At 69.6% G+C, this 57,671-nt stretch carries 51 protein-coding genes and 1 riboswitch; of the genes, 37 read left to right on the top strand and 14 right to left on the bottom strand.

Annotated elements, in window-relative coordinates; genetic code table 11:
• Positions 1 to 280: 280 nt before the first annotated feature.
• The 4 genes from ACWCO2_RS10640 to ACWCO2_RS10625 form a co-directional block, all read right to left on the bottom strand.
• On the bottom strand, positions 281 to 1,495 hold the full coding sequence (locus ACWCO2_RS10640; RefSeq protein ID WP_450127477.1) for an alpha-hydroxy acid oxidase: 1,215 nt from the start codon (positions 1,493 to 1,495) through the stop codon (positions 281 to 283).
• A 174-nt stretch (positions 1,496 to 1,669) separates the two neighbouring features.
• The gene (locus ACWCO2_RS10635; protein WP_450127476.1) at positions 1,670 to 2,239 is read right to left on the bottom strand and encodes a phospholipase; all 570 of its coding nucleotides are present in this window, start codon (positions 2,237 to 2,239) and stop codon (positions 1,670 to 1,672) included.
• A 156-nt stretch (positions 2,240 to 2,395) separates the two neighbouring features.
• The gene (locus ACWCO2_RS10630; protein ID WP_450127475.1) at positions 2,396 to 2,926 is read right to left on the bottom strand and encodes an amino-acid N-acetyltransferase; all 531 of its coding nucleotides are present in this window, start codon (positions 2,924 to 2,926) and stop codon (positions 2,396 to 2,398) included.
• Between the two features lie 37 nt (positions 2,927 to 2,963).
• On the bottom strand, positions 2,964 to 3,359 hold the full coding sequence (locus ACWCO2_RS10625; protein ID WP_450127474.1) for an amino-acid N-acetyltransferase: 396 nt from the start codon (positions 3,357 to 3,359) through the stop codon (positions 2,964 to 2,966).
• 169 nt (positions 3,360 to 3,528) lie between these two features.
• Here ACWCO2_RS10625 and rimO point away from each other — a divergent pair, with 169 nt between their 5' ends.
• The 7 genes from rimO to ACWCO2_RS10590 all read left to right on the top strand — a co-directional run bounded on the left by rimO (position 3,529) and on the right by ACWCO2_RS10590 (position 10,290).
• Entirely contained in the window at positions 3,529 to 4,968 is a 1,440-nt protein-coding gene (rimO, locus tag ACWCO2_RS10620; RefSeq protein WP_450127473.1) for a 30S ribosomal protein S12 methylthiotransferase RimO, read from the top strand.
• Positions 4,965 to 5,579: a CDP-diacylglycerol--glycerol-3-phosphate 3-phosphatidyltransferase gene (gene pgsA / locus ACWCO2_RS10615; RefSeq protein WP_450127472.1), complete on the top strand. Its 615-nt coding sequence runs from the start codon at positions 4,965 to 4,967 to the stop codon at positions 5,577 to 5,579. Before rimO ends, pgsA begins: the two co-directional genes overlap by 4 nt.
• Entirely contained in the window at positions 5,576 to 6,073 is a 498-nt protein-coding gene (locus ACWCO2_RS10610; protein WP_450127471.1) for a CinA family protein, read from the top strand. Before pgsA ends, ACWCO2_RS10610 begins: the two co-directional genes overlap by 4 nt.
• 177 nt (positions 6,074 to 6,250) lie before the next feature.
• Positions 6,251 to 6,712, top strand: a complete 462-nt coding sequence (locus ACWCO2_RS10605; protein ID WP_450127470.1) for a helix-turn-helix domain-containing protein — start codon at positions 6,251 to 6,253, stop codon at positions 6,710 to 6,712.
• Positions 6,713 to 7,225: 513 nt separating this feature from the next.
• On the top strand, positions 7,226 to 8,038 hold the full coding sequence (locus tag ACWCO2_RS10600; RefSeq protein ID WP_450127469.1) for a PspA/IM30 family protein: 813 nt from the start codon (positions 7,226 to 7,228) through the stop codon (positions 8,036 to 8,038).
• 11 nt (positions 8,039 to 8,049) lie between these two features.
• Complete coding sequence (gene pspM / locus ACWCO2_RS10595) at positions 8,050 to 8,868, top strand: phage shock envelope stress response protein PspM (RefSeq protein WP_450127468.1); 819 nt, start codon at positions 8,050 to 8,052, stop codon at positions 8,866 to 8,868.
• A gap of 144 nt (positions 8,869 to 9,012) precedes the next feature.
• Entirely contained in the window at positions 9,013 to 10,290 is a 1,278-nt protein-coding gene (locus ACWCO2_RS10590; RefSeq protein WP_450127467.1) for a uracil-xanthine permease family protein, read from the top strand.
• Positions 10,291 to 10,293: 3 nt separating this feature from the next.
• Here the strand turns inward: ACWCO2_RS10590 and ACWCO2_RS10585 are convergent, their stop codons facing one another.
• A complete protein-coding gene (locus tag ACWCO2_RS10585; protein ID WP_450127466.1) occupies positions 10,294 to 11,142 on the bottom strand; it encodes a ParA family protein in 849 nt (282 codons plus the stop codon).
• A gap of 446 nt (positions 11,143 to 11,588) precedes the next feature.
• On the opposite strand from ACWCO2_RS10585, the gene ACWCO2_RS10580 reads away from it, so the two are divergent.
• Together ACWCO2_RS10580 and ACWCO2_RS10575 are read left to right on the top strand one after the other, a co-directional pair.
• Entirely contained in the window at positions 11,589 to 12,314 is a 726-nt protein-coding gene (locus ACWCO2_RS10580; protein ID WP_450127465.1) for a class I SAM-dependent methyltransferase, read from the top strand.
• A 282-nt stretch (positions 12,315 to 12,596) separates the two neighbouring features.
• Complete coding sequence (locus ACWCO2_RS10575; protein ID WP_450127464.1) at positions 12,597 to 13,013, top strand: DUF3040 domain-containing protein; 417 nt, start codon at positions 12,597 to 12,599, stop codon at positions 13,011 to 13,013.
• A gap of 258 nt (positions 13,014 to 13,271) precedes the next feature.
• Here ACWCO2_RS10575 and ACWCO2_RS10570 read toward each other — a convergent pair whose 3' ends face one another.
• From ACWCO2_RS10570 to ACWCO2_RS10560, 3 genes are read right to left on the bottom strand one after another with little or no spacing between them, the layout of a single operon-like run.
• Positions 13,272 to 15,545, bottom strand: a complete 2,274-nt coding sequence (locus ACWCO2_RS10570; RefSeq protein WP_450127463.1) for a transglutaminaseTgpA domain-containing protein — start codon at positions 15,543 to 15,545, stop codon at positions 13,272 to 13,274.
• Positions 15,542 to 16,786 carry a DUF58 domain-containing protein gene (locus ACWCO2_RS10565; protein WP_450127462.1) on the bottom strand — a complete coding sequence of 415 codons (1,245 nt, stop codon included), beginning with the start codon at positions 16,784 to 16,786 and terminating at the stop codon, positions 15,542 to 15,544. The genes ACWCO2_RS10570 and ACWCO2_RS10565 overlap by 4 nt, the downstream gene beginning before the upstream one ends.
• Before the next feature lie 2 nt (positions 16,787 to 16,788).
• Positions 16,789 to 17,799, bottom strand: a complete 1,011-nt coding sequence (locus ACWCO2_RS10560; RefSeq protein WP_450127540.1) for an AAA family ATPase — start codon at positions 17,797 to 17,799, stop codon at positions 16,789 to 16,791.
• Between the two features lie 623 nt (positions 17,800 to 18,422).
• Here ACWCO2_RS10560 and mraZ point away from each other — a divergent pair.
• The 4 genes from mraZ to ACWCO2_RS10540 all read left to right on the top strand — a co-directional run bounded on the left by mraZ (position 18,423) and on the right by ACWCO2_RS10540 (position 22,815).
• Positions 18,423 to 18,854, top strand: a complete 432-nt coding sequence (gene mraZ, locus ACWCO2_RS10555; RefSeq protein WP_450127461.1) for a division/cell wall cluster transcriptional repressor MraZ — start codon at positions 18,423 to 18,425, stop codon at positions 18,852 to 18,854.
• Positions 18,855 to 19,149: 295 nt separating this feature from the next.
• Positions 19,150 to 20,136 carry a 16S rRNA (cytosine(1402)-N(4))-methyltransferase RsmH gene (rsmH, locus tag ACWCO2_RS10550; RefSeq protein WP_450127460.1) on the top strand — a complete coding sequence of 329 codons (987 nt, stop codon included), beginning with the start codon at positions 19,150 to 19,152 and terminating at the stop codon, positions 20,134 to 20,136.
• 106 nt (positions 20,137 to 20,242) lie between these two features.
• The gene (locus tag ACWCO2_RS10545) at positions 20,243 to 20,959 is read left to right on the top strand and encodes an FtsB family cell division protein (RefSeq protein ID WP_450127459.1); all 717 of its coding nucleotides are present in this window, start codon (positions 20,243 to 20,245) and stop codon (positions 20,957 to 20,959) included.
• A complete protein-coding gene (locus ACWCO2_RS10540; protein ID WP_450127458.1) occupies positions 20,959 to 22,815 on the top strand; it encodes a peptidoglycan D,D-transpeptidase FtsI family protein in 1,857 nt (618 codons plus the stop codon). The genes ACWCO2_RS10545 and ACWCO2_RS10540 overlap by 1 nt, the downstream gene beginning before the upstream one ends.
• Positions 22,816 to 23,067: 252 nt before the next feature.
• Here ACWCO2_RS10540 and ACWCO2_RS10535 read toward each other — a convergent pair whose 3' ends face one another.
• The gene (locus ACWCO2_RS10535) at positions 23,068 to 24,393 is read right to left on the bottom strand and encodes an MFS transporter (RefSeq protein WP_450127457.1); all 1,326 of its coding nucleotides are present in this window, start codon (positions 24,391 to 24,393) and stop codon (positions 23,068 to 23,070) included.
• Between the two features lie 203 nt (positions 24,394 to 24,596).
• Between ACWCO2_RS10535 and ACWCO2_RS10530 the strand changes: the two genes are divergently transcribed.
• Positions 24,597 to 26,309, top strand: a complete 1,713-nt coding sequence (locus ACWCO2_RS10530; RefSeq protein WP_450127456.1) for an IlvD/Edd family dehydratase — start codon at positions 24,597 to 24,599, stop codon at positions 26,307 to 26,309.
• 341 nt (positions 26,310 to 26,650) lie between these two features.
• Here ACWCO2_RS10530 and ACWCO2_RS10525 read toward each other — a convergent pair whose 3' ends face one another.
• Positions 26,651 to 27,142 (bottom strand): CHAP domain-containing protein, encoded by a 492-nt coding sequence (locus ACWCO2_RS10525; protein ID WP_450127455.1) that lies wholly within the window; start codon positions 27,140 to 27,142, stop codon positions 26,651 to 26,653.
• 316 nt (positions 27,143 to 27,458) lie between these two features.
• Between ACWCO2_RS10525 and ACWCO2_RS10520 the strand changes: the two genes are divergently transcribed.
• The 10 genes from ACWCO2_RS10520 (at position 27,459) to ACWCO2_RS10475 (ending at position 39,804) form a co-directional block, all read left to right on the top strand.
• On the top strand, positions 27,459 to 27,788 hold the full coding sequence (locus ACWCO2_RS10520; protein WP_450127454.1) for a hypothetical protein: 330 nt from the start codon (positions 27,459 to 27,461) through the stop codon (positions 27,786 to 27,788).
• Positions 27,789 to 27,983: 195 nt separating this feature from the next.
• A complete protein-coding gene (locus ACWCO2_RS10515) occupies positions 27,984 to 29,537 on the top strand; it encodes a UDP-N-acetylmuramoyl-L-alanyl-D-glutamate--2,6-diaminopimelate ligase (protein ID WP_450127453.1) in 1,554 nt (517 codons plus the stop codon).
• A 69-nt stretch (positions 29,538 to 29,606) separates the two neighbouring features.
• Complete coding sequence (locus ACWCO2_RS10510; protein WP_450127452.1) at positions 29,607 to 31,079, top strand: UDP-N-acetylmuramoyl-tripeptide--D-alanyl-D-alanine ligase; 1,473 nt, start codon at positions 29,607 to 29,609, stop codon at positions 31,077 to 31,079.
• Positions 31,076 to 32,152: a phospho-N-acetylmuramoyl-pentapeptide-transferase gene (mraY, locus tag ACWCO2_RS10505; protein WP_450127539.1), complete on the top strand. Its 1,077-nt coding sequence runs from the start codon at positions 31,076 to 31,078 to the stop codon at positions 32,150 to 32,152. Before ACWCO2_RS10510 ends, mraY begins: the two co-directional genes overlap by 4 nt.
• Positions 32,153 to 32,330: 178 nt before the next feature.
• Positions 32,331 to 33,728 carry a UDP-N-acetylmuramoyl-L-alanine--D-glutamate ligase gene (murD, locus tag ACWCO2_RS10500; RefSeq protein WP_450127451.1) on the top strand — a complete coding sequence of 466 codons (1,398 nt, stop codon included), beginning with the start codon at positions 32,331 to 32,333 and terminating at the stop codon, positions 33,726 to 33,728.
• A 6-nt stretch (positions 33,729 to 33,734) separates the two neighbouring features.
• Positions 33,735 to 35,144, top strand: a complete 1,410-nt coding sequence (ftsW, locus tag ACWCO2_RS10495) for a putative lipid II flippase FtsW (protein ID WP_450127450.1) — start codon at positions 33,735 to 33,737, stop codon at positions 35,142 to 35,144.
• A 20-nt stretch (positions 35,145 to 35,164) separates the two neighbouring features.
• Positions 35,165 to 36,295: an undecaprenyldiphospho-muramoylpentapeptide beta-N-acetylglucosaminyltransferase gene (murG, locus tag ACWCO2_RS10490; protein WP_450127538.1), complete on the top strand. Its 1,131-nt coding sequence runs from the start codon at positions 35,165 to 35,167 to the stop codon at positions 36,293 to 36,295.
• Between the two features lie 65 nt (positions 36,296 to 36,360).
• Entirely contained in the window at positions 36,361 to 37,722 is a 1,362-nt protein-coding gene (murC, locus tag ACWCO2_RS10485) for a UDP-N-acetylmuramate--L-alanine ligase (RefSeq protein WP_450127537.1), read from the top strand.
• 2 nt (positions 37,723 to 37,724) lie between these two features.
• Positions 37,725 to 38,471, top strand: coding sequence for a cell division protein FtsQ/DivIB (locus ACWCO2_RS10480; RefSeq protein WP_450127449.1), 747 nt, complete (start codon positions 37,725 to 37,727; stop codon positions 38,469 to 38,471).
• 148 nt (positions 38,472 to 38,619) lie between these two features.
• Complete coding sequence (locus ACWCO2_RS10475; RefSeq protein ID WP_450127536.1) at positions 38,620 to 39,804, top strand: nitric oxide synthase oxygenase; 1,185 nt, start codon at positions 38,620 to 38,622, stop codon at positions 39,802 to 39,804.
• On the opposite strand, the gene ACWCO2_RS10470 is transcribed toward ACWCO2_RS10475, so the two are convergent.
• Complete coding sequence (locus tag ACWCO2_RS10470) at positions 39,708 to 40,067, bottom strand: hypothetical protein (RefSeq protein WP_450127448.1); 360 nt, start codon at positions 40,065 to 40,067, stop codon at positions 39,708 to 39,710. The two genes, ACWCO2_RS10475 and ACWCO2_RS10470, sit on opposite strands and share 97 nt — an antisense overlap.
• A 244-nt stretch (positions 40,068 to 40,311) precedes the next feature.
• Here ACWCO2_RS10470 and ACWCO2_RS10465 point away from each other — a divergent pair, with 244 nt between their 5' ends.
• From ACWCO2_RS10465 to ACWCO2_RS10455, 3 genes are read left to right on the top strand one after another with little or no spacing between them, the layout of a single operon-like run.
• Positions 40,312 to 41,649: an ABC transporter substrate-binding protein gene (locus ACWCO2_RS10465; protein WP_450127447.1), complete on the top strand. Its 1,338-nt coding sequence runs from the start codon at positions 40,312 to 40,314 to the stop codon at positions 41,647 to 41,649.
• Positions 41,646 to 42,524, top strand: coding sequence for a carbohydrate ABC transporter permease (locus tag ACWCO2_RS10460; protein WP_450127446.1), 879 nt, complete (start codon positions 41,646 to 41,648; stop codon positions 42,522 to 42,524). The genes ACWCO2_RS10465 and ACWCO2_RS10460 overlap by 4 nt, the downstream gene beginning before the upstream one ends.
• Complete coding sequence (locus ACWCO2_RS10455; protein WP_450127445.1) at positions 42,517 to 43,317, top strand: carbohydrate ABC transporter permease; 801 nt, start codon at positions 42,517 to 42,519, stop codon at positions 43,315 to 43,317. The genes ACWCO2_RS10460 and ACWCO2_RS10455 overlap by 8 nt, the downstream gene beginning before the upstream one ends.
• Positions 43,318 to 43,322: 5 nt before the next feature.
• Here the strand turns inward: ACWCO2_RS10455 and ACWCO2_RS10450 are convergent, their stop codons facing one another.
• Positions 43,323 to 43,550 (bottom strand): hypothetical protein, encoded by a 228-nt coding sequence (locus ACWCO2_RS10450; protein WP_450127444.1) that lies wholly within the window; start codon positions 43,548 to 43,550, stop codon positions 43,323 to 43,325.
• A gap of 87 nt (positions 43,551 to 43,637) precedes the next feature.
• Entirely contained in the window at positions 43,638 to 44,423 is a 786-nt protein-coding gene (locus ACWCO2_RS10445; RefSeq protein WP_450127443.1) for a hypothetical protein, read from the bottom strand.
• A 106-nt stretch (positions 44,424 to 44,529) separates the two neighbouring features.
• Here ACWCO2_RS10445 and ACWCO2_RS10440 point away from each other — a divergent pair, with 106 nt between their 5' ends.
• Positions 44,530 to 45,516 carry a helix-turn-helix transcriptional regulator gene (locus tag ACWCO2_RS10440; RefSeq protein WP_450127442.1) on the top strand — a complete coding sequence of 329 codons (987 nt, stop codon included), beginning with the start codon at positions 44,530 to 44,532 and terminating at the stop codon, positions 45,514 to 45,516.
• 92 nt (positions 45,517 to 45,608) lie between these two features.
• Here ACWCO2_RS10440 and ACWCO2_RS10435 read toward each other — a convergent pair whose 3' ends face one another.
• Entirely contained in the window at positions 45,609 to 46,526 is a 918-nt protein-coding gene (locus tag ACWCO2_RS10435) for an SDR family oxidoreductase (RefSeq protein WP_450127441.1), read from the bottom strand.
• Between the two features lie 534 nt (positions 46,527 to 47,060).
• Here ACWCO2_RS10435 and ftsZ point away from each other — a divergent pair.
• The 9 genes from ftsZ (at position 47,061) to ACWCO2_RS10390 (ending at position 57,565) form a co-directional block, all read left to right on the top strand.
• Entirely contained in the window at positions 47,061 to 48,503 is a 1,443-nt protein-coding gene (gene ftsZ / locus ACWCO2_RS10430; RefSeq protein WP_450127535.1) for a cell division protein FtsZ, read from the top strand.
• A 134-nt stretch (positions 48,504 to 48,637) separates the two neighbouring features.
• On the top strand, positions 48,638 to 49,357 hold the full coding sequence (pgeF, locus tag ACWCO2_RS10425) for a peptidoglycan editing factor PgeF (protein WP_450127440.1): 720 nt from the start codon (positions 48,638 to 48,640) through the stop codon (positions 49,355 to 49,357).
• Positions 49,354 to 50,088, top strand: a complete 735-nt coding sequence (locus ACWCO2_RS10420; protein ID WP_450127439.1) for a YggS family pyridoxal phosphate-dependent enzyme — start codon at positions 49,354 to 49,356, stop codon at positions 50,086 to 50,088. Before pgeF ends, ACWCO2_RS10420 begins: the two co-directional genes overlap by 4 nt.
• A gap of 70 nt (positions 50,089 to 50,158) precedes the next feature.
• Entirely contained in the window at positions 50,159 to 50,785 is a 627-nt protein-coding gene (locus ACWCO2_RS10415; protein WP_450127438.1) for a cell division protein SepF, read from the top strand.
• A 19-nt stretch (positions 50,786 to 50,804) separates the two neighbouring features.
• Positions 50,805 to 51,089, top strand: coding sequence for a YggT family protein (locus tag ACWCO2_RS10410; protein ID WP_093160639.1), 285 nt, complete (start codon positions 50,805 to 50,807; stop codon positions 51,087 to 51,089).
• A 47-nt stretch (positions 51,090 to 51,136) separates the two neighbouring features.
• A complete protein-coding gene (wag31, locus tag ACWCO2_RS10405; RefSeq protein WP_450127437.1) occupies positions 51,137 to 51,967 on the top strand; it encodes a DivIVA-like cell division protein Wag31 in 831 nt (276 codons plus the stop codon).
• Positions 51,968 to 52,055: 88 nt separating this feature from the next.
• Positions 52,056 to 52,475, top strand: a complete 420-nt coding sequence (locus tag ACWCO2_RS10400; RefSeq protein ID WP_450127436.1) for a hypothetical protein — start codon at positions 52,056 to 52,058, stop codon at positions 52,473 to 52,475.
• Positions 52,476 to 52,784: 309 nt separating this feature from the next.
• Complete coding sequence (gene ileS / locus ACWCO2_RS10395; protein ID WP_450127435.1) at positions 52,785 to 55,940, top strand: isoleucine--tRNA ligase; 3,156 nt, start codon at positions 52,785 to 52,787, stop codon at positions 55,938 to 55,940.
• Positions 55,941 to 56,073: 133 nt separating this feature from the next.
• A riboswitch (SAM riboswitch) is annotated at positions 56,074 to 56,189 on the top strand.
• A gap of 38 nt (positions 56,190 to 56,227) precedes the next feature.
• Positions 56,228 to 57,565 carry an aminotransferase class V-fold PLP-dependent enzyme gene (locus ACWCO2_RS10390; protein ID WP_450127434.1) on the top strand — a complete coding sequence of 446 codons (1,338 nt, stop codon included), beginning with the start codon at positions 56,228 to 56,230 and terminating at the stop codon, positions 57,563 to 57,565.
• Positions 57,566 to 57,671: the final 106 nt, after the last annotated feature.

Raw genomic sequence — 57,671 nt, 5'->3', positions numbered from 1 at the left:
GATTACAGCGTTACCACCAGGCAGAAATCGCTGTCCTCCAACTTGGCAACCGGCTCACCGCCAGGCCACACCAGGCCGTCCGAGGGGCGGAAACTCTCCAAGCACGTCGGTACTCCTCAGTACTGTTCGTGCTGGCCAGAGCGCATTTCCGAGCAGTCGCCCAAGTCCCGCCAAGCCCCCGATATAAAGCACCTTTGACCAGCCCGCCCGTCGCCCCCAAAAGGAGGCCCTGCGCGCCACGGTATTGGTTGGGTCAAAGGTGCCCTTCACTTTGCAGAAATCAGCGGCGCAGCGTCGCGTGGGTGTGGTTCAGCTCGGAGATCGAGTGGACTCCGAGTAGTTGGAGGGTGCGGACGATTTCGGTGCGGAGGATGTCCACTGCCTTCTCGACGCCGCGCTCGCCGCCTGCCATCAGGCCGTAGAGGTAGGCGCGGCCGATCAGGCAGGAGTCGGCGCCCAGGGCGATTGCGGCGACGATGTCAGCACCGCTGGTGATGCCGGTGTCCAGCATGATCTCCGCGCGGTCGCCGATCGCTTCGCGCACCGCTGGGAGCAGCTCCAGCATGGTCGGCGCCCGGTCGAGCTGGCGGCCGCCGTGGTTGGACAGGATCACGCTGTCCGCGCCCAGCTCGACCACTCGGCGGGCGTCGTCGGGGTTCTGGATGCCCTTGACGATCAGCGGTCCGTTCCAGAGCTCGCGCAGCCACTCCAGGTCCGCGTAGTTCAGCGACGGGTCGAACATCGCGTTGATCAGGTCGTGCGCGGTGCCCGACCAGTGCCGGAAGGAGGCGAACGACAGCGGCTCGGTGGTGAGCAGGTTGAACCACCAGGCCGGGTGCATCGCACCGTCCATGATGGTCTTGAGCGTCAGCTCGGGCGGGATGGTCAGGCCGTTGCGGGTGTCGCGCAGCCGCGCGCCGCCGACCGGGGTGTCCACCGTCAGCAGCAGCGCTTCGTAACCTGATTCCTGCGCGCGCTGGACCAGGTCCCGGCTGGCCTCGCGGTCCTTCCACAGGTAGAGCTGGAACCACTTGCGGGCGTCCGGGGCCGCCGCGGCCAGGTCCTCGACGGAGGTGGTGCCCATGGTGGACAGCGCGTAGGGGATCCCGGTGCGTTCGGCGACGCGGGCCACCGCCGGTTCGCCCTCGTGGTTCATCATCCGCGTGAAACCGGTTGGGGCGAAGGAGAACGGCAGCTTCGAAGGGGCGCCGAGGATGGTGGTCGAGGTGTCCACCGACGACACGTCGCGCAGCACCGAGGGGTGGAACTCGACGTTGCGGAAGGCGTGGCGGGCGCGGCGCAGGCTGATCTCGGCTTCGGCGGCGCCATCGGTGTAGTCGAACACCGCGCGGGGAGTGCGCAGGCGGGCGATGGTCCGCAGGTCGGCGATGGAGTGCGCGGCGGACAGCCGACGCTTGGTGGGGTTGAACTGCGGTGGTTTGACCTGCAGGAGAGGACGCAGTTCGGACCAGCGCGGGAGTTGCCGGTTGACCATTCGAGCTCCCTTCGTCAGGCAGCGACGTTACCCGCGCGAACGGGTGCGGTGCGTGTGGTTTTCACCGCAGGGAGCCCGGAAACTGTCTGACGCACTCGTTTTGCGTGGCGGCGTCGGGGCCGACGACAGGCCCGGCCCGACCGTCCGAATAGGACAGCGGGCCGGGCTCGACCGTCAGCTGTTCGGGCCGAGGTGCACGACCTGGCCGGCGGCGTTGACCGCCTGGAACTTCGGCAGCTCACCGGCGGCCGAGGGCAGCTGCTGGATCTGCGCGTGCTCGACGGCCTCGGCGGTGGACCCGCTCACGCCGCCGAACTCCCGCACCGCGAAGTAGTAGATGTTCGCGGTGCCCTTGCACGCCACGTTGTTCCCGCAGGCCGAGTACATGTCGGCGCGGAAGTTGTCGTCGACCTTGCGGCGGTTGGCCTCGGTGAACCGGTCCTGCTTCTTGTAGTTGCGGTAGCCGAAGTCGTGCCGGTTGCAGCTGGGGCCGAACTCGAAGCCCAGCGGCTTGTCCGGCGACATGGAGCAGCCGTCCGAGGACCAGTCGAGCTGGTCGTTGTGCGGCTGCTCGGCGCGGGTCGTGGTGAAGGCGTCCAGGGAGAGCTCGAACAGGTACTTGTCGGTGGTGGCCTGCAGTTCGCCGGGGCTGAGGTCGGCGTGCGCGGTACCGGCGGTGAGCAGCAGTGCGCCGGTGGCGACGGCGGTGGTGACAAAGCCACGACGAGCAGGGGATCGTTCCACGGCAGGGCTCCTCGGATCCGAAGTGATCGCTCCCCGTGTTATAGCCGGTACGCGTGGTGTCCGTGGTGCGCTTGAGGGTCAACCGCGAGATCGGCCCCGAAGAACTCCACCGTTCGGGTGGCGGTGGTGTCGGAGCGCGATCAGTGCGTCCCGGTGTCAGGTGAGGGTGAGGAGCATTCGGGTGTTGCCGAGGGTGTTGGGCTTGATGTTGGCCAGGTCGAGGAACTCCGCCACGCCCGCGTCGACCGAGCGCCGCATCTCCTCGAAGACCTCGGGGCTGACCGGGGCGCCGTCGACGGTCAGGAAGCCGTGGCGGCCGAAGAAGTCCGTTTCGAAGGTCAGCACGAACAGCCGGGGCAGACCCAGCTCGCGCGCCAGTTCCACCAGTCGGCGCACCAGCCGGTGTCCGATGCCGGAACCCTTGACTGAGGGGTCGACAGCGACGGTGCGGATCTCGGCGAGGTCCTCCCAGATCACGTGCAGCGCACCGCAGCCGACGATGCGGGCCGGCTGGTCGGGTTCGGTCAGCTCGGCGACCCAGAACTCCTGGATGTCCTCGTAGAGCGTGACGAGGTTCTTGGCCAGCAGGACCTCACCGGCGTAGGTGTCGACCAGGGCCTTGATCGCCTTGACGTCGGCAATCCGCGCCCGCCGAATTTCTATCGCCGATGACGCATAATCATTCATACGGGCATCGTAGCGCCGTCGGGCGACGGATCGTGCATCACGCGCCGAGGTGCAGCGGCATCCGCGTGTTGCCGAGGGTGTTCGGCTTGATGTGCGCCAGGTCGAGGAATTGGGTCACGTCCTCATCCGGCGAACGCTTGATCTCGTCGTAGACCTCGGGCGGAGCCGGGGTGTCGGCGATCGGCAGGAAGCCGTGGCGGCCGAAGAAGTCGGTCTCGAAGGTCAGCACGAAGATCCGGGCCAGGCCGAGATCGACGGCTTCTTCGGCGAGCAGGGCGACGATCGCGTGTCCGACACTGCGGCCCTTGGCCATCGGATCGACCGCGACGAGTTCCTTGCCCGGCAACACCTTTCCCGCGTAGTGGTCGATCAGCGCCTTGATGGCGCGGACGTCGCGCACTCGGGCCGGGCGGATCTCCACTGGAGCATTCACATTAGGTAGGCCTAACCAAAGATGATCATCCTGGGGTATCGTTGCAGTCGTAATCTCGACCACCGAGCGCCGCTGTCATTTAGGTCCGGGTGAACGTCTGCTGCGCGAGAAATCGGGGTGAACGCCGGGTTCGAGCAGGGCGTCCGCGCCCGGACGTTAGGCTCGAGGCATGTCAGCCGAGCAGAATCACCGCCGAGTCGCCATGGTCACGCTCGGTTGCGCGCGCAACGAAGTCGACTCCGAGGAACTCGCCGGCAACCTGCACAGCCGCGGGTGGGACCTGGTCGACACCGAAGACTCCGCCGACGTCGTGGTCGTGAACACCTGCGGCTTCGTCGAATCGGCCAAGAAGGATTCCGTCGACACGCTGCTCGCCGCCTCCGACACCGGCGCGAAGGTCGTCGCCGTCGGCTGCATGGCCGAGCGCTACGGGTCCGAGCTCGCCGAGCACCTGCCGGAAGCCGACGCGGTGCTGGGCTTCGACCACTACGGCCAGCTCGCTGAGCGCCTCGACGACGTCCTCGAGGGCAAAGCCATCCAAGCGCACCAGCCGCAGGACCGGCGCAAGATGCTGCCGATCAGCCCGGTATCCCGGCCCGCCGCGGCCGCCGACGTCGCGGTGCCCGGCCACGGCTGGGTGCCCGCCGCGCGCTCGGTGGCCCGCCGCCGCCTCGACGACTCGCCGGTCGCCGCGCTGAAGCTGGCCTCCGGCTGCGACCGGCGCTGCTCGTTCTGCGCCATCCCGTCCTTCCGCGGCTCCTTCCTGTCCCGGAAGCCGGAGGAGGTGCTGGGCGAGGCCATGTGGCTGGCCGAGCACGGCGCCAAGGAACTGTTCCTGGTCAGCGAGAACTCCACCTCCTATGGCAAGGACCTCGCCGACCCGCGCGCCCTGGAGCTGCTGCTGCCGCGGCTGGCCGAAGTCGAGGGCGTCGAGCGCGTCCGCGTCTCCTACCTGCAGCCCGCCGAGACCCGGCCCGGGCTGGTGCGCGCCATCGCCAGCACGCCGGGCGTCGCGCCCTACTTCGACCTGTCCTTCCAGCACTCCAGCGAGTCGGTGCTGCGGCGGATGCGCCGGTTCGGCTCCACCGAGTCGTTCCTGAAGCTGATCGCGCAGATCCGCGAGCTGGCGCCGGAGGCGGGCATCCGCAGCAACTTCATCGTCGGCTTCCCCGGTGAGACCGAGGAGGACTTCGCCGAGCTGCAGGACTTCCTCACCCGTGCCCGGCTGGACGCGGTCGGCGTGTTCGGCTACTCCGACGAGGACGGCACCGAGGCCTCCGAGTTCGCCGACAAGCTCGATTCCGACACCGTCGACGAACGCGTCGAGAAGCTGTCCGACCTGGTCGACGAGCTGATCGCGCAGCGCGCGGAGGACCGCATCGGCAGCGAGGTGCGGGTGATGATCGAGCGCATGGACGACGACGAGTGCATCGGACGTGCCGACCATCAGGGGCCGGAGGTGGACGGCGAGTGCATCGTCGCTGATGCTGGAGAGGTCAGCGTGGGCGATGTGCTGCGCTGCTGGGTCGTGGACAGCGAGGGCGTGGACCTCGTCGTCACCCCGGTGGAGGGCACGCCCGCGGAGGACCGGTCCGGGGAGCGACCATGACGGCCGATGGTGCGTCATCCAATCCGCAGGTGGTGCGGACGGAGCCGGTGCCCGTGGTCAACATCGCCAACGCGCTGACCGTGTCCCGGTTGGTGCTGGTGCCGGTGTTCCTGGTCGCCCTGTTCTGGGACGGCGGGCACGACGAGCTGTGGCGCTGGATCGCCACCGGCGTGTTCGCGCTGGCCTCGATCACCGACCGCATCGACGGTGACATCGCCCGTCGCCGCGGTCTGGTCACCGACTTCGGCAAGGTCGCCGACCCGATCGCGGACAAGGCGCTGACCGGCGCCGCGCTGATCGGGCTCAGCATCCTCGGCGATCTCGGCTGGTGGGTCACGCTGGTGATCATCGGCCGCGAGCTGGCCATCACGCTGCTGCGCTTCTGGGTCATCCGGCACGGCGTGATCGCGGCCAGCTACGGCGGGAAGGTCAAGACGCTGCTGCAGGCGCTCGCGATCGGCCTGTACCTGCTGCCGTTCGGCGACTGGGTCGAGCTGCCGCGCTGGATCCTGATGGGCGCGGCGCTGCTCGTCACCGTCGGCACCGGGCTTGACTACGTGGGCCGGGCCATCCGGCTGCGCGCGGCAGGGCGGGCGAAGGCCGCCGCATGATCCTGGAGCCGATCGGTCTGCCGTTCTCGCAGGTGGGCGAGCTGCTCGACACGCTGCGCACGCGCGGCGAGACGGTCGCCACCGCGGAATCGCTGACCGCTGGGCTGGTCGCCGCTGCGCTGACCGAAGTACCCGGCGCCAGCGACGTGGTCCGCGGTGGGCTGGTCGTCTACGCGACCGACCTGAAGGTGGAGCTGGCCGGCGTCGACCGTGAACTGCTCGCCGAGCACGGCGCGGTGCACCCGCGGGTCGCGGAGCTGCTCGCCGACGGTGCGCGCACCAGGTGCCGGGCCGACTGGGGCATCGGGTTGACCGGCGTCGCGGGGCCGGATCCGCAGGACGGCGTGGCACCTGGGACAGTGCACCTGGGATTCGCCGGTCCGGGCGGCGCCACCGTGCACTCGGTGCGCTTGGCGGGGGACCGGCACCGCGTGCGGGCTGCGGCCGTTCGGGTGGCGCTGGAACACTTCGCGGACCTGTTGCGTTCATCCTGAAGGGGTACCGTGCGCTGGCGGAACGCGGTGTCCTGCGGAACGGGGTCGGTCGATCACCGGACGTTCGCCCTCGGCGGACTTGTCCACGATCGTTCTCGTTAGGGCCGTCGGATGAGTAACGTAGGGAGCGTTCACGCGTGGTGCACGCGGTAGGCGACGAAGGAAGGGAGGCGCGCGATGACCGTATTGTTGCGGGAGGCGGTCGGTGACCGACTGCGCCGCGCCCGGACCGCACAGTCTCGGACCTTGCGGGACGTTTCGCGCGCTGCCCGGGTGAGCCTCGGATATCTCTCCGAGGTCGAACGGGGCCGCAAGGAGGCGTCCAGCGAACTGCTCGCCTCGATCTGCGGCGCCCTCGACCTGCCGTTGCCGGAGCTGTTGGTGACCGTGGCCGGTGACCTGGACGAGACGATGATCGTTCCGTCGGGTGTTGACCGCGCGACGGACGGGGACCGCCTGGTGCCCAGCCTGATCGGCACCGAGCTCACCGAGACCGAGCTGGCCCAGCAGCAGCTGGCCGGTGCCGAGGCCGGCCAGGACGCCGAGCCGCGCGCTTGCGCGGACCGTTTGCAGCCGGTGCTCAGCCAGCGCATCAGCGCCCCGGTGCGCAAGCCGGGCGGTGTCGTGGTGGCGGCGTAAGATCCTGTTTTCGAACTCGTTTTGCGTGGCGGTGCGGGTAGCGGAACCTCAGCGCCCGCCAGGACTGCGGGTGCCCACCCTTATGTATGGCCAATACACGGCGGCTGGGCCGTCCTCGCCAGGCGAACGCTGAGAACCCGCGGCGGTGCGAGTTGCGAGGGTAGGCTATGCGCCTGGCGGTGCATCACAACAAAAGATGAAAAACCAGGATCGAAGACAGGTTCTAAAGCCTCGTCAGGCGGGGTCAAAACCCGAAAATCAGACGTCTGGTCGTGGGTGCCGGGACGGATCATGTCCGCTTTGGTGCTCACGGCCCTTTTTGGTACCCGGTGCGCGCCGCCCGGGGGTGGGCTGGTTCGATCTTAGGCGTGACTCCGGGGCAAGCCCGGAGATCTACCGTGTTTGGTGGAAGCGGGCACGACTACCTGACACGATGGAACCAGCCGACACGCCCGGTGCGTTGTGTCGGCAGTGGGGCAGCCGAGCAGCAGCAGAAGAAGGCAGGCGGAGGAGATGGCCAATCCGTTCGTGAAGGCGTGGAAGTACCTCATGGCGGCGTTCTCGTCGAAGGTGGACGAGCACGCCGACCCAAAGGTGCAGATCCAGCAGGCCATCGAGGAAGCCCAGCGGCAGCATCAGGCGCTTTCCCAGCAGGCCGCCTCGGTGATCGGCAACCAGCGGCAGCTGGAGATGAAGCTCAACCGCCAGCTCGGCGAGGTCGAGAAGCTGCAGGCGTCGGCCAAGCAGGCGCTGGTGATGGCGGACCAGGCGCGGGCCAACGGTGACGAGGCCAGCGCGCAGAAGTACGAGGAGACCGCGACTCAGCTGGCCAGCCAGCTGGTCACCGCGGAGCAGGGCGTCGAGGACCTCAAGACGCTGCACGACCAGTCGCTGGGTGCTGCTGAGCAGGCCAAGCAGGCCGTCGAGCGCAACGCCCAGGTCCTGCAGCAGAAGATCGCCGAGCGCACCAAGCTGCTCAGCCAGCTGGAGCAGGCGAAGATGCAGGAGCAGGTCTCGGCGTCCATGCGCCAGATGACCGAGGTCGCCGCGCCGGGCAACACGCCGTCCCTGGACGAGGTGCGCGACAAGATCGAGCAGCGCTACACCACCGCGCTGGGCCAGGCCGAGCTGGCGCAGAACAGCGTGCAGGGTCGGATGATGGAGGTCGAGCAGGCGTCCGTCGACGCCGCCGGTGCCAGCCGACTCGCGCAGCTGCGCGCTTCGATGGCCCCGGGTCAGCAGCAGATCTCCGGTGGTGCGCAGGCTCCGGCCGAGCCGGCGACCAACCCCCAGCAGCAGCAGAACCCGCAGGCCGGCCAGGCCTGAGCGAGCGCAGGGTGGGGCCGTCGCGCAAGAACGAGCTGGCGCAGCTGGGCGAGGCAGCGCTCGAGCAGCTGCGCGGTCCTGTTCTGTCCGAAGTTCGCCGGAAGATCGCCAGGTGGCGTGATCCGCGGGCGCGGGCGTTGCGGCAGCGCAAGCGGGTCAAGCGGACCGCCACGGCTGGCGCTGCGAGCGCTGGCGTGTTCGGTGCCGGGGCGGTGACCTCGGCGTCCGTCCCGGTGTTGTGGGAGTGGGGCGGATCTGTTGGTTTCTTCCTGCAGGATGTGACGACGTTCGGACTCGGTGGCCTCGCTGTGATCGGCGGGGCCACCGCTGTTGGTGCCGGGATGAAGTACCGGCGGCTCAAGAAGACACCGCTGCCCGAGGCGCCGCCGGAGCCGGTCGCGCTGCCGGCGTCCGGGTCGGCTGCGCGGGCGCCGATGCAGCGGCTGCGGGATGCCGAGCGGAGCTTGCACGGAGCGCTGCAGCAGTTGACGTCGGCGGGCGCGGGTAGCGCCGCAGCCGATGCGCGCGGAACCGCGGACGGCGTGGCAGCGGAGCTGCGGCGGGGCGCGGAGCGGCTGGTCGCCGTGGAAGCGGCGATCCCGCACGCGCCAGCGGGGGAGCGGGCCGCGCTGCGGTCGGACGTCGAGCGGCTCCGTCAGGAGTTGGACGAGGGCGTTGACGGCTACGGCGCGCTGGTGGCCGCTGCGGGACGCGCGGTCGCGGCCAGCGGGGCGTCGGAGCAGAATCACCTGTTGCAGGACGCAACCGACCGGTTGGCCGGGTTGGCTGACGGGTTGCGGGAGCTGTTCGGTCCCGAGGGGCGCAAGTAGATCTATGCGACACGCCATCATCGCTGGTAGCGGTGGTTCTGCTGGTGCATGTCTTGATTGTGCGATGCGAAATAGTAATCTTCCCTCGTCATCACAGGCCGTGACATGAAACCCGCCTGATCGGGTTAGCCGGGGGGAGGCGACGTGGCGTTGTGGACCGTGCACGGCAACGGTCGACGCCTCGTGCGTGATGCCGTGGTGGCCTCCGAAGAGCGGCTGAGCTGGCCGTTGACCATCGGTTTCGGCATCCAGCACCTGCTCGCGATGTTCGGCACCACCACGCTGGTCCCGCTGCTCACCGGATTCCCGGTCGGCACCACCTTGCTGCTGTCCGGCCTGGGAACCCTGCTGTTCCTCCTGCTCACTCGCAACCGCGTGCCCAGCTACCTGGGTGCCTCGGTGGCCTTCGTGGTCCCGCTGAACGCGGCGGCGAAGGAAGCAGGGGCGACTCCTGCTGCGCTGCTCGGCGGCATCGTCGTGGTCGGCATCGTGGTGTTCACCGTCGGGGTGGCGGTCAAAGCGCTCGGCGTGAGATTGCTGGAGTCGGCGATGCCGCCGGTGGTGACCGGCGCGATCGTCCTGATGATCGGCTTGAGCCTCGCCCCGCAGTCGGTGTCGTCCTTCGACCAGCAGCGGGTGCCGGCCTCGCTGACCCTGGGCACGGTCGTGCTGCTGATCGTGATCAGCCGGGGCATGGCAGCGCGGATCGCGGTGCTGATCGGCGTGCTGGTCGGCTGGTGCTACGCCGCGATGTCCGGTCAACTCGTGCCGGAGCGCCTCGCGGAGCTGGCCGACGCGCCCTGGGTCGGCCTGCCGCAGCTCATCGCGCCGCTGGTGCACGTCGCGGTGATGCCGTTCGTGCTGCCGCTGGTGATCGTGCTGGTCGCCGAGCACGTCGCGCACCTGAAGGCGGTGGCGGCGATGAGCGGCCGCGACCTCGACCCGCACGTCGGCGATGCGTTGATCAGCGGTGGGTTGGCGACCACGCTGTCGGGAGCGGCGGGTGGTTCGCCGCTGAGCAACTACGCGCCGAACGTCGGGGTGATGGCGGCGACGCGGGTGTACTCGACGGCGGCTTGCGTGGTGGCTGCGATCGCGGCGGTGGTGCTGTCGTTCTCGCCGAAGCTGGCGGCCCTGATCAACACCATTCCGATGGGCGTGCTCGGCGGCGCGACGCTGGTGCTGTTCGGGATGTTGGCCTTGGTGGGCGTGCGGATCTGGCTGGACGCGCGGGTGGACTTCGCGGACCCGGTGAACCTGGTGGTGCTGGGCACCGCGGTGATCGCCGGAGTCGGCGACCTGACGCTGCACGTCGGCGAGCTCCGCGTGACGGGCATCGTCTGGGGCTCGGTGGGCATCGTCCTGGTCTACCCGCTGCTGCGCAGCATCGCCGACAGCCGCAACAAGTCCCAAGAGGCCTGACGCTCAGTTCTGCTTATAACTGTCCGGACGTTCGTCCTCCTCCACCTCGTCATCGTCCGCGCGCTGTTTGCGGCCGGCGCGCAGCGCGCGGGCGAGCACGAGGTTGAACGCGAGCGCCACTTCCCGCGCACCCGGCGTGCCCCACTGGTGGATCGGCATGCACGCGCCTTGGGCCTGCTGCACGGCCAAGCGGTCCGGCAGCGCGACGGGCATGACCAGCGGTCCGAAGATGTCGCGCAGCTCGTCGATGCGGAACTGGTGCTCGTGCGACCGCGGCCGCACCCGGTTCACGATCACCCCGAGCGGCTGCAGCTTCGAGTTGGTGGAATTGCGCTCGGCCTGAACGGCCTCGAAAGCCCGCTGTACGCCGGAAACCGCGAAGATCGTCGGTTCGGTCACCAGCAGCGCGCGATCGGCGGCGACCAGCGCGGAACGGGTCAGACGGCCGAGCGAAGGCGGGCAGTCCAGCAGGACCAGCTGGTAGGGCAGCTCGCCGTCCTCGATCAGACCGTCCAATGCGGACAGCGCGGTGGTCAGCCGGGACAGGTGCTCGTCGTCATGGTGTCCGTTGTGGCTCTCGGCGTCCTCGGAACCGACCAGCACGTCGACTTCCTCGCCCCACGAACTGCCGGTCACGGCCTCCCGCAACACCTCCGGGCTCGGATCGGCGAGCACATCGCTGAGCCCCTTGGTGGTCTCCGCGGGCTCCAGGCACGAGGTCGCGTTGCACTGCGGATCGAGGTCGACGACCAGCGTCCGAACGCCACGACGCATGGCGGCCGAGGCGAGACCGAGCACCACGGTCGTCTTCCCCACGCCACCCTTGAGGCTCAGCACTGCCACGGTCTGCACGCACGTAGCCTACGTAACCCGATTTGCTTGATTCCAGTGGTTGGTTTGCTTGGCGGTGCAAGTAGCGGAACCTCAGAGGCTTTCTCGCTGCGGGATCCCGTTTTTATGCATGACCGATGCACGGCAAACGGGCTGTCCTCACGAGAAGGACTCTGAGAACCCGCGGCGGTGCAAGCTGCGAGGGTGGGGTATGCGCCGGGCGGCGGATGCGACATCTTTCGCGCGGTGCGAGCTGAGCTTCGCGGTTGCTGTTCACCACCGAAAGCACCTCCGGTGCTTGCCTGACGACGGCTGATCCGACGGGTTCGCCTCGCCGCCGTTCGTTGTGGTGGGCGGTGGTGGTTTGTCGGGTTCGGCTCGTTGGTGTTGCATCTGCCCGGACCGAGTCGGGGGAGGAGGGCTGGTCGGCTGGGAGGTGGCGACGACCCGGCATTACGCTGCTAGGCATGAGATCGGACGCCGTCCACCAGGTGCTGGAAACCGAACTCGCCGACGCCCGACGGCGGCGTGGTGGGGAACCGCCGCGCGTGCTCGACGTCGGTGGCGGCAGCGGGGTTTGGGCGGTTCCGCTGGCTTCCGCGGGTTGCGCGGTGACGGTGGTGGATCCGAGTCCGAACGCGCTGGCCACGCTCCAGCGGCGGGCGGACGACGCCGGGGTGGCCGACCGGATCACCCCGCTGCAGGGCGACACCGACGCGCTGTCTGCGCTGAGCCCGGAGGGCGGCGCGGACCTGGTGCTCGCGCACGGCCTGCTGGAGGTCGTCGACGACGTCGACGCGGCGGTCTCCGCGCTGGCTGCCGCGATTGCGCCGGGAGGCGTGCTGTCGGTGCTGGTCGCCAACCGCTACGCGACGATCATCGCGCGGGCGCTGGCCGGTCGGGTCTCCGATGCGCTGCAGTTGATCCAGGACGCCGATGGTCGGCTCGACGCCGCCTCGGACACCCTCCAGCGGCGGTTCGACGTCGACGGTCTCGAACAGGTGTTGACCGCTGGCGGGCTGAAGGTCGAGCTGATCCAGGGGCAGGCCGTGCTCAGCGATCTGGTGCCCGGCTCGGTGCTGGACAACAACCCGCGGGCGGCCGACGAGTTGGCGGAACTGGAGCGGATCGCGGCCGTGCAGTCGCCGCTGCGCGACATCGCCACCCGCCTGCACGCCGTTGCCCGCGCTTGATCGGCCACCACCGGATGTGACCGGCGTCGGTGGCGAAACCGGGGCATTGGCGGGGTGAGCTGGGGCGATGCGTTCTGGGCGGGGGCGGGCGCGCTGAGATCACTGCCCCGAGAGGATGATGTCGGCAACCTCGCACAGCTACCTGCCAGGACCGGGTAGTACTCGCGTCGCGGGAACCGTATCCTCAGTGGTGACGCCCCCAAGCGTTCGCCGGTCCCCAGCCGAAGTGAGTCGATCACTCCGGTCCGGCGCCACTGAGACCCCTGTGCCGGAGGAGGAGTCATGCCACTCTCCGAGCACGAGCAGCGACAGCTCGAACAAATCGAGCGCGCGCTCTACGCCGAGGACCCCAAGTTCGCCTCCACCGTGCGCGGAGGACGACTGCAACGCCCATCCCGACGTCGGCGACTGCAAGGCATCGCAGTCTTCGTGCTGGGATTGGCCCTGCTGGTAATCGGTGCGGTGATCCCGGCTCTGCGGCCGGCCGACATCCCCGTGTTGAGCGTGGTCGGCTTCCTCGTGATGTTCGGTGGAGCAGTGATCGTCCTGTCCGCGTTGCGCGGAGGTGGGGACGACAACGAACCGGTGCCGGAGAACGGTGGTACGCGCCCGAAGCGGGGCTCGAACCGCGGCAGCGCCGGACGGAGTTCCTTCGCCCAGCGCATGGAAGAGCGCTTCCGCAAGCGCTTCGAGCAGTAAGATCTCTCATCGAGCGATGATCGCCGCCAGGCCACGCACCTGGCGGCGATCATCGCTTTGTGCTGCCCGAACCCCGTGAGCACTTCGCGGTGCCACCGCGGCCCACGCTCGCCACCAGCCGAAAAGCCCCCCCCGCACAACCAGATCCAGACGCCGTGTCACCTCGGTGTGTCGGGCAGGGTGCCAATTCCTCGCGAAATTGGGCCAGCCCTTCACACGACCACCACCCCCCAAGGTGGCGCTACGCGCCGCTGCCATTTAGGCCCGGGTGACGGAGCGGGGGTCAGGGCTGGGGCGGAGGAGTTGGAGGACTGAGCGGGGGAACGCTCGGGAGCGGAGGTCGAGCGGGGTTGCTCGGCGGAGGCTGTCGAGGACGGTCTGCAGCGTTTCCGGCAGCGACTCGTCCGGCTGGCCGTTCGAGGAGTACCACTCACGTTCGACCGCCATGACCAGTGCTCGCATCGCCTTGGCCCCGGACTCGTCGAGGGCGTGGTGTTCGAGCAGCTTCGTCGCGACCTGGCGGGCTGTGTCCGTCGCCGCCGGTTGGGCTCCGCGGTCCCGGAACTCGTCGAGCACTTCCTGCCAGGCCAAACCAGCCGATCCCGCCGCTCCGCCGAAGATCGCGTGCAAGCGCTGCTTCCGCCGCACTTCCCGCGCCACAGCCGGAGCCGCGAGCAGCACGAGTGTGAGGACCAGCACGCCGATGGCGACCGGCCACGGGTTGCTCTGCTGGGTCTCCCGCAGATCCACCGGGGCCGGGTTGGCGCCCTGGTTGTCCTGCGGATCGCCGCCGGGCGTGGACCCGTCGGTCGACGGGGTGCTCGGCTGCGCCGGGTCGGGTGCCGACGACGGCTGCTGGGGCGGGTGCAGCTCGCTGTTCAGGTACTGCGGCAGCGCGGCCCGGCCATCGCTGAGCGGCGTCGGGTCGAAGGTCTGCCAGCCCCAGCCGGGGAAGTAGGCCTCCACCCAGGCGTGCGCGTCCTCGGTGGTGATCACCCGCTCGTCGCCCTCCCGGTAGCCCGCGGTGAACCCGATGGCCACCCGCGACGGGATGCCGACGGCGCGCAGCAGGGCCGCCATCGACGAGGCGTACTGCTCGCAGAACCCGCGCTTGCCGTGGAACAGGAACTCCGAGAGGGCGTCGCCGCCGCCCGCCGGGGCGGTTCGCAGGTCGTAGCGGAACCCGTTGCTCGGATCGGTGAAGTACCGGTTGAGCGCGACCGCCTTGTCGAACTCGGTGTCGGCGTCCGCGGTCAGGCGTTGCGCCAGGTCGGTGACCTGCGGCGGGATCCCGGTGGTGTCCAGGTACTCCGGCGCCACCCGCATCGGGCCCCGCGCTTCGCGCAGCTGCTCCGGCGACGGCTTGGGCACGACCAGCTGCTGGACGTAGGGACGGCTCTCCTGGTTGGTCTGGGTGAAGACGATCCCGGAGGCCGGGTCGTAGCGCCAGTTCACACCCATCCCGGACAGTCCGCGCGGTATGCCGAACACCGGCAGCCACGGGTCCCGGTAGCCGATGGGCAGGATCTGGACCCGCTCGACGTCACCGTCGCCGATGTCGGTGCCCTCCGGCAGCGGGAGCTGGGCGTTCGCCTCGACCCCCTGCGTCAGGCCCTCCAGCTCCCAGCCGCGTTCCGGGTCGAACTTGCGCAGCGTCAACGCCCGAAGGTACGTCGCTTCCTTCAGACCGCGGACGCGGAACAGCTCCACCTCCTTGTCCCGGTTGAGCTGGCCGCGCAGCGAGGTGAACGGCTGCAGCCCTATCCCGTCGGTGCCGCCGAACTGCTCGGGCACCGAACCGGGCAACCGGCCCTCGGTGCCGACGCCGGTGAACACCACGCCGGTGAGCAGCGCGATCACCCCGGCCGTCCCGGCCACCGCGGTGCTGGTGGGGCCGAACAGCGCGCGCGTCACCTGCACGCGGTCCTCGTGGCTGCGCCACCGGTGGTGCTGACCGCCTGAGGCGAGCAGCACGGCGAAGCCGACGCCACCTGCGACGAAGGTCCACCACGGCAGCATGGTGTCGGACAGCGATGCGGGGATCGCGAACACGCACAGCAGCAGCAAGCCGCTGACCGCCGGACTGCGCAGACCCACCACGACCAGGTCGACGACGATCGCGACCAGGCCCAGCCCCAGGCAGACCAGGGCCTGCAGCGCGGGTTCGGCGGGAACCGGCGGAACACCGGTGCGCACCACGTCGGCCGCGCCGGACAGCAGCTCGCCGAGCTCGGAGATCGCGGCCGGTCCGGGCAGCAGCCCGAGCACGGCCCGCTTGGCGAACTGGGAGCTGAGCACCACCAGCACCCCGGCCGCCTGGGCGGAGGCGGTCGCGTAAGGCGGCCAGTGCAGCCGTCGCCCCAGCACTCCGAGGGCTGCCACGACGACGATCACGAGCAGCGTGGGGAACACCCACCGGCTGTCGGCCAGCACCCCGGCGAACGACGTCGACGCGCACAGCACCGAGAAGGCAGCGGCGGCCGTGGCCACCAACGACGTGTCGATCGCGGCCACCATCCGGCGCTCGGTCACGGCAGCACCTCCGATTCCGGTGCGGTGGTGGTGCGGCACAGCTCCTGCCAGATCTCGCTGATCGAGGTGTTCGAACCGGACGCGACGACCACGGTCCAGCCCGCCGCGCGCAGCCGCCGGGCGGCCGGTTGCGGGTCGTAGCCGCCGTCGCCGTTCCAGGCGCCGACGTCGAGCAGCACCACGAGGCTGCGGGTCTCCTGCGGGCGGAGCTTGGTCAACTCGTCCACCGCCGCGGGCGTGGCCTGGCCCAGCACCGCGATCAACTCCTGCCCGGAACCGGGGTCGTGGCTGAACACCAGGTCGCGCTGCGACGACGCGCGCACCGCCGCCAGCGCGTCCAGCACCGCGTCGTCGTACCCGTCGCTGGAGGTCGCCGCGCCGGCGGCCAGTTGCGCGCCGTCCTCGGTGCTCACCTGCACCTGCTGTCCGTGCTGGTGCAGGTGCAGGCAGAAGCTGGCCACCGCGGAGACCGCCCACTCCAAGCTGCTGCGCGCGCCGCTACCGCGGTGCGCCGCCGAACGCCGGTCGAGCAGCACCGTCACGCCCGCGTGCCAAGGGCGCTCTTCGACGCGCACCATCAGCTCGTCGCGGCGCGCAGTGGACTTCCAGTGCACGCGGCGGATGTCGTCGCCGTGCCGGTACTGCCGCACCACCGCGTCGTCCTCGCCGTGCCCGGCGCGCAGCCGGGTCGCGCCGTCCTCGCCGGTGCCCAGCCCGGAACCGGCGGGCAGTCCGCTCAGCGGAACGACCTTCGGCACCGCGACGAGCCGACTGCGACCGGCCAGCTCCCGCTCGAACTCGGCCAGTCCGAACGGGTCGTCGATGCTGGTGCGCAGCGGTCCGATCTGGTGGACGCCGCGCAACACCGGCGACACCGGGTACTCCAGGACCGCGCCGCCGTGCTTGGGCACCGCGTCCAGCTGGAACCGGTGCCGTCCGCCGAGCGCGTGGGGCGTGTTGTCCTCCAGCATCAGCCCGCCGATCGGCATCCGGCCGCTGGCGGAGACATGCAGCTGAACGGTCGCCTGGCCACCGACCGGGATCCGCGTCGGCACCACTTCGCGCCGGGCGGCGACGCCGAACCGGGTTCGGCTGGTGAGCAGCAGGGCCAGCAGCGGCAGCGCGATCACGAACGCCGAGACCCGCAGGAGGTCTCGCTCGTCGAGGACCAGCGCGCAGATACCGGCGGCCACGCCCGCCGCCAACAAGCAGCGCCCGCGGATGGTCAGGCCGGAGAGCATCCTTACCTGCGTTCGCGGTCGGTGTCGCCGCGCGGCACCGGAGTCCGGCTCAGCAGCTGGCGCACCAGTTCGGTCGTCGAGCGCCGCGCGGCGCGGGCCTCGCTGGTCAGCACCAGCCGGTGGGCCAGTACCGGGATCGCGACCGCCTGCACATCGTCGGGGATGGTGAAGTCGCGTCCGGCCAGCGCGGCCTGCGCGCGAGCTGCCCGCACCAGCTGCAGCGTCGACCGGGGCGAGGCGCCCAGCCGCAGCTCGGGCAGCTGACGGGTCGCGGTCACCAGCTCGACCGCGTAGCGGCGGATCTCGGTGGAGACGTGCACCTCGCGCACGGCCTGCAGCAGGCTCTTCACCTCGGCGCCGTCGGCGACCGGGCCCAGGTCGGCCAGCGGATCGTGCCCGGCGTGCTCGTCGACCATCGCCAGCTCGGCCTCGACGTCCGGGTAGCCGATCGACACCCGGGCGGTGAAGCGGTCCCGCTGAGCTTCCGGCAGCGCGTAGGTGCCTTCCATCTCGATCGGGTTCTGGGTGGCGATGACCATGAACGGCGAGCTCAGCGGGTAGGTCTCGCCGTCGACGGTGACCTGCTTCTCCTCCATGCACTCCAGCAGCGCGGATTGCGTCTTGGGGGAGGCGCGGTTGATCTCGTCGCCGACCACGACGTTGGCGAACACCGGACCGGGGCGGAACTCGAAGTTCTCGGTCTGCCGGTTGTACACCGACACACCGGTGATGTCGCTGGGCAGCAGATCGGGGGTGAACTGGATCCGGCTCACCGTGCAGTCGATGGACTTGGCCAGCGCCTTGGCCAGCGAGGTCTTGCCGACCCCGGGCACGTCCTCGACCAGCAGGTGGCCTTCGGCGAGCATGGTGACCAGCGCCACCCGAACCACCTCGGGCTTGCCCACCAGCACCTGCTCGACGTTCGCGGCGATGCGCTGAACGGTGCTGTGCAGCTGGTCCACGTCGGGCTTCGTCGGCGAGTCGCCGTCATCGGTCGCCGGGGCACCGGACAGCTCCGTCCTGGGCGTCACGCCACCTCCTGGTCGTCGCGGTGCCCGGGGAGGCCCGAGCGGATTTCCACCGCCACTCGCGGGGCGCCCGCACGAGCGGAAAGCGCGCGAGTGTCGCTCAAGACGCCTCCATGTGCTCTGCCGGGCCAACCCCGCGCCCGGTGCTCGGCCGATGGCAGGTCCGGGGCGGCGTGCACGTGCAGTGTGCCAAACCGGTGGGGCCTGGCGGGACACCCGCACCGCTGCGGTGGCGACCGCCCCACTCCTCCCCACCGATCGGTCGAGATCGGGGTCCGGGCTGGACGGGCACTGAGCATAACCGCGTACCCGAAGGGGTTGATCAAGGTCGGTCCGCTGAGACCCCCCACTTCGGAAACACCGGGCACTACCTGCGCAAACGGTGTCGACGGGGGTTGCCGAGGTGGGGCGATTCGTGTTGACGGTGGAGCGAAGTGGGGTACTGTGGGGCGAGGTGGGGCAAACGGGGGTCCTACCGCTTTCGCCGGGCACCGCTGATCACGGCCGGTGAGGGTTTCGACCCGGGTGGTTCGCCCGGGCCGGAGTGCCGCTGCGGCGGGTCCGGGGTCGCAGGACGAGCGGCCCGGGGGCGGGGGAGGTGCACCGGGATGTTTCTCGGTACCCATCACCCGAAGCTCGACGACAAGGGGCGCTTGACGCTGCCGGCGAAGTTCCGGGAAGCAATGGCGGGGGGGTTGATGGTCACCAAGGGACAGGACCACTGCCTCTACGTCTTCCCGCGCGACGAGTTCGAGCAGATGGCGCGCAAGGTCGCCGAGGCCCCGTTCACCAACGAGGCGGTCCGCGCCTACCAGCGCTACCTGTTCGCCGGCACCGATGAGCAGGAGCCGGACGGTCAGGGCCGGATCAAGATCGCCACCGAGCTGCGTCGCTACGCCGGGCTGACCAAGGAGTGCGTGGTCATCGGCGCGATCAACCGGTTGGAGATCTGGCAGGCGGAGAGGTGGCAGAGCTACCTCGACGACCACGAGGAGGGCTATGCGCAAGCGTGCGAGGAGGTGTTGCCGGGCGTCTTCTGATCGGTGTGCGTGTTGACAGCGGGGATTCGGGTTTCGTGAGGCCTCGGTCCGCTCGGCTATCGCATGCCTGGTGCATCTTCCCCGGCACCAGGACGCGACGGGCGGGCGGGGACCTGACGGGATCCGGACATCCACACGAGACACTGGGATGTCAGAAACATGTCCAGCCGGATCCCGGCATCGCCGAGCCCCAAGCGGGCCGGCAATACCGACATCGCCACGCGCGGGCCTGCGGGCCCGCGCGTGCCGGTTGACGGAGCACGACGGGAACGGCACGCGGGAGGGAGGGACCGCCGTGGCCGAACAGCGGTATGAAGAGGGCGGGTCCGCCCGCGACAAGCACGTGCCGGTGCTGTTGGACCGGACGTTGGAACTGCTCGAACCCGCGCTGTCCCGCGACGGCGCGGTGGTCGTCGACGCCACGCTCGGCATGGGCGGGCACTCCGAGGCGATGCTGGCCGCGCACCCGGGGCTGACGCTGGTCGGACTCGACCGCGACCCGGACGCGCTGCGACTGGCCGGGGAGCGGCTCGAGCCCTACGCGTCGCGAATCCACTTGGTGCACGCCGTTTACGACGAGTGGGCCGAGGTGCTGGTCGACTTGGGACTGTCCGAGGTGGACGCCGCGCTGTTCGACCTCGGGGTTTCCTCTCTGCAGCTGGACGAAGCCGCCCGCGGTTTCGCCTACGCCCAGGACGCGCCGCTCGACATGCGGATGGATTCGGGCGCGCCGCGCACTGCGGCGGACGTGCTCAACACCTACTCCGCGGAAGAGCTGGCTCGGGTGCTGCGCACCTACGGCGAGGAGAAGTTCGCGGGCAAGATCGCTTCCGCGATCGTCCGGGAGCGCCAGAAGGAACCGTTCAGCAACAGCGCTCGGCTGGTGCAGCTGCTCTACGACACGGTGCCCGCGGCCAGCCGGCGCACCGGCGGCCACCCGGCCAAACGCACCTTCCAGGCGCTGCGCATCGAGGTCAACGCCGAGCTCGACGTGCTCGAGCGGGCGCTGCCCGCGGCGCTGGACTCGCTGGCGGTGGGCGGTCGGATCGCGGTGATGTCCTACCACTCGCTGGAGGACCGGATGGTCAAGCGCGCTCTCGCCGAGCGGGTGAAGTCGCGGACCCCGGTCGACCTGCCGGTGGAACTTCCCGGGCACGGGCCGGAATTCCGCTTGCTCACCAGGGGCGCCGAGGTCGCCGGCGAGCAGGAGGTCGAAATCAATCCGAGGGCTGCGTCGGTGCGGTTGCGCGCCGCGGAGCGCATCGGTGTGGGGAAGACATGAGCAGCGCGGGGCGTGCGGGTGACGTGCCCCTGACTGCTCGGGACGTCGGCGCGCGCGTGCTCCGCGGAGCACCCGCGCGGGTGTCCATTGAGGAACAGGAGGCGGCATGACAGCACCTGCACGCGCCAAGAAGTCCGCTTCGCGGTCGGGGTCAGGGGAGCGCGCGCAGTCGGCCGCCAAGAAGACCACTGCGAAGAAGACGACCCAGACCAAGACCACCGCGAAGTCCGCCACCAAGACGGACAAGCCGCGGTCGCGGTCGGCCGCGGCGGAACGCGCCTACGCGCGCCGCGAGGAGCGGCGGGAGCGTTCGACGCGGGAGCCGTCCGTGCGGCGACCGCGCCAGGTGCGCACCGGCTCCGAGGACCGGCGCCCGACAACGGCGAAGCCGAAGACCAGGGCGAAGCAGCTGCAGGAGCGGGTGTCGTTCGCGCGGCTGCCGCTGGTCGTCATGGTGATGTCGGTGCTGGCCGTCGGTCTGGCCGCGACGCTGTGGCTGTCCATCGCCGCAGTCAGCGGCAGCTACCAGCTGCAGCGCGGTGAGGCCGAGATCGCGCAGCTCAACGAGCGCCGTGAACGGCTGCTGCGCGAGGTCAGCTCGCTGGATTCGCCGCCGGCGATCCAGCGGCGAGCCACCGAGGACCTCGGCATGGTGCCCGGGCCGACCCCGGCGCACCTGGTGATGCAGCCGGACGGCACGGTGCTGGTGATCGGCGAGCCGGAGAAGGCTTCGGCGCCGCCGCCCCCGGCACCGCCAGCGCCTCCGGCGGGGGAGCAGCCGTCCGCTGAACAGCCGCCAGAGGTGGCGGCGGAGGGACGTTGATGGCTCGCAGGTCGACCAGGATCATCCGCGGCCGCACCGCGCGCACCAACGTCGCCGGTAGCAACCGGCGGCTGCGCGTGGGGCTGCTGGTGATGGTTGTCGCGCTGGTGCTCGCCAGCGCGAAGTTGATCCAGGTGCAGGGTTTCGAAGCCAGCGCGCTGTCCGAACAGGCCATGAAGCAGCGGTTGGACCGCTCGGTCATCCCGGCCGAGCGCGGGTCCATCATGGACCGCAGCGGCAACGTGCTGGCCTTCAGCAGCGAGGCCCGGCAGCTCTACGCCAACCCGCGCCTGCTCAACAAGGAGCTCGACGAGCAGCACGCGAAGGACCCGAGCAAGCCGACCGCGGCGGAGTACAAGCAGGAGATCGCCCGCTTCATCGCGCAGGAGCTGCCGGGCGTGATCTCCGAGCAGGAGGTGCTCGACGCGCTGTTCCGCGACGTCGGGTTCACCTACTTCGGCCCCAAGATCGACCCGGGCAAGGCGCGGGAAATCACCACGAAGTACCCGCAGATCGGCTCCGAGTACCAGGCCACCCGCGAGTACCCGGGTGGTGACCTGGCGGCGAACATCATCGGTGCGGCGAACTGGCGCAAGGACGAGGTTCCCGGCAAGCTGCGCGGCCAGATCGGGCTGGAGTCCTCGATGGACTCGGTGCTGGCGGGCAAGGACGGCCAGCAGGTCTCCGACACCGCGCTGGGCTCGAACCTGGTCATCCCCGGCACTCAGGAGCTGGAGCCGGCGGTTCCGGGGTCCGACGTGGAGTTGACCATCGACTCCGACGTGCAGTTCATGCTGCAGCGCGAACTCGCCGACTACGCCCGCACGGCGCAGGCCAAGAACGCCAGCGCGGTGGTGCTTGATGCCAAGACCGGTGAGGTTTACGCGCTGGCCAACGACAAGACCTTCGACCCGAACGGCGAGTGGGGCGAGGACACCGGCAACCCGGCGGTGACCACGCCCTACGAACCGGGTTCGGTGGCCAAGCTGATCACTGCGGCCGGGGTGATCGAGGACGGGATCATGAAGCCCGACACGGTGCTCCAGGTGCCGGGCAGCATCAAGGTCGCGGACCGCACCGTCAGCGATGCGTGGCCGCACGGCACCATCCCGATGACCTTCACCGGCGTGATGGGCAAGTCCTCGAACGTCGGCACGCTGATGGCCGCCCAGCAGCTCGGTGAGCAGCGCTGGTACGACTTCGCCCGCGCCTTCGGGCTGGGGCAGCGCACCGGTGTCGGACTGCCGGGCGAGAGCGGCGGAACCCTGCCGCCGCCCGACCAGTGGTCCGGCTCGTCGTTCGGCAACCTGCCGATCGGCCAGGGCCTTTCGATGACCGTGCTGCAGATGGCCAGCATGTACCAGGCGATCGCCAACGACGGCGTCCGGGTGCCGCCGCGGATCATCTCCGCGGAGATCGGCCCGGACGGCAAACGCGTCGAACGCCCCCGCCCGGAGGGTGTTCGCGTGGTCAGCCCGGAAACCGCGCACACGGTGAAGGACATGCTGCGGTCGGTGGTCCAGGAGGGCCCGAAGCCGAACAACGGCACCGGCCCGGCCGCGGCGCTGCCGGGCTACCAGGTCTCCGGCAAGACGGGTACCGCCCAGCAGTACGACCCGGCCTGCAAGTGCTACAGCAACTCGAAGCACTGGATCACCTTCGCGGGAGTCTTCCCGGCGGACAGCCCCCGCTTCGTGATCGGCCTGATGCTCGACCGCCCGGCCTACGGAAGCCAGGAAGGCTCCACCGCGGCGCCCCTGTTCCACAACATCGCGTCCTACCTGGCCCAGCGCTACCAGCTACCGCTGTCCAAGGAACAAGCCCCGGTCCAAATCCTCCAACTCCCGACTCCGTGACCAGAGGGCGTGCTGCCGGGTAGCACGCCCTCTTAGAACCTGGTTTTGAACTCGTTTTGCGTGGCGGTGCGGGTAGCGGAACCTCAGCGCCCGCCTGGACTGCGGGTGCCCTGACTTATGTATGCCAATACACGGTGTCAGGGCCGTCCTCGCCAGGCGAACGCTGAGAACCCGCGGCGGTGCCAGTTGCGAGGGTGGGCTATGCGCCTGGCGGCGCATCAAAGCAAGAGATCAAAAACAGGCACTTCGGCATCAGGCCTCGTTACCGGGGTTTTCGGTCGGGGCGTTGGCTCGGGACAAGGTCAGGAAGAGGGCTGCCGCTGCGAAGCCGCAGCAGGACAAGAGGTAGAGGCCTGCTGATGGGGAGTCGAGGGTGGTCTCGATCCAGTTCTTGGCGACTGGGGCTACGAATCCGCCTAGGTTGCCCAGCGAGTTGATCAGGCCGATGCCCGCTGCTGCGGCCGTTCCGGTCAAGTAGGCCGCTGGGAAGGTCCAGAAGACCGGTTGGACCGAGATGTATCCGGCCGCCGCTATCGACAGTCCGGCGATCGCCAGGACCGGAGTGGCGAAGTAGGCCGAGGCCGCGATGCCGACCGAGCCGCCTGCCACGCACGCTGCGGCGACGAAGCGCTTCTTCGGTTGGGCGAGGCGGTCGGCGCTGGTGGACACCGCGATGTTGACCAGCAGCGCGATGGTCCACGGGATCGCCGTGACCAGGCCGACGAGCAGTCCGACCTCGGTGCCCACCGCATCGGCCACCTGCGTAGGCAGGTAGAAGGTCATGCCGTACACGCTGCACTGGATCAAGAAGTAGATCAGGCAGAAGTACAGCACCCGCGGATCGAGCAGTGCGGTCCGCAATCGGTGCGGGCCGTGTGCCTGTTTTGCCTCGGCTTCCTGGTCGACCGCGTTCTGCAGCGCGTGGCGCTGGTCCTGGGTCAGCCACTTCGCGTCGGCTGGTTTGTTGTCCAGGTAGAAGAACGCCCACACCCCGACCACGCAGGCGATCAGGCCTTCCACTGCGAACATCCACTGCCAGCCGAGAATGCCGGCCACGCCGTCGAGTTCCAGCAGCAGTCCGGACAGCGGTCCGCCCAGCACCGAGGCGAGCGGGATGCCGAAGTAGAACAGCGCGTTGCAGCGCGCCCGGTAGGCGTGCGGAACCCAGTGGGTGATGAACAGGATGACGCCGGGGAAGAAGCCGGCTTCGGCCACGCCGAGCAGGAATCGCAGCAGGTAGAACAGGAACTCGTCGTTGACCAGGGCCATCGCGGAGGAAATCAGGCCCCAGGTGACCATGATCCGGCACATCCACCAGCGGGCGCCGACCCGCATCATGATCAGGTTGCTGGGCACCTCGAACAGCGCGTACCCGATGAAGAACAGCCCTGCGCCGAGCGCGTAGGACGCTTCGGAAATGCCGGTGTGCGCCTGGAACTCCTCCTTGGCGAACCCGATGTTCACGCGGTCCAGGAACGCGATGACGTACATGAACAGCAGGAACGGCAGCAGTCGGACCATGACGCGCCGGATTGCGGTGGTCAGCGCCTCGCCGGACGCCCGTTCGCCGGTGTGCACCCTGCCTCCTCGTCGAGGTAGTGGTACGAAATTCCGAACACTGTCCGTGATGTGGATCACGAGCCTAGGGTCGCCGCTCGACGCGAGTCAATCAGCCGTTCGGTATAGCAATCGCTGTTCGAAATCGCGGATGGGCCGTTGCGTCGCGATGATCGAGCTGGTTACGTCGCAGCGACGGGTCAGGTACTCAGCGAGGAGGGTGCATGCCGCGGCGCAGCGCGAGTTGGTTCGGAGCACACGGGAGGGCCGGGATGACCGCCCGGTCCTGGGTGAAGAACCAAGGCTACAGCGAAGAGGTCTTCGACGGGCGTCCGGTGATCGGCATCGGAACCACCTGGTCGGAGCTCGCGCCCTGCAACGCCCACCAGCAGCGGATCGCCGAGGCGGTCAAGCGCGGGGTGTGGCAGGCGGGCGGGTTCCCGCTGGAGTTCCCCAACATGGCGTTGGGGGAGACGTTGATGCGGCCGACCACGATGCTCTACCGGAACCTGCTGGCGATGCAGGCCGAGGAGACCATCCGCGCCAACCCGCTGGACGGCGTGGTGCTGCTGTCCGGCTGCGACAAGACCACGCCGGGTCTGCTGATGGCCGCGTCCAGCGTCGACCTGCCGGCCGCGATGCTCACCGGCGGTCCGATGCTCAATGGCAAGTACCGGGGCGCCGACATCGGCTCGGGAACCGCTGTGTGGCAGGCGGAAGCCGACCTGGTGGCGGGGCGGATCACGCAGGACGAGTGCTACTTCATCGAGGGCTGCATGTCCCGCTCCAACGGGCACTGCATGACGATGGGCACCGCTTCCACGATGGCGTGCATCGTCGAAGCCCTGGGCATGCAGCTGCCGTACGCGGCGTCCTGGCCAGCGGTCGACGCCCGCCGCTACGCCGCCGCGCAGCAGACCGGCCAGCGCATCGTCGAGATGGTCGAGGAAGACCTCAAACCGTCCGATGTGCTCACTCGCGACGCGTTCCGCAACGCCATCCGCGCCAACGCGGCCATCGGCGGGTCGACCAACGCCGTCGTGCACCTGATCGCGATCGCCAAGCGGGTCGGGGTGGAGCTGACCGTCGACGACTTCGACACTGATACCCGGGACGTGCCGACGCTGGTGAACCTGCAGCCCAGCGGCCAGTTCCTGATGGAGGACTTCTGCTACGCGGGTGGATTACCTGCGGTGCTGAAGGAGCTCGGCGACCTCGTTGAGCGGTCGGCGATCACGGTCAACGGCCGGTCGATGGGCGAGAACATCGCCGACGCCGAGGTGCACAACCGCGAGGTGATCACCCCGTTGGACGAGCCGTTCCAAGCCGTTGGCACCGGAACTGCGGTGCTGCGCGGATCGCTGGCGCCTCATGGCGCGGTGGTCAAGCAGTCCGCGGCGTCGGCCCGGCTGCTGAAGCACTGCGGCCCGGCGATGGTGTTCGAGGACGTCGACGAGTACTACGCGGTGTGCAAGGACGACGACCTGGACGTCGACGAGAACACGGTGCTGGTCATCCGCAACGCGGGCCCGAAGGGCTACCCCGGCATGCCGGAGGTGGCCAACGTGCCGGTGCCGAAGAAGCTCCAGGACCGCGGTTTCGACGACATCGTGCGCATCTCCGACGGCCGGATGAGCGGCACCGCCTACGGCACGGTGATCCTGCACGTCACCCCGGAAGCGGCGGCGGGCGGCCCGCTGGCCTTCGTCCGAACCGGCGACCTGATCAGCATCGACGTGCCCAACCGCCGCCTCGATCTGAACATCTCGGACGAGGAGCTGGAACGCCGGAGGGCGGAGTGGCAGGTGCCGGACAACCCGCACCCGCGTGGCTACCAGCGCCTGTACCACGATCACGTCCTCCAGGCCTCGGAAGGAGCGGACCTGGACTTCCTGGTCGGCAAATCCGGCAGCTACGTCCCCAGGGACGGCCACTGACCCGCGGCCTCCGTCGGCGAATCGAGTCGCGTCGCTCGTGGAGCGGAGGTCTTCGGGGCCGTCAGTGCAGCCAGCAGAGCCACTCTCGCAGCTGGCAGCGGAGCGACGCTGGTGCGACTTCCTCGGATTGACCATCAGCAGTCGTGAATGGGACGCGCAGAATCAGCGAACAGTTCCCGGAGGGATCAGGTTTGTGCTGATCAGGACATTCCGGATGGGCGGGGGCGCTTGAGGGGGACCGGTGGAGTCGTCGTTCGTCAGCGAGTGACCAAGTCGTCGGGGAGTCCCAACTCCGGACGAAGTCGGGACTCCCGTCCGTCCGTTGTGGACGAAGGCTGCGGTCAGCCGCGGCCCGGGACCTGCGGGTCGCTCCAGCGGAGGTAGTTGTTGTAGTAGGAGACGTCGTCGCCGTGACCGACCGCGCCTCCGACGCTGGTGGCGTAGAAACCGCCGTTGCCGTCGGCGATGCCGACGTGGCCGTACTGGCTGGTGTTCCAGTAGACGAACGCGCCCTTGGGTGGTGCGGAGCCGTCGGTGTGGGCTTTGCCGGCGTTGACGGCGCCGTTCCAGTGGTCGATGGCGGACGGCCAGACGCCAGTGGTGCCGTAGGCGTTCTCCGCGGCCATCTCGCAGTAGCCCTCGAGGGAGCTGTCGCCGATGCGGGCCTTGTACCAATCGATGGCACCCTGCGCGGTGCCGTCGCCGGGTGAGGCGATCTGAACTGCCTGCGGGGCGGGCTCGGCGAGCACGGCCGGGCTGGCGAGCGGGGCGAAGGCCAACGCCGCACCAACGCCGCAGGCGCTGGCTAATCGCGCGATACGTCGAATGTTCACGAGAACCTCCCGAAAATCGTTGATAAGCAACATTCAGGAGGGATACGCTAGCGATCACGCCTGCGGAGCACCAGCAAGATGCCCTGAACAGCCGATTAGCGCCATCAGTGGGCAAACCGCGACTCAATCATCCTCTTGCTCGGATTGATCTTCCTCTCCTCGGCGATGTTCTTCTTCCGGATCACCCCGTGGCCGCAATTCGTCGTCACGTATGGAGCCGTTGTATTCGTCCTGTTCGGGCTGATCTCCGCGCGCCCGATCCTGCGTCGAATATTGCGGTTCCTCTCGGGTTCATTGGCGCTGGGAGCCGCTCTCGGTGGTCATCATCTACGACCCGATGTGGCTGCCGGCGGAGGTGGTGCACATCAAGGGCTATCCACCGTCGGTGCAGTACGTGGTCGATGACGGGGACAACTATTCGACGATCCTGAGCCAGGATCGAAGGGTGGTCCGAATAGTGAAGCAGGACGATGTCCCGGGGAGGGCCCTCTGCAATGACAATCGGGCGACCGGCTATCTGGAATATTCTCATGAGGCAGAGGTGAATCTGCTCGATCGACTCGGTGTCACCAAGCCCCCGGGGCCGAGTGGAGGAATGTCCGCATGCGACGACGTCTTGGCGGCCGGCGTCGGGAATTCGAAGTGAACTGATGGCCCTTCGCTGCGCCTGCGGGTGATTTGTTCGGCGGTGGAGCCTCTCGATCCGAGACGGCGTCGCGGAGCGACGTCGGCGGGTGGTGGGGCGACCATGGGGATGCGGGTTCGGGGGGTACCGGTAGCCTGTCGCGACGTGCCTTCCGCGGTTGCCACAGCTCCGCCGCGCCCTTCCCACGTGGAGCCGGTGGAGATCGAGAAACTTGCCGACCACATCGGCGCGCGAGTGCTTCGCGCCCCAGGTCGGAGCGCTACCCCCGTGCCGGTGTCCGGGGCGACGCTGCGTGCTCAGCACGTTCGCCCCGGTGACCTGTTCGCCGCCTTGCCCGGTACTCGCGTGCACGGTGCGGACTTCGCCCAGGGCGCACTGGAATCCGGTGCTGTGGCGGTGCTCACCGACCAGGCCGGCGTCGACCGGGCGGAGCTCGCCGAGCACCCGGCCGTCGTCGACGGCAGCGTGGCCGTGCTGGTGCACGACGACCCGCGCGGCGTGCTCGGGTCCGCTTCGGCGTTGATCTACGGCGACCCGTCGAGCCGGCTGAAGATCCTCGGGGTGACCGGTACCTCCGGCAAGACGACCACGTCCTACCTGCTGGAGTCCGCGCTGCAGGCCGCCGGGTTCTGCACCGGGCTGGTCGGCACCGTGGAGACCCGCATCGCCGGTGAGCGGCTGGACAGCGCGTTCACCACCCCGGAAGCTCCCGACCTGCAGGCGCTGCTCGCGGTCATGGTCGAGCACGGGGTCACGTTCGTGCCGATGGAGGTCTCCAGCCACGCGCTGGCCATGGGCCGGGTGTCCGGCACCCGGTTCGCCGTCGGGGCGTTCACCAACCTCTCCCAGGACCACCTGGACTTCCATCGCGACCTGGAGGACTACTTCCAGGCCAAGGCGCTGCTGTTCGACGGCCGCGCCGAGCACGAGGTCGTCTGCGTCGACACCGACTGGGGACGCCGCCTGGTCAAGGAGGGCACCATCACGGTGTCCACCGAGGGCGACGCGAGCTGGTCGGCCACCGACGTGCAGGCCTTCGCCACCGGCGAGCAGGCCTTCACCGCGCACGGACCCGACGAGCTCGAGCTGCACATCCGGCTGCGGCTGCCCGGGCCGTTCAACGTCGCCAACGCGCTGCTGGCCATCGGCGTGCTGCACGCCGCCGGGGTGCCGACCTGGGCGATCGAGCGCGGGCTGGCCGAGGTCGACGTGCCCGGCCGGATGGAGCGGGTCGCGCTCGGGCAGGACTTCACCGCCGTCGTGGACTACTCGCACAAGCCCGGCGCGGTGTCCGCGGTGCTCGACGCGGCGCGCGCGCAGGTCGACGGCAACGTGATCGTCGTGCTGGGCTGCGGCGGCGACCGGGACGTGGCGAAGCGGCCGCTGATGGGCGAGGCTGCCGCCCGCCGGTCCGAGCTCCTGATCGTCACCGACGACAACCCGCGCAGCGAGGACCCGGCCGAGATCCGGGCCGCCATGCTGGCCGGTACCGAGGAGGTGCCCGCCGACGAGCGCGGCGAGGTGCTCGAGATCGGCGACCGGCGCGCCGCCATCGCGGCTGCGGTCGAGCGCGCCGCGCCGGGCGACATCGTCGTCGTCGCAGGCAAGGGCCACGAAACCGGGCAGGAGGTCGCGGGGGTCGTGCACCCGTTCTCCGACCGGGAGGAACTGGCCGCCGCGCTCCGCCATAGGCTTGGGGACCCAGAAGGGACCGATGTTCGTCGGGGGCAGGTCAACGAGGAGGCGTAGCGGGCGCGGAGTCGCGTTCGTGCAAGCCGACCGGGTGCGGGTGAGCCCGCAAGACGGAGTGGAGGCAAGTTGATCCGGCTCAGCCTCGCCGACATCGCGCGTGCGGTGGGTGGCGGGCTTCATCGTGCGGAAGGTTCGGAGACCGTCACCGCGGGCGTCGAGTTCGATTCCCGCAAGGTCGAGACCGGCGGGCTGTTCGTGGCCGTGCCGGGCGAACGGGTCGACGGGCACGACTTCGCCGCGCAGGCCATCGCCGACGGCGCGGTGGGCGTGCTCGCCGCGCGCGAGGTCGACGCGCCGGCGGTCGTGGTGCCGCCGATCCCCGACTCGGACCGCTCGGGCGCGCTGGCGCTCGCCGGGGACGAGGACGGCTCCGGCGCCGCGGTGCTGACCGGCCTGGCGAAGCTGGCCAGGTACGTGGTCGACCGCCTGCCGCAGCTCACCGTGGTCGGCGTGACCGGTTCGTCCGGCAAGACGTCGACGAAGGACTTGATCGCGCAGCTGCTGGAACCGATGGGTTCCACGGTCGCGCCGCCCGGCTCGTTCAACAACGAGCTCGGGCACCCGTGGACCGTGCTGCGCGCCGATGAGCAGACCAAGCACCTGGTGCTGGAGCTCTCCGCGCGCGGCGTCGGGCACATCGCGAGCCTGTGCGAGGTCGCGCCGCCGCACATCGGCGTGGTGCTCAACGTCGGGCACTCGCACGTCGGCGAGTTCGGCTCGCAGGAAGCGATCGCGCAGGCCAAGGGCGAGCTGCCCGAGGCGCTGTCCGCGGACGGCGTCGCGGTGCTCAACGGCGACGACCCGCTGGTCGCGGCGATGGCCGAGCGGACCGAGGCGCGCGTGGTGCTGGTCGGGGAGCGCCCCGACGCGCACGTGCGGGCCGAGGACATCGAGGTCGACGAGCTGGCGCGGCCGACGTTCACGCTGGTCACCGCCGAGGGCTCGGCGCGGGTGACGTTGCCGCTGTTCGGCGAGCACCACGTCGGCAACGCGCTGGCCGCCGCTGCGGTCGCGCTGGAGCTCGGTGCGAGCCTCGAGGAGGTCGCCGAGCGGTTGGGCTCGGTGCAGCGGGTGTCGGCGCGGCGCATGGAGGTCAGCAAGACCTCGGACGACGTCACCGTCGTCAACGACGCGTACAACGCGAACCCGGAGTCGGTGCGCGCCGCGCTGAAGACGCTGGCCGCGATGACCCGCGGTCGGCCGGGCCGGGCCTGGGCGGTGCTCGGGCCGATGGGCGAACTCGGCGAGTCCGCCACCGAGGCGCACGACGAGATCGGACGGTTGGCCGTCCGGCTGAACATCGACCGCCTGGTGGTGGTCGGCGAACAGGCCCAGGTGATGCACCAGGCGGCAACGCTGGAAGGGTCGTGGGGAGAGGAGTCGGTTCTGGTGCCGGACGTCGATGCGGCTGTCGCGCTGTTGCGCGCCGAGCTGCGTCCCGGTGACGTTGTCCTGACCAAGGCGTCGAACTCCGCCGGGTTGTGGCGGGTCGCCGATGCCTTGCTGGCTGCTGGTGATGCGGGGTGGCAGACGACGTGAAGCCGATCCTGGTGGCGGCCGCGGTCGCCCTCGTTGTCTCGATCCTGTTCACCCCCTACCTGATCCGGGTCTTCTCCAAGCAGGGCTTCGGCCAGGAGATCCGCGAAGAGGTGCAGAGCCAGCACGCCGCCAAGCGCGGCACCCCGACCATGGGCGGCGTGGCGATCCTGGTCGCCATGTGGTGCGGCTACCTGGCCACCCACCTGATCATGGGCGATCAGCCCACGGTCACCGGTCTGCTGGTGCTGGGCCTGACCACCGCGCTGGGCATCGTCGGGTTCCTGGACGACTTCATCAAGATCCGCAAGCAGCGCAACCTCGGGCTGAACAAGACCGCGAAGCTGGTCGGTCAGCTGGTGGCCTCCGTGCTGTTCGCGGTCCTGGCCATCCGGTTCCCGAACGAGCACGGCGTGACGCCGGCGTCCACCGAGCTGTCCTTCCTGCGCGACATCTCGGTGATCTCCTTCGGCGTGATCGGGTTCGTGATCTTCGCCTACGTGGCGATCAGCGGCTGGTCGAACGCGGTGAACTTCACCGACGGCATGGACGGCCTGGCCGGTGGTACCGCGGCGATGGTGCTGGCGACCTACGTGCTGGTCGCGTTCTGGCAGCTGCGCAACGACTGCTTCGCGCTGTCCGGTCCGGCGCCGGGCTGCTACACCGTGCGCGACCCGCTGGACATCGCGGTGGTCGCGGCCGCGGCGATGGCGGCCTGCGTCGGGTTCCTGTGGTGGAACGCCGCGCCCGCGAAGATCTTCATGGGCGACACCGGTTCGCTGGCGCTCGGCGGTCTGCTCGCCGGGCTGTCGATGGCCACCCGCACCGAGCTGTTGATGATCATCATCGGTGGCGTGTTCGTGGTCGAGGCGATGTCGGTGGTGCTGCAGATCGTGGTGTTCCGGACCACCCGGCGCCGGTTGTTCCGGATGGCCCCGTTCCACCACCACTTCGAGCTGGCGGGCTGGGCGGAGACCACGGTGATCATCCGCTTCTGGGTGCTCGCCGGGATCAGCTGCATGTTCGGCGTGGGCCTGTTCTACGCGGACTGGCTTTCCTCCGCGCTGCCGCGATGACGGTGCGGTCCGCGATTTCAATGGAAATCGGACATCCAATTTCCGTTGAAATCGCGGATTTCCGGTGTGTCGGGCGGCCGACACACCGGAGGTGTGGACAACTTCCGCGATTTCCATGGAAATTGCGGCCCCTGCGGGGTCGGGTCGCGGCGGACCGAGGAGATGGGGAGACGACGGCGTGGCAAGCCGGTTCCAGGGATTGAAGGTGCTGGTGGCCGGGGCCGGGGTGTCCGGTCGCTCGGCGGCTGAAGCGCTGCTCGCGGCGGGCGCAGCGGTGACCGTCACCGACGGTTCGGCCGATCGGCTCGCCGCCCTGGCCTCGTTGCAATCGCAGGGCGCGGAGCTGGTGCCCGGTCTGACCGAGCCGCCGGCCGGTACGGACCTCGTGGTCACCAGCCCCGGTTGGCGGCCGGACGCGCCGCTGCTGGTGGCCTCCGCCGCCGCGGGCGTCGAGGTGATGGGCGAGGTCGAGCTGGCCTGGCGCCTGGATCGGGAGAAGGAAACCCCGGCCACCTGGCTCGCGGTCACCGGCACCAACGGCAAGACCACCACGGTCAGCATGCTGGAGTCGGTGCTGCGCGCCGCCGGTGTCGACGTGGTGGCCTGCGGGAACGTGGGCCTGCCCGTGGTCGACGCGGTCCGCGCCGGGCACGAGGTGCTGGCCGTGGAGCTGTCCAGCTTCCAGCTGCACTGGTCTGAGTCGCTGGCGCCGCACGCCGCCGTCGTCCTCAACCTCGCCGCCGATCACCTCGACTGGCACGGCGACCTCGACGCCTACGGTGCGGCCAAGGCCAAGATCTACGCGGGCAACTCGGTTTCCATCGCCAACGCCGACGACGAGTGGTCGACCCGCCTGGTCGCCGCCGCGGACGGTCGGACGGTGTCCTTCACCCTCGGCGTCCCGCAGTCGGGGCAGCTCGGTGTCGAGGACGGCGAGCTGGTGGACCGGGCCTTCGACGACCGCGCGGTGCTCGCGTCGCTCGCAGACGTGCATCCGGCGGGCCCGCACAACGTCGCCAACGCGCTGGCCGCAGCATCGCTCGCGCGCGCTTACGGCGTGCAGCCGGAGGCGGTGGCCGACGGGTTGCGGGCATTCCAGCCCGGCGCCCACCGGTCGGTCCCGGTGGCTGAAGCCGCCGGTGTGTCCTATGTGGACGATTCGAAGGCGACGAATCCGCACGCGGCCGACGCGGCGCTGAGGGCGCACCCCAAGGTGGTGTGGATCGCCGGCGGCCTGCTCAAGGGCGCCGACGTGGACGAGCTCGTCGCGGCCAACGCCGACCGGCTCGCCGCCGCGGTGCTGATCGGCCGAGATCGCGAGCAGTTCGCCACCGCACTGGCCCGACACGCGCCGGATGTGCCCGTGCGCGAGGTGTCGGCGGGGGACGATGCGGGCATGCTGCAAGCTGTCCGGCTGGCCCACGCGTTCGCAAGTCCAGGTTCGGTGGTGCTGCTCGCTCCGGCCGCCGCGTCGATGGACATGTTCACCGACTACGCCCACCGCGGTCGCGTCTTCGCCGACGCGGTGCGCGAAGTCCTGGCCGACACACCGACGGCGCCCGCGCACGGCGGGTGATCTGCCGTGCCCACCGCCACCAAGACCGCGCGCAGCAACCCGAAGCGGACCGGTCTGACCGTCCTGTCCCCGCTGACCGCTTGGCTGACCCGGCCGCTGGCGTCGTTCCACCTGCTGCTCGCGGTCTTCGGCCTGCTGACGGTCTTCGGCCTGGTGATGGTGCTTTCGGCCTCCAGCGTCGACTCGTTCAACAAGGACGGTTCGTCCTACAGCGTCTTCAGCAAGCAGGTGATGTACTGCATCGCCGGGCTGGTGCTGTTCTACTTCGCGCTGCGGGTGCCGGTGAAGCTGATGCGCCGCCACAGCCTGATCCTGCTCACCATCTGCCTCGGACTGCTCGCGCTGGTGCTCACGCCGCTCGGCACTGAGCTCAACGGTGCGCGGAGCTGGTTCGTGGTGGCCGGTGTGTCGTTCCAGCCGGTGGAGTTCGCGAAGGTTGCCTTCGCGCTGTGGGGCGCGCACGTGCTGGTCACCAAGCGCGGCCTGATGAACCAGTACCGCCACCTGCTGGTGCCGGTGGTGCCCGCCGCGCTGCTGATGTTCACGCTGGTGATGCTGCAGCCCGACCTCGGTTCGACGATCACGCTGTTCGTGGTGCTGCTGGCGCTGCTGTGGTTCGCCGGTGCGCCGCTGAGGTTGTTCCTGGTGATGCTGCTGGGCGCGGTGACCGCTGGCGTGACGCTGTCGATGGTCGCCGACTACCGGATGGCGCGGATCACCGCGTTCCTGGACCCGATGGGCGACCCGTCTGGCCAGGGCTACCAGGCCCTGCAGGCGCTGTACGCGCTCGCCGACGGCGGGCTGTTCGGCCGCGGGCTGGGGCAGGGCTGGTCGAAGTGGCAGTACCTGCCCAACGTGCACAACGACTTCATCTTCGCGGTGATCGGCGAGGAGCTGGGCTTCGTCGGCTGCGCGATGGTGCTGGTGCTGTACGGCACCGTCGCCTACGTGGGCATGCGCATCGCGTCCCGCAACACCGACCCGTGGATCCGGCTGGTCGCGGCGACGCTGACCACCTTCGTGGTCTGCCAGGCGATCATCAACATCGGCTACGTGGTCGGCCTGCTGCCGACCACCGGGCTGCCGCTGCCGCTGATCTCCTCCGGTGGATCGTCGGTGGTCACCAGCATGCTGGTGTTCGGGTTGCTGGCGAACTTCGCCCGGAACGAGCCCGAGGCGATCGCCGCGCTACGGTCTTTGGGACCGGGCCGCGTCGGCAAGCTGCTGCGGCTGCCGACCCCGGCGCCGTACCGGCCGCCGGCCAAGCGGCGCCCGGCACGACCCACCCCACGAAGTCGCCCGGGTGCGAAGGGCTCCGGCGCGGCGGCAACACGCCGGGGAGGCGGGGACACCCGCGCGCGCGGTTCGCGCAGCGGCCCCGGATCCCGGGCGCAAACACGAGGAGGACACCGTTGAGCGGCGATCAGACGGTTCGCATCGACCAGGGCGCGCTCGGCGACCCCAGGGGTGCTGCCGCGGCGCGGCGCCCCCTGTCGGTCGTGGTCGCCGGTGGCGGCACCGCCGGGCACGTCGAGCCCGCGCTGGCGCTGGCCGACGCGGTGCGCCGGTTGCGGCCGGACGCCCGGGTGACGGCACTGGGCACCGAGCGCGGCCTGGAGAACAAGCTGGTTCCGGCACGCGGTTACCCGCTGGAGCTGATCCCGCCGGTGCCGATGCCGCGCAAGCCCAACGCCGACCTGCTGAAGCTGCCGCTGAAGGTGCGCGAGTCGGTGAAGCAGACCCGCGCGGTGCTCGACCGGGTCAACGCCGACGTGGTGGTCGGCTTCGGCGGTTACGTGTCGCTGCCCGCCTACCTCGCCGCTCGCGGCAGGGTGCCGATCGTGGTGCATGAGGCCAACGCGCGCGCGGGCCTGGCGAACAAGGTCGGTGCGAGGTTCGCCGAGCGCGTGCTGGCGGCGACCCCGGACAGCGGGTTGCCCGGCGCGCAGACCATCGGCATCCCGCTGCGCGAGTCCATCACCCGGCTCGACCGCTGGGCGCTGCGCGCGCAGGCCCGCCAGCACTTCGGGCTGCACCCGCACGCCCCGACGATCCTGGTCTTCGGCGGTTCTCAAGGCGCCCGCACGCTCAACACGGCGTTCTCCGGCGCGGCCGAGGCGCTGGGCAGGGCCGGGGTCGGCGTGCTGCACGCCCACGGCCCGAAGAACACCATCGCGGTGCAGCAGGTCCAGGGCGCGCCCGTCTACAACGCGGTGCCCTACCTGGAGCGGATGGACCTGGCCTACGCGGCGGCGGACCTGGTGGTGTGCCGGTCCGGTGCGATGACCGTCGCCGAGGTCTCCGCGCTCGGACTGCCCGCGGTGTTCGTGCCGCTGCCGCACGGCAACGGCGAGCAGGCGCTCAACGCGCAGCCGGTGGTGTCCAAGGGCGGTGCGCGGTTGGTGTCCGATGAGGACATGACCTCGCAGAAGGTGATCGACGAGGTCCTGCCGCTGGCGCTGGACCCGCAGCGGCTGCAGGAGATGAGCCGCGCGACCCTCGGCAGCGGACACCGGGAAGCCGACCACGTGTTGGCGCAGATCGTGCTGGAGGTGGCCGGACAGTGACCGCAACGTCAGACGTCGACGCCGTGCTGTCCCGGGTGCACCTGGTCGGCATCGGCGGGGCCGGGATGAGCGGCATCGCCCGCATCCTGCTCGCCCGCGGCCAGCAGGTGTCGGGTTCGGACGCCCGCGACTCGCGGACCGTGCTCGCGCTGCGCGCGCAGGGCGCGCACATCGGCATCGGGCACCGGGCGGAGAACCTGGACCAGTTCGACGCCGATCCGACGGCGATCGTGGTGTCCACCGCGATCCGCCCGGACAACCCCGAGCTGGTGGCCGCGCAGGAGCGCGGCATCACGGTGTTGCGCCGCGCCGAGGCGCTGGCCGCGCTGATGGCCGGGCACCGGGTGGCCTGCGTGGCGGGCACCCACGGCAAGACCTCGACCACGTCGATGCTGACCGTGGCGCTGCAGCACTGCCGGTTCGACCCGTCGTTCGCGATCGGCGGCGACCTCAACGAGTCCGGCGCGAACGCGCACCACGGCGACGGCAGCATCTTCGTCGCCGAAGCCGACGAGAGCGACGGCTCGTTCCTGGTGTTCGCCCCGTCGGTAGCGGTGGTGACCAACGTCGAGCCCGACCACCTGGACCACCACGGCACAGCCGAGGCCTACACGAAGGTCTTCGAGGACTTCGTGCAGCGCATCGACCCCGACGGCGTGCTGATCATCAGCGCCGACGACGCGGGTGCGGTGGAGCTGGCGGACCGCGCTGAAGCCGCCGGGGTCCGGGTGCGCCGCTACGGCAAGTCCGCGACCGGCGCCGACGACGCGCGGCTCATCGCCTACCGGGCCGTGAACGGTGCCGGGGTGGCGACCGTGGAACTCGGTGGCGAGCGCATCGACGTGCAGGTGTCGGTGCCGGGCGAGCACATGGCGGGCAACGCGATCGCTGCGGTGCTGGCCGGTCTGGAGCTCGGCGCGCCGCTGGGCGGACTGCTCGACGGGCTCGCCGCTTTCGGCGGCGTGCGGCGCCGCTTCGAGTTCCGCGGGCGGGCGCGCGGGATCCGCGTTTACGACGACTACGCGCACCACCCGACCGAGGTCGACGCCCAGCTGCGGGCGGCTCGCCCGGTGGCCGGGGACGGGCGACTGGTCGTGGTGTTCCAACCGCACCTGTTCTCCCGCACGGCGGCGTTCGCGGAGGAGTTCGCGAATGCGTTGGCGCTGGCCGACGAGGTGGTCGTGCTCGACGTCTACGGCGCGCGGGAGGACCCGCAGCCCGGCGTCACCGGCAAGCTGATCGCCGACCAGATCCCGCTGCCCGCCGAGAAGGTGCACTACCAGCCGTCCTTCACCAAGGTGACGCCGCTGGTGGCTGGCCTGGTGCGTTCCGGTGACCTGGTGCTGACCATGGGTGCCGGCGACGTGACCATGCTCGGCGCGGAGATCCTCGCGGAGATCGACCGCGGATCCGCCGAGGAGGACTGAGGGTGACTTCGACGCGCCGCCGCGCAATGGACCGGCCCGGGGTGCGTAGCACTCGCGGGCGACCGGTGCGCGGCGGCGTGTTGGCACCGTCGAAGTGGCGCCGCTGGGCGGTGCCGCTGGTGTTGGCCGTGGTGACCGTGCTGGCGCTGGTCCTGTACTTCACCCCGCTGCTGGGCGTGCGGTCGGTGGAGGTCGCCGGCAACACCTCGCTCGACCACGAAGAGGTCGTGCGGGCCGGGGGAATCGAGACCGGAACGCCGATGCTGCAGGTCGACGCGGGCGAGATCCGAGACCGCCTGCAGACCGTGCCGAAGGTCGCGGCAGCGGAGGTGACGCTGTCCTGGCCGTCGACGGTCCAGGTGCGGATCACCGAGCGGGTCGCTGCGGCGTTCCTGGTGGCGCGCAACGGAATTCAGCTGGTGGATGCGACCGGCATGCCGTTCCAGACGGTTCCGGAACCCCCTGCGGACCTCCCGGAGCTCAAGGTCCAGGAAGCCTCCCCGGCCGACCCGGCGACCAAGGCCGGAATGCTGGTGCTGACCTCGGTCCCGGAGCCGGTGCGAGGCGAGATCACCACGGTCGAGGCGGAGAACCCCAACGACATCCGCCTCTTGCTCAAGGGCGACCGCGAGATCGAGTGGGGTTCCAAGGACCAGTCGGAGAAGAAGGCGCAAATACTCCCCGCCCTCCTGACCCGCCCGGGCAGCGTCTACGACGTGACCACCCCAGCCCTGCCCACCGTGTCCTGACCCTCGTGAGTGCCAAAACCGCCTAGAACCGGTGCAAACACTCACGACCCCGGGCCGCTGGGGTGCGGCGGCATCAAGATCGTTTTTGTCGCGCTAACGTGTGACTGTGTTCAGGGTCAGCGGCGAGGCGCCGGAGTCCGTTTTCTCCATGCCGGCTCATCCGACCAGGCGGTTGCATCCGGTGCAGCCGTCCGCTCGTCGTGCCGTGCCTCCGGTGGACATGCAGGAAGCCGAGGAGTTCTTGCGGCTCTTCCACACCGAGAACCGGGACTCCGGTTCGCTGCAGCAGCGGCTGGACCGGGTTCGCTACGAGGTCGAGACCGTCGGCACCTACCGGCACACCGCGGAGGAGCTGACCTTCGGTGCGCGGGTGGCTTGGCGCAACAGCGCGCGGTGCATCGGGCGGTTGTACTGGCGGAGCCTGAAGGTGCGCGACCTGCGCGACGTGCGCACCGCCGCCGGGGTTGCCGGGCATTGCTTGGAGCACCTCCGGATGGCCACCAACAACGGCAAGATCCGGCCGGTGATCAGCGTTTTCCCGCCGGAGATGCCGCAGCGACCCGCGCCGCGGATCTGGAACGAACAGCTGGTCCGATACGCCGGTTACCAGCGCTCGGACGGTTCTGTGCTGGGTGATCCGAGGTATGCGCGGTTCACCGAGGCGATGACGGGCTTCGGTTGGCGGCCGCCGCGGCGCGGTGCCTTCGACGTGCTGCCGCTGGTCGTGGAGACCGCCGAGGAGGGGCCGCGCATGTTCGGGCTGCCCCCGGACTCGGTGCTGGAAGTGCCGATGAGCCACCCGGATTTGCCCTGGTTCGCCGAACTCGGGTTGCGCTGGCACGCGGTCCCGGTGATCAGCAACATGCGGTTGAGCATCGGTGGCGTTTCCTACCCGGCCGCGCCGTTTAATGGCTGGTACATGGGCACCGAGATCGGCGCGCGCAACTTCGCCGACACCGATCGCTACGACATGATCTCGGTGGTCGCCGAGCGGTTGGGGCTGGACATCTCGAGCGAGGACACCCTGTGGCGGGACCGCGCGCTGGTCGAGCTCAACCGCGCGGTGCTGCACTCCTACGGCAAGGCCGGGGTGACCATCACCGACCACCACACGGAGTCCCAGCGCTTCCTGACGCACCTGGCCAAGGAGGAGTCCGCGGGCCGCAAGTGCCCGGTGGACTGGAGCTGGATCGTGCCGCCGATGTCCGGTTCGCTGACACCGGTTTTCCACCGCTACTACGACGAATCCCACCAGCTGCCGAACTTCCACCTCGACGACGACGCCACGCGCCGGGCCGTCGACGGAGGTCCGCCGCGCTTCCGCGCTGGCTGACGGTCGTGAGTGCGTAGCAGTGCTCGAACACTGCTACGCACCCACGACCTGTTGTTCGGGTTGGTGAACGAGGGCATCGTGCAGTCGCCGACCAGGCTGGTGCCGTGCTCGGGGAGTTCGGCCAGGTTGGGTATCAGACCTGCGGCGATGGTCTGCTCGTGGTAGTCGGCCTCGCTGCCGTCGATGCACACGACCACCACCGGTGCGGCGGGCGCGCGGTAACTGCGGCCGTTGACTTCCAGCGCGTCCGAAGCAGCGTTCATCGATGTCTCCATGGGTGGGAAGTGGTTGCGACGGAAGGACTTTCGCGCCATGCGGAGGGGATTTCCGGTGGTGATTCCTTCTTGGCAGTGCGGCGAATCGCCGGGAACCTGCGTTGTTGCTATGGGGCCCATAACCGATCGTGCAAGCCGGTCGCGCGCCCGCGGGTGACCACGAATGGCGCATTGACCGGGACCGCGGGAGATCAATAGCCTCAGCAATCGTTTTCCGGAGGGGAGACTCGATGTGACTCGCCCGCGAGAGGGGATCAGCCGGCGGTCGTTCCTGGGCGGCGTCGGGGCCGCTGCGCTGGCCACTCCGGCACTGGTCGGGTGCGGTCCTACGCGCGATCCGAACGAGATCACCTTCTGGAACTTCTACGGGCCCGGCGGGCAGCAGAAGTCGCAGAGCGACTGGTTCGTGCAGCTGGCCGAGGAGTGGAACGCCACGCACGACATCAAGGTCCGGCTGCGCTACATCCCGACCAAGGACTACACCTCCGGTCCGACGCTGCAGACCTCGTTCAGCGCGGGTGCCGGACCGGACGTCTTCCTGCTCAGCCCCGGCGACTTCCTGCGCTACCACAACGGCGGCGCGCTGGCCGACCTCACGCCGCACCTGGAACCCGAGGTGCGCGCGGACTTCCTGCCCGAGGTCCTGCGAACCCGGCTGGTCGGCGACCGGGTCTACGGGCTGCCGATGGAGATCGAACCGCTCGCTCTCTACTACGGCGAAGCGGCGATGGAGCAGGCCGGACTCGCCGAGGGCGACCTGCCGCGCACCTGGGACCAGCTGATCTCCGTCGCCGAGCGGCTGACCACCCCGGACCGGTTCGGGCTGCTGCTGGAGACCAATCCCGGCTACTACCAGAACTTCACCTTCTACCAGGCGATGTGGATGACCGGGGGAGAGGTGTTCACCCCGGACCAGCGGCAAGCGGCGTTCAACAGCCAGGGCGTGCACGCAGCGCTGCAGTTCTGGCAGGACACCGTCACCGCCGGAGTCGCACCGCGCCGGGTGAAGGGTTCGGGCGGCAACGACTCGATCTCCAACATTGCCGACGGCTACTGCGCCATGCAGCAGCTCGGCGTCTGGGGCATCGCCGAGATCGCGGAGCAGGCCCCGGACTTCCGCTACGGCGTCGTCCCCATGCCCAGCCCGACCGGCGGCGGCTACACCACCGCGCTGGGCAGCTGGGCGATGGTGGCCAACGCCAAGAGCGCGAATCCGCAGGCCGCGGCCGAGTTCGTGGTGTGGGCGCTGGGATCCACCGATCCGGCGTGCATCGAGCGGATGCGCCGCTGGAACACCATCGCCAAGACCAACCTGCCGCCGCGCTACTCGGTCCAGCGCGCCGCGCAGCAGCACGGGGCCTTCGACCACGGCCCGATGCGGGTGTTCGCCGAGGACGTGATGGCGAAGGCCCGCCCGGAACCGCGCTACCCGCCGGAGATCTACCGGGCGATCTCCGACGCGGTGCAGTCCTGCCAGCTCGACGGAGGTGACCCGGTGGCCTCGGCGGAGACCGCGGCCGAGCAGATCGACACGTTCTTGTCCACCTACGACGGAGCGCCGATCAATTGAGTGACCGACGACGATCCGACGCCGCGGCGGCCTTCGCCTTCTTGGCCCCCGACGGCATCGGCCTGCTGCTGTTCATCATCATCCCGACGGCCCTCGCGCTGGTGGTGGGGCTGTTCAGCGTCGACGGCTTCGGCAACGTCGAATGGGCGGGGCTGGACAACTTCCGGCTGATGGCCGGGGACGGGCTGCTGTGGCGCAGCTTCGGCATCACCGCGCTGTACGCGGTGTTGTTCGTGCCGCTGGCGTTCTTCGCCGCGCTCGGGTTGGCGCTGCTGGTCAAGGACCACTTCCCCGGGGTGGGCGCGGTGCGCGCCGCGCTGTTCCTGCCGAACGCGGTGAGCCTGGTGGTGATCGGCCTGCTCTGGCAGTTCCTGCTCACCGACAAGACCGGCGCGCTGGCCCGGATGACCGGCCTGGACGGGGTGTCCTGGCTGGGCGATCCGAGCCTGGCGCTGCTCACTCTGGTGCTGATCAGCGTGTGGTTCCTGATGGGCTACCAGATGCTGATCTTCCTCGGCGGCCTGCAGGACATCCCGCGTGAGTACTACGACGCGGCCACTGTGGACGGTGGTGGTCCGTGGCAGCGGTTCCGGTGCGTGACCTGGCCGATGCTGCGCCCGACCAGCTTCTTCGTGCTGGTCACCTCGACGATCAACGCGGTCACCGGGATGCAGGTGTTCGACCTGGTCTTCGTCACCACCTCCGGCGGACCGGCCAATGCCACCACGACCGTCGTCTACTACGCCTACCAGCAGGCGTTCCAGTTCGGCCGGTTCGGGTACGCCGGGGCGATCTGCGCGCTGCTGGTGGTCGCGCTCGGTGCGGTCACCTCGGCGATGTTCGCCCTGACCAGGGGAGGTCGGTTCGATGCGTAGGGTTCGCGGGCGCGCGGTCGCGGCCTACCTGGTGGCGTTCCTGGTGGTCGCGCCGCTGCTGTGGTTCCTGCTCAGCGCGTTCCGGCCGGAGTCGGAGCTCTACGACCTGGGGTGGCCGGGCCAGCTCACGCTGGACAACGTGATCTACGTGCTGACCGAGGTGCCGTTCCTGCGCTACCTCGCCAACAGCGCGATCGTCGCGGTCACGGTCACGGTGATCGCCCTGTTCCTGCACTCGATGGCGGCTTACGCGCTGGCCCGGATGTCCTTCCGCGGTAGGGGATTCGCGTTCTCCTCGGTGGTGGCCACGCTGCTGATCTCGCTGCCGGTGATCCTGGTGCCGCTGTTCATCGTGGTGCGCGGACTGGGCATGGTCGACACCTACGCCGGACTGATCGTGCCGGGCCTGTTCAACGCCTTCGGCATCTTCCTGCTGCGCCAGTTCTACCTGGGCGTGCCGCGCGAACTGGAGGAGGCGGCGCACCTGGACGGCTGTGGCCACTGGCGGATCTACTGGCACGTGATCCTGCCGCTGAGCCGTCCGATGCTGGCCGCCCTGGCGGTGCTGTTCTTCCTGGCCAACTGGAACTCGTTCCTCTGGCCCCTGGCGGTGGCCCAGGACGAATCCCTGCGCGTGGTCCAGGTCGGAATCGCGTCCCTGCAAGGCCAATACGCGTCCAAGCAGCACTACGTGATCGCAGCCGCAGTCCTCGCGGCCCTGCCCACGGTCCTGGTCTTCCTGCTCGGCCAGCGCTGGCTGGTGGCCTCCCTCAAGACCACCGGCCTCCGCTGACCAGATCAAGTCGACTCCGCTGCCCACACCAACCGTCCGTGAATGTGGGTGCCCCAGGTAAAGGCGCGTCCAGCATCCGCCGGTGACCGCAGGTTCATACGCAGGCCGCCGTCGATGCTGACGGCCTCGACGTGATCGTCGAAGGCCATGCCCCACGCGGCGATGCGCACGTCAACACGTTCGCCATATTTCTGCAGCACCGCGAACAGCCGAGGTGCTGATTCCGTGACCATGTCTGCTGCGATTGCGTTGATCGCATCAAAGCAGGCGAGTAGCGACGCGCCGTCGCCCGCGACTCGGAATTTGCTTCCTGCGAGCGATCACGCGTGCTCGGTCTGCCACTTCGCGACCCGCCGCTCCACGAGGCCCACGACCAGGGCGGCGTCATGCACCGGAATCATCCGCTCACCTGCCGTGGTGGCCAGCACGATTGCGGGACCGGGCGGTGCGAGCAGGACGGTCCCGTCGGGCAGCGAGAGCCGCGGCTGCTGGGTCGGCAGCGTGATCGGCCGAGCTCCGCACAACTGCTGGAAGGGCACAGTCGCGTCGACCTGCGGGCCGCCGTTGGCGCGGTGCCGACGGGCCGTCCACGAGATTCGGTCCAGGTCGAGCACCAGACTGCTGCTGATCAGATCCGCCGCGTCGACCGCGGAACGCGTGGCGATGCGTAGTCGCACGGGCATCGAACCGAGCTCGGGAACCAGCGGCGTCATCATCGTGCGGTGGCCGCGGAACGCCAGCGCCACACTCGCCACGAACAGCACCGCGCCCACCACGAACAGCACACCGGCCAGCCAGCCGCCGGCGAGGCCGACCGACGGGATCAGTCCAACTAGGACAGTTGCGCCGCCGGCGAGGAACGCGATCCGGCCGGCGTTCGAGGGATCGGTGTTGCCCTTGCGCACCACCCAGCCGAGCTGGACGACACCCAGGATCAACGCGGCGGCTGCGGGGATCGCGGCCCAGACGGCGCCGCTGCTGAAACCGAGCGCGGCGCAGTTCGCGAACTGCAAGAACGGGACCACGCCCAGCGCGACGACCAGCAGCAAGCGCCCGCGCTGCCACCGCGCCGCCAACTGCGTTCCGGGAGGTGCGGTGGCTGACACGCACCGAACCCTTGCAGACGGGCTGCGGCGAATCAACGCGCGGTCGGCACCACGAAGTGCTGTCGGTGCGTCGGCGTAGCTTCGGCACAGGTGAGGAGGTGGCCGGGTGCGGGCGTCGCGGTTGGTCTCGTTGTTGTGCTTGCTCCAGGTGCGGGAATCGATGACCGGCCCGGAACTCGCCCGTGAGCTGGAGGTTTCCGAGCGCACCGTGGCCCGCGACGTGCTCGCGCTGGCCGAGGCAGGGGTGCCGGTCTACGCCGAGCGCGGCCGAGCCGGTGGGTACCGGCTGCTCGGCGGTTATCGCTCGAAGCTCACCGGGCTGCACCAGGCCGAAGCCGAAGCGCTGTTCCTGTCCGGGGTGCCCGCCGCGGCCGCCGAGATGGGACTGGGGGAGGAGGTCGTGGCGGCGCGGCGCAAGGCATCAGCCGCCCTCGCGCCACCGTTCCGCGATGCGCCGCAGCGCGTGGGCGAGCGCTTCCACCTCGACGCACCGCGCTGGTTCCGTGTGGCCGAAACACCGGAAGTGCTGCCCGAACTGAGCCGCGCGGTCTGGTCCGACCTCAAGGTCACGGCGTCCTACGCGCGCGGGAACGAGGTGGTGCGGCGCGAACTCGAACCGCACGGACTCGTGCTCAAAGCCGGTGTTTGGTACCTGATCGCCCGCCACGGCCAGCGCTTTCCGAGCTACCGAGTGGACCGCTTCCGCAGCGTCGAGGTGAGCGACGAGGCGTTCGCACGCGCCGAGGACTTCGACCTGGCGGCCTTCTGGGAGGAGAAGTCCGAGGAGTTCGCCCGCTCCCTGCTGCGCGAAACCATCGACATCCGGATCAGCCCGTCCGGCCTGCGAAAACTACCCGCGACCACCGATCGCTTGGGCGCCCGAGAAGCCGAAGCCGCAGCAGGCGAACCAGACGCCGACGGCTGGGTGACCACCCAGCTCCCAGTCGAATCCCTGGACATCGCATACGACCAACTCCTAGCCCTCGGCCCGGAGCTGGAAATCCTCGCCCCACCAGAGCTCCGCCACCGCTTCACCCAAGCCGCCCACCGTCTCACCGCTCTCTACGCCGATCCCGGTGAAGGGCACCTTTGAGCTTCCCACCCGTCGCCCGACCGCCACCCCTCGAGGAGGCGCTTTCGCGCCACGGTTCAACGGCTTGAAGGTGCCCCTCACTGGGGTTCTGATCAGCGGTAGTCGGCGGGGTTGCCCGGTTTTCCGGGCCACTCGACTTCCTGGATGTAGCGCCAGGCATCCGGTCGGGAGCCGTCGGTGTCGGTGAAGCCGTAGACCTTCGCCAGGTAACCGCTGGACAGCGACTGCGTGTTCCAGCGCGCCACGTCCGGATCCGATGCCAGCGCGACGACTGCGCGGCCGATGTAGGCCGGTGACTCGGCGATCGCGAAGCCCTCCGGAGCCGTGGTGGATTCCTGCCAGTTCTCCTCGGTGACGCCGAAGTGCTCCAGCATCATCTCCGAGCGCAACCAACCCGGCGTCAGCGAAACCGCCGTGCCGCCGAACTCCCGCAGCTCCTCGCCCTCCGCGCGCGCCAACCGGTGCATGGAAGTCTTCGCGATGTCGAAGAACGCGCCGCACTCGCTGCGGTAGTACTGCTCGTGGACCTCCGCGGTGCCGTCGGTGAGTTCCACGACCAGCCCGCCCGGCTGCTTGCTCAGAAGTGCCAGGGTGAAGTGCGCGGTGATCATGTGCGCCTCGATGCCGACCCGCAGCCGCTTCAGACCCTTGTCCAGGTCCTGCTCCCAGATCGGTTTGTTCCAGCCCATCAGGTGCTCGCCGCCGAGGTCGTTGACCAGGACGTCCAACCGCCCTTGCTCCGCCTCGATCCGCCGCACCAGATCCCGGACCTGCTCGGGATCGGTGTGGTCGACCTGGACCGCGATGCCGGTGCCGCCGGCCCGGGTCACCAGCTCGGCAGTGTCCTCAATGGTCTCCGGCCGGTCGTAGTCCGAGCGCTGCGCCCGCGTGCTGCGGCCGGTCCCGTACACCGTCGCACCGGCCGCCCCCAGTTCCACAGCGATGCCGCGCCCCGCGCCGCGGGTGGCCCCGGCGACCAGCGCGACCTTGCCGTGCAGTTGTCCTGCCATGCCTCGATTTCCTCCAGCTCCAGCGAATCGGTCGAGCTCCGACCGTGGCACCGAATCCGGACACCTCCGGTCTGGATTCCCGCGCGCGTCCGGGGATTTCGGCAGCCGCCCGCCGACCGCCGGAGTCAGCCGCGGCCGAATTCGGTGTGATCACTCCTGCCTGCCTCGACCGGGTGAGGCGGTGGGCAGGTACGGTGTCATTGGTGCTCGCGTCCGTGACGCGAGCACCAACAAGGGGAGGAACGAACTGGGCTCGCTGCGACTCCGCCGGCGGACCCGCTGGGCAACAACCGAACCGGTCGAGACGGGAAGCGACGAGGTGCGCGGCGCAACACACCTGGCACGGATCCCGGCGTGGCTGCTGGACGCAACGGCGTCGCCCCGCCTACGGTCCGGATCGGGCACGGGATCGGCCGCATCAGGCGAACCCTTGTCATGGCGACCAGGGAGACCGGAATCGGCGGCGACCGGCCAGCGACCATCCCGGCGGTCGACGCAGAGAGCACTCCAGCCACGATCAGGAAGGCGGATCCGATGACGCCCCCGCACAACTATCTCGCGGTGATCAAGGTCGTCGGCATCGGTGGCGGCGGCGTCAATGCCGTGAACCGCATGATCGAGGTCGGGCTCAAGGGCGTCGAGTTCATCGCGGTGAACACCGACGCGCAGGCCCTGCTGATGTCCGATGCCGACGTGAAGCTCGACATCGGTCGAGAGCTCACCCGCGGTCTGGGCGCGGGTGCCGCGCCGGAGGTCGGTCACAGGGCGGCCGAGGATCACGCAGAAGAGATCGAAGAGGTCCTCAAGGGCGCCGACATGGTGTTCGTGACCGCGGGCGAAGGCGGTGGCACCGGTACCGGTGGCGCGCCGGTCGTCGCTTCGATCGCGCGCAAGCTCGGCGCGCTGACCATCGGTGTGGTCACGCGACCGTTCACCTTCGAGGGCAAGCGCCGCGCGGCTCAGGCAGAGCAGGGCATCAAGGAGCTCCGCGAGTGCTGCGACACGCTGATCGTCATTCCGAACGACCGGCTGCTGCAGCTCGGCGACATCGGCGTGAGCCTGATGGACGCCTTCCGCTCCGCCGACGAGGTGCTGCTCTCCGGTGTCCAGGGCATCACCGACCTGATCACGACGCCCGGTCTGATCAACCTCGACTTCGCCGACGTCAAGAGCGTCATGTCCGGTGCGGGCAGCGCGCTGATGGGCATCGGTGCAGCCGCCGGTGAGGGCAGAGCCGTGCAGGCCGCGCAGAAGGCGATCAACTCGCCGCTGCTGGAAGCGTCCATGGAGGGCGCGCACGGCGTTCTGCTGGCCATAGCAGGTGGTTCCGACCTCGGTCTGTTCGAGATCAACGAGTCGGCATCGCTGGTCCAGGAGTCCGCGCACCCCGAGGCCAACATCATCTTCGGTACGGTCATCGACGACTCGCTCGGTGACGAGGTGCGGGTGACGGTGATCGCCGCGGGCTTCGACGCCGGCACGCCGACGCACAAGAAGCTCGAGCCGACCAAGGTCGGCGGCCGCACCGAGGACGCCGAACCGGTGGCGAGCACCGAGAAGTCGGTCCCGGCCCAGGTCGTCGAGACCCGGGTGGAGGCCACCCCGGCTCCCGCGCCGACCCCGGCTCAGCCGCCGGTCGCGGCCCCGGAGCCGCAGCAGGTCACCCAGCCCGCGCAGCCGGTCCAGCAGGCGGCCCAGCCCGCGCAGCCGGTCCAGCAGCCGGAGACCCCGGCGCAGGCCGAGCCGGAGCCGGTGCGCCAGCGTCCGGACATCGGCCAGCGGTCTGGGCTGTTCGGCAGCGACGGTTCCTCGACGGCCCAGCAGGGCATCTCGGTGCCGACGACGCGGGGCACGAGCGGCTTTCCGACGCACGGCGGCACCTCGACACGGTCCGGTGCTGGGCTGAACAACCGCGCCGTGCCGGTGAACGACGACAGCGACGACGACGTCGACATACCGCCGTTCATGCGCCGATGAGCGCACAGCTGATCAAGCCGAAACGCTAGGCCGGAGTGGACGCACCGTCCGATGCGGCGGCGCATGGGCGAGAATCGACACCGGGAGCACTCCGCTCCCGGTGTCGATTCATGTTTAGGGGAGGCTGAGCAGCAGTGCGGATCCGGCGCGTGATCACCACGCGGGAGGGCGGCAGTTCCAAGCCGCCGTTCGATTCGTTCAACCTCGGGGGTCGCGTCGGCGACGACCCGGCGGCGCTGGCCGCGAACCAGCGCAAGCTGGCCGACGGCATCGGCCTGCCCGAGGACCGCCTGGTGTGGATGGAGCAGATCCACGGCCGCACCGCGACCGTCGTCGACGGCCCGCAGTCCGAGCCGGTGGAGGCCACCGACGCGTTGGTGACCGCTGAGCCGAACCTGGCGCTCGCGGTGCTCACCGCGGACTGCGTGCCGGTGCTGCTCGGCGACTCGGAGACCGGTGTCGTTTCGGCGGTGCACGCCGGACGGGTCGGCGCGCGCGTGGGAGTAGTCGTGGCGGCCCTCAAGGCGATGCAGCAGGCGGGCGCCAAGCTCGACCGCATCGAGGCGCTGCTCGGACCTGCCGCCTGCGGTGAGTGCTACGAGGTGCCCGCCAACATGCAGGCCGACGTGGAGGAGCACCTGCCCGGCAGCGCGTGTAAGACCCGCAAGGGCACACCGGGGCTCGACCTGCGCGCCGGGCTCTGGGAGCAGCTGGCCGCCGCCGGCATCGCCAAGATCGGCGTGGATCCGCGCTGCACGATGGAGTCGCCGGAGCTGTACAGCCACCGCCGCGACAACGGGCGCACGGGGCGGTTCGCCGCGGTGATCTGGGCCGAGCCGGAGGACGCCGAGTGAGCGAGGAACTGCGTAGGCAGGAACTGGCTGAATCGCTGCTCGAGGTGCGTGACCGGGTCGACCGGGCGTGCCTCGCCGCTGGACGTCAGCCGGACGAGGTCGAGCTCCTGGCCGTGACGAAGACCTTCCCGGCCTCGGACGCGGCGCTGCTGGCCGATCTGGGGCTCACCGAGTTCGCGGAGAACCGCGAGCAGGAAGCGCGCGGCAAGGTCACCGAGTTCGACGAGCTGCGCCCGTCCGCGGCGGTGCGCTGGCACATGGTCGGCCAGTTGCAGCGGAACAAGGCGCGAGCCGTGGTCCGCTGGGCCGACGTGGTCGAGTCGGTGGACAGCGCGCGGCTGATCGAGGCCTTGAGCCGGGCGACCTCGAACGCCCTCGAAGCGGGTGATCGAACACACCCGTTGGACGTGTTTTTGCAGGTCAGCCTGGACGAGTCGGAGGGTCGCGGGGGTTGCCGACCCGACGAGGTCCCGGAGTTGGCAGATATGATCACACTGACGAGTGATCTTCGACTGCGCGGTGTGATGGCGGTCGCTCCCCTGGGTGGCGATCCCGATGTGGCCTTTGGCACACTTTCCAAGATCTCCGAGCGGTTGCGGGGAGATCACCCCGAAGCTGTCGAGGTGTCGGCGGGGATGTCCGGCGACCTGGAAAGTGCGGTTGCCCACGGCTCGACCCGGGTGCGTGTCGGAACCGCGTTGCTCGGCGGGCGGCAGTTAACCTCGCCGTAGCTGCAGGATCGGGGGGTCGGACGGCCGCCTCGTGCTCGGTGCTAGGAGTCGCAAGAGGAAGGGCATGCCGATGAGCGCTTTGCACAAGTTGAAGGCCTACTTCGGCATGGTTCCGGCCGACGAGGTCGACGAGTACGACGACGAGGTCGGCTATCGCGACCGGTACGCCGAGTCCGATCGCGACACCTACGACGGCCCCGTTGAGCGGGGCGGACGACGTCGTGTCGGCACCCGCGGCGGATACCAGTCGGAGCCCGATGCCGAGCCGGACTTCATCGAGGAGTTCCGGGACCCGGCGCCGCGTCCGCGTCGGCAGTGGTCGGCGGAGGCTCCGGCGCGCAGCTCGCTGCCCACCGGTCAGTCGCGGGAGAACGTCTCGCAGCTGCGGGCGGTCACCGACACCGGTTCCCTGTTCAACTTGAGCAAGATCACAACCCTGCATCCTCGCAGCTACAGCGAGGCCCGTACGATCGGCGAGCAATACCGGGACGGCACGCCGGTGATCATGAACCTGACCGAGATGGAGGAGGCCGACGCGAAGCGCCTGGTCGACTTCGCCGCTGGGTTGGCGTTCGCCCTCCGGGGCTCGATCGAGAAGGTCACCAACCGCGTGTTCTTGCTCTCACCGCCCAACGTGGACGTTGCGGCCGAGGACAAGAGGCGGCTCGCCGAGGGTGCCTTTTTCAACTACGGGTGAGTGGTGGCACAGTTGAAGCGTGAACCCGGTGCAGATCGTCCTGTTTTACGTTCTGTTCTTCTTCTGGCTCCTGCTCACGGCCCGTATTGTGATCGAACTCGTTCGAGTGTTCGCTCGCGATTGGCGGCCCGTTGGGGGGGTTGCAATCGCGTTGGAGAGCATCTACACAGTGACCGACCCACCCGTAAAGTTGGTGCGTCGGGTGATTCCGACGGTCCGGATCGGCGGCGTCGGACTGGACCTATCGATTATGGTGCTGCTGCTGGTCGTGTTCATACTGATGCGACTGGTGCAGCCCGGGTGACGGGGAACCCGGGCTACCCGCAGCCGAGGAGTGCGTGAGGTGATCTTGTGGGCTTGACCCCCGCCGACGTGCATAACGTCGCGTTCAGCAAACCTCCGATCGGTAAGCGGGGCTACAACGAGGACGAGGTGGATGCATTCCTCGACCTGGTTGAAGCCGAGCTTGCCCGGCTGGTGGAGGAGAACAACGATCTGCGCAGCCAGGTCGAGCAGCTGGAGTCCCAGCTGCAGACCGCGCAGGTCGACTTGGAGGACGCCCGCACCCAGGCGGCATCCGCTTCCTCGACCCCGGCCCCACCGACGGAGGAACCGCGCCGGCTCACCCCGGTTCCGGCGCCGTCCGCTGCCGAGCAGACCTCGCCCGGCGGTGACCATCACGTGCAGGCCGCCAAGGTGCTGGGCCTGGCGCAGGAGATGGCCGACCGGCTGACCGGTGAGGCCAAGGCCGAGGCCGACGGCATGCTGGCCGAAGCGCGGACGAAGTCCGAGCAGCTGCTCTCGGAAGCGCGCTCGAAGTCCGACAGCATGGTCAACGAGTCCCGGACCCGTGCCGAGACGATGCTCAACGACGCCCGGACCCGGGCCGAGACGTTGGAGCGGCAGGCCCGCGAGAAGGCCGCCAACCTGGAGCGCGACGCGCAGCGCAAGCACGCCGAGGTGATGGGCAACATCACGTCGGAGAAGAACGCCCTCGAGAAGAAGATCGAAACCCTGCGCACGTTCGAGCGCGAGTACCGCACTCGACTGCAGACGTACCTGGAGTCGCAGCTTCGCGAACTGCAGGACCGGGGTTCGGCCGCGCCGGCCGAGAGCGGCAGCAGCCGCTCGGGTCAGCAGGCCAGCTACAGCTTCGGCGCACGTGCCGCCGAGGCTGGCTGACGGAACTGTCCGCATCAGCGGCGACGGGTGGAGTGCCCGTCGCCGCTGGTGTGCGTCCGGGGCCGTGTCGCGAGAGGTGTGAGGTCGCGTGCTGTTGGTCGTGCTGCTGCTGGTCCTGCTGGCCGCTGGTGTGCTGGTCGGCGCCGTCGTCGGCGGCGAGGCCGAGCTGGCGTGGCTGTCGGCGCTGGCCAGCGCGGTCGCGGTCGGTCTGCTGGCGGCGGACCGGGTGCGGCGGCGCCGGGCGGCGAAGCAGGAGACGGCCGAACCGCCGTTCGCCGACGTCGGCGAGGAGCCGGCGGAGGAGCGCAGCAACGCCTCCGAGGTCGCGCGACCGGACGCTAAGGTCCTGGTGATCGACGAACGGCCGCGCTACCACGTCCGCACCTGCGAGTGGATCGGTTCCCGCAAGACGATCGAGCTGACCTTGCGCGAGGCGCGAGAACTGGGCTTCACGCCCTGCGCCCTCTGCGCCCCCAACGCCACGATCGCCGCCGAGGTCCGCCGCTAGTAACCGGGCGGATGTCGGACCGGTGAAAACCGGTGGCGGGGGACCGGTACGCTGGAACGACCAGGCGATGATCCGGCCATCACCGGGGAGCCTCCGGAAGAACGGGTGCCCGTGGCACCTCAGTAGAACCGGACGGGTCCAGCCCGTCACAGCTGGCAACGAGTGGTCGTCGACGTTCGTCGGCGGCAAGCGGGGTGGTACCGCGGATCTCGTGCGGAGCATGCGCACGAGGTGTCGTCCCCGTGTGGGCACCGAGTCATCGGTGACCGTGCGGCGGCAACGACACACACCGCGAGGAGCGCATCCGCGATGTCATATCCCAAGGTTCAGTTCGGCGACGCCGGTGAGCGCGGCGTGGCTGCCCAGCCCGCGTTCCCGGACATCGAGCGCCAGGTGCTGGATTTCTGGGCGAGCGACGACACCTTCCGGGCCTCGGTCGAGGCCCGAGAGGCCGGGACCAACGGTGCCAACGAGTTCGTCTTCTACGACGGCCCGCCGTTCGCCAACGGCCTGCCGCACTACGGGCACCTGCTGACCGGCTACGTCAAGGACGTGGTGCCGCGCTACCAGACGATGCGCGGTCGCCGGGTCGAGCGCCGGTTCGGCTGGGACTGCCACGGTCTGCCCGCCGAGGTGGAGGCGGAGAAGCAGCTCGGCATCACCTCGAAGTCCGAGATCGAGACGATGGGCGTGGCCGAGTTCAACGACGCCTGCCGCACCTCGGTGCTTCGCTACACCGAGGAATGGGAGAACTACGTCACCCGGCAGGCGCGGTGGGTGGACTTCTCCAACGACTACAAGACACTCGACCTGGACTACATGGAAAGCGTCATGTGGGCCTTCAAGACCCTGTGGGACAAGGGTCTGGTCTACGAGGGCTTCCGGGTGCTCTGGTACTGCTGGCGCTGCGAGACGCCGCTGGCCAACACCGAAACCAAGATGGACGACGTCTACCGCCAGCGGCAGGACCCGGCGGTGACGATCGGCCTGCGCCTCAACGCTCCGGGCAAGGCCTACGACGGCGCGCTGGCCCTGGCATGGACGACCACGCCGTGGACCCTGCCGTCCAACCTCGCCGCCGCGGTGCACCCCGAGGTCGACTACGTGCTCGTCGCGCCGGCCAACAGCTCGGAGCGGTACGTGCTGGCCGAGGCTCGGCTGAGCGCCTACGCGCGGGAGCTCGGCGAGGACGTCGCCGAGCACGTCGTGGAGCGGTTCAAGGGCAGCGAACTGCTGGGCACGAAGTACCAGCCGCCGTTCGACTTCTTCGTCGGCCGCGAGAACGCCCACCAGGTGCTCGCCGCCGACTACGTGACCACCGAGGACGGCACCGGGCTGGTGCACATCGCGCCGGCCTTCGGTGAGGATGACAAGGTCGTCACCGACGCCGCGGGCATCGAGCCGGTGGTTCCGGTCGACGCGCACGGCAAGTTCACCGCCGAGGTGCCGCCGTACGAGGGTCTGCAGGTCTTCGAGGCCAACAAGCAGATCGCCCGCGACCTCAAGGACAAGGGTCTGCTGCTGCGGCACGAGACCTACGACCACCCGTACCCGCACTGCTGGCGCTGCGACAACGCGCTGATCCAGCGGGCGGTGTCGTCCTGGTTCGTGGCGGTCAGCAAGTTCAAGGACCGGATGGTCGAGCTCAACAAGCAGATCAACTGGGTGCCGGAGCACATCCGGGACGGCCAGTTCGGCAAGTGGCTGGAGAACGCCCGCGACTGGAACATCTCGCGCAACCGGTACTGGGGTTCGCCGATCCCGGTGTGGGTCTCCGACGACCCGAACTACCCGCGCACCGACGTCTACGGCTCGCTGGACGAGCTGGAGCGCGACTTCGGCGTGCGGCCGGAGGACCTGCACCGCCCGCAGATCGACGAACTGACCCGGCCCAACCCGGACGACCCGACCGGCAAGTCGACCATGCGCCGGGTGCCGGAGGTGCTGGACTGCTGGTTCGAGTCCGGCTCGATGCCGTTCGCGCAGGTGCACTACCCGTTCGAGAACTCCGAGTGGTTCGAGCACCACTACCCGGGCGACTTCATCGTCGAGTACAACGGGCAGACCCGCGGCTGGTTCTACCTGCTGCACGTGCTGGCGACGGCGCTGTTCGACCGCCCGGCGTTCACCAACGTGGTGGCCCACGGCATCGTGCTGGGCGACGACAAGCAGAAGATGTCGAAGTCCAAGCGCAACTACCCGGACGTCAACGAGGTCTTCGACCGCGACGGCTCGGACGCGATGCGCTGGTTCCTGATGGCCAGCCCGATCCTGCGCGGAGGCGACCTGGTGGTCACCGAGCAGGGCATCCGGGACGCGGTGCGCCAGGCGGTGCTGCCGCTGTGGAACTCCTGGTACTTCCTGGCGCTGTACGCCAACGCCGAGGGCGTCACCGGCGAGTCCAGGGTGGACAGTCAGCACGTGCTGGACCGCTACGTCCTGGCCAAGACCCACGAGCTGGTCGGTGACGTGCAGGCCGCGATGGACTCCCTCGACCTGGCCGGTGCGTGCAACACCGTCCGGGACTTCCTGGAGGTCCTGACCAACTGGTACGTGCGGCGTTCCCGCGACCGCTTCTGGGCCGGTGACCGCGACGCCATCGACACCCTGCACACCGTGCTGGAGGTGACCAGCCGGGTGGTGGCGCCGATGCTGCCGCTGACCGCGGAGGCGGTGTGGCGCGGGCTGACCGGTGGGCGCTCGGTGCACCTGGCCGACTGGCCGCTGGTCGACGAGCTGCCCGCGGACGCGGCGCTGGTCACCGCGATGGACCAGGTCCGCCAGGTGTGCTCCTCGGCGTCGGCGCTGCGCAAGGCCAACAGGCTGCGCGTGCGGCTGCCGCTGGCCAAGCTCGTGGTCGCCACGGAGCAGGCGGAGGCCCTGCGTCCGTTCGCCGACCTGATCCGCGACGAGATCAACGTCAAGGAGCTGGAGCTGACCACCGACGTGGCCGCGCACGGCCACTTCGAGATCGCGGTGAACGCGCGGGCGGCCGGTCCGCGCTTGGGCCGCGAGGTGCAGAAGGTCATCAAGGCGGTCAAGGCCGGCGAGTGGAGCCGCACCCCTGGCGGCGCGGTCGTCGCGGCCGGGATCGAGCTGCAGGACAACGAGTTCAGCGAGCAGCTGGTGTCCACCGACTCCGGCGCGGCTTCGGCGCTGCCCGCGGGCCTGGGCCTGGTCGTGCTGGACACCGAGGTGACCCCGGAACTGGCCGCCGAGGGCGTGGCCCGCGACGCGGTCCGCGTCGTCCAGCAGGCTCGCAAGGACGCCGACTTCGAGGTCTCCGACCGGATCATGGTGACCGTTTCGGCGCCGGAGGAGGTGCTGTCGGCGGTGGCGGCGCACCGCGAGTTCATCGCGGCCGAGACCCTCGCCAACGCGGTCGAGTCCGGTGACGTGGCCGACGGCTTCACCGGCGCGGTCGGCGACGGGACCGAGATCAAGGTGTCCGTCACCCGCGCCTGACCTGCAGTGTTCGGGTGGCGCCGGTTCGTCCGGTGCCACCCGGACCCCGCGGGCGGTGTGACGCAGAACGCTCCCACGTCTCGGGAACGGGTGTTGCCCGCTGTGCGGGCTTTTCCTATGGTGCTGTTTCGAAGGTCATGAGTGCCAGCGCGTAGCCCCGGCTTGCTGGCCGGCAACCCTCCAACCGCGGTGGGGTGCCCCGGGTGAGGACCTGGCCGGTCGCGCAGGGCGATCCGGCAAGCGCGGACCCCTCCTGGGAGGGTCCGATGAGGCCCTTGGAGGGCGTCATGACGTCTGCCGCTGTCCGAATCCCGAAGCAATCCACTGTGGACAGCCGCGTGCCCGCGGTCGTGGGAAACGAGCTGAGCGTTCCGCTGGTCACCGGGGAGTGCATCGGTTATGCCAACCTCGATCACGGCGCCAGCGCACCTTGTCTGAACAGCGTCCGGGCCGCCGTTGACCAGCTGCTTCCGTGGTACGCCAGCGTGCACCGTGGGGCCGGCTTCGCCTCGCAGGTGTGCACCAGGGTCTACGAAGGGGCGCGGGACGTCCTGCGGGACTTCGTCGGGGCCCGCCGCGCCGACTCGGTGATCTTCACCCGCAACACCACCGACGCGTTGAACCTGCTGGCAGGAGCCTTGCCGCGCGGTACCTCCGTCGTCGTCTTCGACACCGAGCACCACGCCGCGCTGCTGCCCTGGACCGGTCCGCGGGTGCGGCGGATCGAGGCTCCCGCGACTCCGGCCGACGCAGTCGCCGCGCTGGACGCCGCGTTGGCGGAATGCCCGGAGGGGCCGCGGCTGGCGGTGATCACCGGGGCCTCGAACGTCACCGGTGAGCTGTGGCCGGTCGCCGAACTCGCCCGGGTGGCCCGTCGTCGAGGCGCGCGAACCGTGCTCGACGCCGCGCAGCTAGCCCCGCACCGCCCAGTGCGGATCGGTGAGCTCGACATCGACTACGTCGCGATCTCCGGTCACAAGCTGTACGCGCCGTTCGGTGCGGGCGCGCTGATCGGACGCGCGGACTGGCTCAACGCCGCGGATCCGTACCTGGCCGGTGGCGGCGCGACGCGGAAGGTGAACGAGCGCGCGGTCAGCTGGAACACCGGCGAGGAGCGGCACGAGGCCGGCTCGCCGAACACCGTCGGCGTGCATGCGCTGGCCAAGGCCTGCGAGACGATCTCGGCGGAATGGGTCAACGTCGTCGAGCACGAGGAGGCGCTGCTGCGCCGGTTGCGCGCTGGGCTGAGCGAGGTGCCGGGACTGCGCGAGCTGTGCCTGTTCGATGCCGACCACGAGCGCGTCGGCGTCGTGAGCTTCACCATCGACGGCCAGGACCCGGGATTGCTCGCCGCTGCGCTGTCGGCCGAGCACGGCATCGGCGTCCGCGACGGCCTGTTCTGCGCCCACCTGGCGACTAAACGACTTCTGTCGCGAGCGGGCTCGGACGCGGACCGCGCAGTGCGTGTGAGCATCGGCCTGGGCACCACGGCTGAACACGTCGACCGCCTGGTGGACGCCGTGCACGAGCTCGTCGCCGAAGGCCCGACCTGGCGCTACGAGCAGGTCGACGGCCGCTGGACTCCGGCCGACGACCCGCGCCCCCTCCCGGACTTCCTCCCCTGACGCGATTTCATTGAGGTGATCTCAGTGGAATGGGGAGGGCTGGGGGCCTGAAGGCGATGTGGGCGTGGGGTCCTGGTAGAAGAAGGTCTCACCACAAGATCATTCT

The organism is Saccharopolyspora sp. NPDC002376, assembly GCF_053593195.1.
This window is presented reverse-complemented; position numbering and strand designations above follow the sequence as displayed.

What these genes read in the sequence shown, in the direction of transcription:
- ACWCO2_RS10640 (WP_450127477.1), bottom strand. Translation starts at nt 1,495, where the DNA reads ATGGTCAACCGGCAACTCCCGCGCTGGTCCGAACTGCGTCCTCTCCTG.
- ACWCO2_RS10630 (WP_450127475.1), bottom strand. Translation starts at nt 2,926, where the DNA reads ATGAATGATTATGCGTCATCGGCGATAGAAATTCGGCGGGCGCGGATT.
- rimO (WP_450127473.1), top strand. Translation starts at nt 3,529, where the DNA reads ATGTCAGCCGAGCAGAATCACCGCCGAGTCGCCATGGTCACGCTCGGT.
- pgsA (WP_450127472.1), top strand. Translation starts at nt 4,965, where the DNA reads ATGACGGCCGATGGTGCGTCATCCAATCCGCAGGTGGTGCGGACGGAG.
- ACWCO2_RS10610 (WP_450127471.1), top strand. Translation starts at nt 5,576, where the DNA reads ATGATCCTGGAGCCGATCGGTCTGCCGTTCTCGCAGGTGGGCGAGCTG.
- ACWCO2_RS10605 (WP_450127470.1), top strand. Translation starts at nt 6,251, where the DNA reads ATGACCGTATTGTTGCGGGAGGCGGTCGGTGACCGACTGCGCCGCGCC.
- ACWCO2_RS10600 (WP_450127469.1), top strand. Translation starts at nt 7,226, where the DNA reads ATGGCCAATCCGTTCGTGAAGGCGTGGAAGTACCTCATGGCGGCGTTC.
- ACWCO2_RS10580 (WP_450127465.1), top strand. Translation starts at nt 11,589, where the DNA reads ATGAGATCGGACGCCGTCCACCAGGTGCTGGAAACCGAACTCGCCGAC.
- ACWCO2_RS10575 (WP_450127464.1), top strand. Translation starts at nt 12,597, where the DNA reads ATGCCACTCTCCGAGCACGAGCAGCGACAGCTCGAACAAATCGAGCGC.
- ACWCO2_RS10565 (WP_450127462.1), bottom strand. Translation starts at nt 16,786, where the DNA reads ATGCTCTCCGGCCTGACCATCCGCGGGCGCTGCTTGTTGGCGGCGGGC.
- mraZ (WP_450127461.1), top strand. Translation starts at nt 18,423, where the DNA reads ATGTTTCTCGGTACCCATCACCCGAAGCTCGACGACAAGGGGCGCTTG.
- ACWCO2_RS10545 (WP_450127459.1), top strand. Translation starts at nt 20,243, where the DNA reads ATGACAGCACCTGCACGCGCCAAGAAGTCCGCTTCGCGGTCGGGGTCA.
- ACWCO2_RS10540 (WP_450127458.1), top strand. Translation starts at nt 20,959, where the DNA reads ATGGCTCGCAGGTCGACCAGGATCATCCGCGGCCGCACCGCGCGCACC.
- ACWCO2_RS10530 (WP_450127456.1), top strand. Translation starts at nt 24,597, where the DNA reads ATGCCGCGGCGCAGCGCGAGTTGGTTCGGAGCACACGGGAGGGCCGGG.
- murC (WP_450127537.1), top strand. Translation starts at nt 36,361, where the DNA reads ATGAGCGGCATCGCCCGCATCCTGCTCGCCCGCGGCCAGCAGGTGTCG.
- ACWCO2_RS10475 (WP_450127536.1), top strand. Translation starts at nt 38,620, where the DNA reads ATGCCGGCTCATCCGACCAGGCGGTTGCATCCGGTGCAGCCGTCCGCT.
- ACWCO2_RS10470 (WP_450127448.1), bottom strand. Translation starts at nt 40,067, where the DNA reads ATGAACGCTGCTTCGGACGCGCTGGAAGTCAACGGCCGCAGTTACCGC.
- ACWCO2_RS10455 (WP_450127445.1), top strand. Translation starts at nt 42,517, where the DNA reads ATGCGTAGGGTTCGCGGGCGCGCGGTCGCGGCCTACCTGGTGGCGTTC.
- ACWCO2_RS10450 (WP_450127444.1), bottom strand. Translation starts at nt 43,550, where the DNA reads ATGGTCACGGAATCAGCACCTCGGCTGTTCGCGGTGCTGCAGAAATAT.
- ACWCO2_RS10435 (WP_450127441.1), bottom strand. Translation starts at nt 46,526, where the DNA reads ATGGCAGGACAACTGCACGGCAAGGTCGCGCTGGTCGCCGGGGCCACC.
- ftsZ (WP_450127535.1), top strand. Translation starts at nt 47,061, where the DNA reads ATGACGCCCCCGCACAACTATCTCGCGGTGATCAAGGTCGTCGGCATC.
- ACWCO2_RS10415 (WP_450127438.1), top strand. Translation starts at nt 50,159, where the DNA reads ATGAGCGCTTTGCACAAGTTGAAGGCCTACTTCGGCATGGTTCCGGCC.
- ileS (WP_450127435.1), top strand. Translation starts at nt 52,785, where the DNA reads ATGTCATATCCCAAGGTTCAGTTCGGCGACGCCGGTGAGCGCGGCGTG.
- ACWCO2_RS10390 (WP_450127434.1), top strand. Translation starts at nt 56,228, where the DNA reads ATGACGTCTGCCGCTGTCCGAATCCCGAAGCAATCCACTGTGGACAGC.